Source organism: Candidatus Pantoea gossypiicola (assembly GCF_008632075.1).
Lineage (GTDB): Bacteria > Pseudomonadota > Gammaproteobacteria > Enterobacterales > Enterobacteriaceae > Pantoea > Pantoea gossypiicola.
This window is the reverse complement of sequence record NZ_VWVM01000024.1, coordinates 1-49,417: the sequence shown is the minus strand read 5'-3', so window position 1 is coordinate 49,417 and position 49,417 is coordinate 1. Positions and strand designations below refer to the sequence as shown.

The window sequence follows — 49,417 nt, the reverse complement described above, 5'->3', positions numbered from 1 at the left end:
AGCATGAAGTTGAAGATAAACAACTGTCGCTTCATGAGGTGTGAAGAGAGGGCTCTAAGAGTCCGAACTTAGTACGCCCCTATGGGGCGGAAAACAAAGCCGCCTTCTATGAAGGCGGATTTTTACTACATAATTAACTGAAGACGCTTAGAAGATACGTAAAACAAAATTTCAGGCTGAAATCGCCAGGTTTTCAATGATATTATTAGACCTAAGATGCTGAATTTATTAATATTATATGGGGTGTTATTTGATTTAATTCCTGTGAAATCGCCATTCCTCCGGAACATTTCGCCAGCGTTCTCGGCTGCCTTTGAATGCATGAATTGTCTGTAAGGGCAAAAGCGGATTCAAATTCTGCTGTCACTTCTTGAGGGTTTTGATACTGCCTGTCTGCATTCAGCGATCACAAATTGCAAGTAAAGATTTTCAGGTGCTGGTTCATTAGTAACCAGTTACTTTTCACCAGACCTCAGTTCCTGCACAAATGCTTTATATCGGCTAATGCTTTCTTTGAGACTCCTTTTACAGCTAAGCTATCCGCCAGCGAAATTTATCGCTTAAGTTACTGTTTATACTGTAAAAATACGGTGAATTTCAGCCTGAAATCGCCATGCGTCCTGCTAAAAATCATCCTGGTTACGACATATAACTGCGTTATAGAGATCTTAATTGCAGGGCAGCCTGCTAACAGCAAAGGCATCTTCCAGGAGTGAAAAAAGATACTCAGAAAATATCCCTCACTTATCCACAGAAAAAGTGGATAACTTTTGCATCTGACAAAAACTATTTTTCTGCTGATGCGAACGACATGAGCTGGACTGTGAAGGTGCCAGTGATCTGAAATCGGCTACTTCAGACAGATTCACTGTATTGAGTAAAGCAGATGAAAGAATGTACTCAACGGTAGAAAACGATAATCGAGCCACTCAGGAAAGGGATATAACTGACGGGAAAGCTGTTTACAGTCAAGGGGAGTTAAAGAGGATTATCGATATAGATAAACGGCTGGCGGACTCATCAGAATCTGTTGATGCGCAGCCAGCGTTGAGCACGGCTATCGTTACGTTGCCTGCAGAATGCGTATGAGGGAGGCGATAGCAGCATAGCTATCGGGTGCGCAAAAAGCGATATAAAACCGGGCCTGGCCCGGTTTTGTTATGAATCAGGCTTCAAGCCAGGCTGTTATTTGCCTGACCATCACATCGGTAGAGATGCCATAACGGTCATGCAACGTCGGTAAAGCGCCTGCAGCCAGGAATGCGTCCGGCAGGGCAATCTGCTTAAAGCGTGGCGTCACACGGTTCCGCATTAGCAGGCCCGCAATTGCCTCGCCTAACCCGCCCGTGATTGAATGATTCTCTGCTGTGATAACCAGTTGGTTATGATGCAGCGCTTCCCCTGCCTCTCGCAGGATAGTCTCTTCATCCAGAGGCTTAATCACTGGAGAGTGAACCACACCAACCTCAATGCCCTGCTTTTCCAGCACTTCAGCGGTTTCAAGTGCCCGCATGGTCATTAATCCGCTACTGATAATAACTGCATCTTTGCCCGCTCGCAGACGCTGGGCCTTACCGTGCTGATAGCGATAATCATATTTATCCAGTACCAGCGGAACCTTACCGCGCAGCAGGCGCAGGTAAACCGGCCCCTGATGTTCGGCAATCGCCGGGATGACCTGGCTAATCTCCAGTGCATCGCAGGGATCGATGATTGTCAGGTTTGGCATACCGCGAAAAATTGCCAGATCATCAGTCGCCTGATGGCTTGGCCCATAACCGGTGGTCAGGCCCGGCAGCGCACAGGCAATTTTGACGTTCAGATTCTCTTCGGCGATGGCCATGCAGATAAAATCATAGGCGCGACGGGAAGCAAATACGGCATAGGTGGTGACAAAAGGCATAAAGCCCTCGCGCGCCATTCCCGCTGCGGCACTCATCAATAACTGTTCTGCCATTCCCATCTGGTAAAAGCGCTGTGGAAAAGCCTCCGCAAACAGATGCAGGTCGGTATATTTACTCAAATCTGCCGTCAGACCGACCACATCGGATCGCTTCTCTGCCAGTGACACCAGAGCATGCCCGAAGGGGGCAGAAACCGTGGGCTGACCCTCAGCAGCAATCGAGGCGATCATGGCGGAAGTGGTCAGACGTTTTTTTTGCGGTTGTGAACTCATATCATACTCCTTGCTCAAGTGCGGTCAGGGCTTTGTCCCACTCATCGGCATCAACACGGATGAAATGGGTTTTCTCACGGCTCTCAAGAAACGGCACGCCTTTACCCATTCGGGTATCGCAGATGATGACGCGCGGTTGCGGTTCAGGCCAGCTGCGTGCTGCGTCAAAGGCATTCTGCAAAGCAGCAATATCGTTGCCATCAACGCGCTGGGTATACCAGCCAAAAGCCTGCCAGCGATCCACTATCGGTTCGAACGCGAGAATCTCGCTGCTGTGACCGTCAGCCTGCTGATTGTTGACGTCAATAATGGCGATCAGGTTATCAAGCTGCCAGTGTGAGGCTGACATGGCCGCTTCCCATGTTGAACCTTCATTCAGCTCGCCGTCAGAAAGCAGGTTATAGATTCGCGCCTGGGAGCCTTTCTGCTTTAGCCCCAGACAGGCACCCACGGCTATACCCAGTCCCTGACCTAATGAACCCCCGGTGATCTCCATGCCTGGGGTGTAGGCGGCCATGCCGGACATCGGCAGGCGGCTCTCATCGGTGCCATAGGTTTCCCGTTCCTCTTCCGGTATGACGCCCGCTTCCAGCAGCGCAGCATAAAGCGCGATAGCGTAGTGCCCAATCGACAGGTAGAAGCGATCGCGCTCTTCCCACTCAGGCTCATCGGCGCGGTAATTCATGGCGTGAAAATAGCTGACAGCGAGTAAATCAGCTGCACCCAGTGCCTGACCGATATAGCCCTGTCCCTGTATCTGCCCCATTAATAAGGCATGACGGCGAATATTCATGGCACGCTGCGGTAATGAGAGCGTGTGTGAACTGTGATGAGAGTCAGTCATATAACCTCCAGATTAACGATTAACATCCGCAGCCCGAATGCGCAGTACGCATAGCGCACCACCCAGCAGAACGGCAGCAATAAAATACATTCCCGACGCGGGGGAACCGGTTGCCGTGGTGATTGAACCAATCAGCCACGGCGAGAAAAAACCGGCCAGATTGGCAATGCAGTTCACCGCAGCGATGCCTGCGGCAGCTGAGACGCCACCCAGCAGGTTGGTCGGTAGCATCCAGAACAGTGATGAGGCGGAAAGAATGCCCGCAGCGGCAATACAGAGGGAGAGCAGTGACAGGGAAACGTTATGGCTGAGCAGCGTTGCCAGCGTGAGTCCCGAAAGGCCGATCAGCATCGGAACAATCAGATGCCAGCGACGTTCACGATGACGATCGCCACTGCGTCCAGCCAATAGCATAAAGATAATGGCGCACAGGTAAGGCAGACTGGTCAGTAATCCGATATGCAGAGGCTCGCTGACGCCTGAATTTCTTACCAGCGTCGGTAGCCAGAACGTTAATGCATACTGGCCCATCACCACACAGAAATAAATCAGCGCCAGCAGCCACAGACGACGGTCAGCAACAAAGGCTTTCACCGTGCCATGACAGGCTTTCTGCTGATTATCTTCGTCGAGGTCGGCACGCACCTGGCGTTTCTCATCGTCATCCAGCCACTCTGCCTGCTCCACCCGATCCTTGAGAACCAGCAGCACTACGAATCCCATAACAAGGGTAGGGATAGCTTCCAGCACAAACATCCATTGCCAGCCCGCCCATCCGTGAAAGCCTGCGAAGGTCGCCATGATCCAGCCAGAGAGCGGACCGCCAATCATCCCGGAAAGTGGAATCGCGACAAACCACAGAACCGTCATGCGAGCGCGACGGTGAGAGGGAAACCAGTAGGTCAGGTAGAGCAGTAAACCGGGTGCAAGTCCGGCCTCTGCCACACCAAGCAGAAAGCGCAGCAGGTAGAACTGCCATGCAGTTTCAACAAAGGCAAAAAGAGCTGAGATAACACCCCAGGTAATCATAATGCGGGCAATCCAGCGGCGTGCACCGACCCGATGCAGAATCAGATTACTGGGCACTTCAAAAAAGAAGTAACCGATGAAAAAGATCCCGGCACCCAGTCCGTAGACCGTTTCGCTGAGTGACAAATCATCCATCATCTGTAATTTTGCGAAGCCAACGTTCACACGATCAAGATAAGCGCAGAGATAACAGAGCATCAGCCAGGGCATCAGTCGCCAGGCAATTTTGCGATAGGTGATATCGCGCGCAGCAGAGGTTGCGCTCAGATTAAGCGTGGTCATGGTGTTCACTCCCGAAGTTAGCCCGCAAGGTGTGCGGGCAGGGCAGGGCGCTGATTAATGGATCAGCATGCCACCGTTCACATCCAGCGTGATGCCGGTGAGATAACCGGAGAGATCGCTGGCGAGGAAGAGTGCCGCATTAGCGACATCGCTGGCGGTTCCGAGGCGGCCGAGAGGTATGCCATCGAGAATGGCATGGCGGCGTTCATCCTGTAACAGGCCTCCGGTGATATCGGTCTGGATAAGACCGGGCGTCAGGGCATTGATACGAATCTGGTCCGGACCGAACTCGCGTGCCATGGCTTTTGTCAGGCCCAGCACGCCTGCTTTCGCCGCACTGTAGTGCGGGCCGCCGAAAATGCCACCGCCACGCTGAGCTGATACCGATGACAGACAGACAATGCTGCCGCTTTTTTGCTGCTGCATCGTCGGGATAACCGCCTGAGACATCAGCAGAGTACCGCGCAGATTGACATCCAGAATGCGGTTGTAATCTTCGATGCCAATTTCCAGTGTTTTAACCGGCTGAGTGATCCCGGCATTGTTGACCAGCACGTCAATACGGCCGTAGTGCTCAAGTACCTGATCGATAGCACGATGAACAGAAAGCGGATCGGTGACATCGGTGGCCAGGCCGAGATGCCCGTCGCCACACGATTGCGCGCTGGCCTGAGCAGCCTGTAAATCTAAATCGAGTATCACCACGCGTGCGCCATGCTGAGCAAAGCAGGCGGCTGTGGCTCGTCCAATGCCGCGCTGAGAAGCGGCACCTGTGATAATCGCAACTTTGTTTTCAAGTAACATTGTCCACTCCAGAAGAATAATTATTAGTGGTTCGGTATCGCTACCGGTAGGGTCACGATCAGAATTGATAAAGCGCATAATATTGGCAATGCAGTAAAATTCATTTGATGCTGAATGAATTTGTTGGTTTGATGCAGTTAACAAATCTGCGATTTAAAAATGGGCACACATCACAGAATTTCAGTGTGGAGAGGCGGATGGAAAAGCAGTCGGAGCACTTACCTTCAATTAAATCACTGCAGGTTTTTGAGCAGGTGGCCCATTTTGGTAATGTCGCGCGGGCGGCAGAAGAATTAAATATTACCCCCTCGGCAGCCAGTCATCAGCTGGCTAAACTGGAGCGGGAACTGGGCTGTATTCTGTTTAATCGTTCGGCAAAAGGCGTAGCGTTAACGCTGTCAGGCGAACATTACCTCAGGGAGATTGGCCCGATACTGCTGGGCCTGGCGCAGGCCACGGCGCGCATCAGTAATGAGAAAGCGCGCAGTAACCTCCGGATCCACTGCGCACCCAGCTTCGGTCTGCTCTGGCTGTTGCCACGCATCCATAAATTCCGCAACAGCTATCCGGATTTTCAGCTTACTCTCTCCTGCTCATATGAAAATCTCTCTTTTAGCCGGGACAATATTGATATTGCGATACGTCACGGCTTCCCGGACTGGAACGCATTTGAGATTAAAACTATCCGCCATGAAAAAATGTCGGTGCTGGCCTCGCCAGCATATCTGAAACAGCACCCTGTCAGTCAGGCTGCGGATTTAATGCATCACGCGCTGATATTATCCGAGTCACCGCTCATTCAATGGCCGCAGTGGTTTGCGTCGCAGCAACTACCTCAGCCGGATAAGGAGTGGTTATTTCGTTTTGATCGCTCTTATATGAGTCTTGAAGCAGCAATGTTAGGACACGGTCTTATTTTTGAGAGTGAATTGCTGGCAGAGGATTATCTGCGCAGCGGGAAACTGGTCAGAGTGCTGACTGAGCAGCATAGCCTGCCCGTCAGCGCCCACCATCTGGTCTTTCCGCGTGGATTTGCACAATTTCCTCGTGTTGCACATTTCCTGAGCTGGATACAGGAAGAACTCAGAACGTAAAGCTGATGTTAAAATAAATGCCGGCCCGTCACTATGACGGAGGGTTATTTCTGCGGGTAATTATTCACACCATTAAAGTCGCATTCCCAAAGCTAACGTTTAAATACCGTCTACACTTCTTTACCCAATCGGTAAATATGTTCCCTTTCTATTCCGTATGAAATTTAATCAAACGGATGTTTAACTTATTAATGGCAGGAATATTATGAGTACAAATACACCAGACGCTGGGGAAGCGGGCGATCACGCGCCTGCGGATACGGTACGCCAGCGCATTTTTTTAGTGGTGCTGGTTGCCACCATGGGCGCGCTGGCTTTTGGCTATGACACCGGGATTATCTCGGGTGCATTACCTTACATGACTTCACCACCCGACCAGGGGGGGCTTGGACTTAACTCATTTACGGAAGGGCTGGTTGCCTCTTCGCTGGTGTTCGGTGCCGCTATCGGCTCTTTCCTCAGTGGTTTCTTTTCGGATCGTTTTGGCCGTCGTATTACCCTTCGCACCCTGGCGGTCATTTTTGTTCTGGGTTCGCTCGGTACGGCACTGGCACCTTCCGTCAATGTGATGGTAGCCATGCGTTTCCTGCTGGGAATAGCTGTCGGCGGTGGCTCTTCAACCGTGCCCGTGTTTATTGCCGAAATTGCCGGGCCACGTCTTCGCGCACCGCTGGTGAGCCGCAATGAGCTGATGATTGTCACCGGACAGCTCATCGCCTATGTCGCCAGTACGCTGCTGAGCTATCTGCTGCACGATGAGCATTTGTGGCGCTATATGCTGGCCATTGCAATGGTGCCTGGTTTTCTTCTTTTTATTGGCACCTTCTTCGTTCCGGCTTCACCACACTGGCTGGTGGCAGAAGGGCGTCTGAAAGAGGCAAAGAAGATTCTGAAGTATCTGCGTGAAACGCCGCGTGAAGTGCGTCATGAGATGGCGCAGATGAAGAAGCAGGCAAAGGCAGCAGAACGCGGGCCGGATGCGAAAACCCTGATTCGCGAGAAATGGGTTAACCGCCTGATGATTATTGGTGTCGGACTCGGCTTTGTCGCGCAGTTTACTGGCGTTAACGGCTTCATGTATTACACGCCGATCATCCTGAAGTCGACCGGTCTGGGCACCAGCGCCTCCATTGCCGCGACTATCGGTAACGGTGTGGTTTCTGTTCTGGCGACCTTTGTCGGTATCTGGGCGATTAGCCGTTTCCCGCGTCGTACCATGCTTATCACCGGTCTGTGTCTGGTGATTACGGCACAGATCCTGCTGGGCAGCGTCATGACCTTTATGAGTTCGAGCCTGATGCAGAGTTATCTCGCCCTGGGCTGTATTCTGCTGTTCCTGTTCTGCATGCAGATGTGCATCTCGCCGGTCTACTGGCTGATGATGTCCGAGCTGTTCCCGATGCAGCTGCGTGGCGTGTTAACCGGTGGCGCTGTTTCACTTCAGTGGATTTTCAATGCTGTGGTCGCATTCGGCTTTCCACCGATCATGGAGTATGCCGGCAGCACTACCTTCTTTATCTTTGCCGCGATTAACGTTGGCTCGCTAATCTTCGTGATGGCGATGGTGCCCGAGACGCGCGGTAAAAGTCTGGAAGAGATTGAGTCACACATGAAAGAGAAGTTTGGTGAAAAGCCGAAGGAGGCTGAAGCCTGTTAACACCTCTACCGGATTCGGCCCGTCGGCTGAATCCGGTTTCTCTCCCTTCTCTGCCCCCTTGCGTCGTATCACTTTCTGTCAGATAAGCCGTTTCATTCACTGTAATCAGCACGATTTTGCGGAAGGGTTTCCGGACATGCCTGGCGATTTCAGGCTGAAATCGCCAGAATCCGGCCTAACCCTCCGCTGTCGCTGACGATTGAAACAGTCGTTTAAGCGAACCATGACCGCTGACAAAGATTGAATCTGACTCTGCGCTATACTCCTTTTTCATCTGCTCCGCATGCTGACCGGGATGCACCATGAACATATCAAACTCTGTGACAGTGGCTGCTGCTCTGCTGATTGCCACGCCATTGCATGCTGAAAATGCGCCGGTTTCGTCCTGGTGGAATGGATTCACTGACGATGTTGCACAGACCTGGAAGACGCCTCAGCACACCGATCTCTACCTGCCGTTTATTAGCTGGCACGCTCGCTTTATGTATGACAAAGAAAAAACCGATAACTATAACGAGAATCCCTGGGGCGGTGGTCTGGGCGTTTCCCGCTATAGCGATAGCGGCAACTGGAGTGCGCTTTATGCGATGGCGTTTAAAGATTCGCACAATGAGTGGCAGCCCATTATCGGTTATGGCTGGGAGAAGGGATGGTATCCAGGACCCGGTCAGGACTTCCGGCTCGGTGCCGGATTAACAGCGGGTATCACTGCGCGTGAAGACTTTGGAAACTATATTCCGCTGCCAATTATTTTGCCGCTGTTCTCTGCTGGTTACAAAGCGGTGAATGTCCAGTTCACTTACATTCCCGGTACCTACAATAACGGCAATGTGCTGTTCGCGTGGTTTCGCTTTGCCTTTTAATTTTTCAGGAAAGGATTTATGACCCGGAAGTTTAAAACTGCCACGCGCAGACTCTGGCGTTCAATGATTGTCGTAGGTTTGGTGTTACTGCTGCTATTAATCATTCGCATCTATGAGGCGGAACGTGGTCCGGAATTACATCGCTGGCATACCTGGATCCCACATGAGCTGACAGTTGAACAGCTCGATAAAGCCGGTTACGCCGATTATCTTAACGCCGAAAATCATCTGTTTGATGAGATGAAGCAGCAGGTCACTGAAAAACTGGATGCGGATGAGAAAACCCCGCTCAACCGATATTTCTCCGGCAGCATGATCTATCCGGGCCATTTTGCGCAGGACTGGAACCGTTCCTATATTCTGCGTCCGGCGGGCACGCCCCGTGGTGCAGTCGTTTTACTGCATGGTCTGACCGACAGTCCCTACAGTCTGCGTCATATCGCAGAAACCTATCGCCAGCAGGGTTATGTGGCCGTAGCGATCAGGTTACCGGGGCACGGCACGGTGCCTGCTGGCCTGACTGATGTGGACTGGCAGGACTGGATGGCGGCTACACGCTTAGCGGTGCGCGAAGCAACCCGTCTGGCGGGCACCCGGACACCGCTGCATCTGGTAGGATTCTCTAACGGCGGGGCGCTGGCGGTAAAATATGCGCTCGACAGCCTGGGCGACGCCACGTTGCGTCGTCCGCAGCAGCTGATTCTGTTATCGCCGATGATCGGTGTCACCCGTTTTGCACGGTTTGCCGGGATTGCCGGACTGCCCTCTGTTTTTCCGGCCTTCTCGAAAACAGCCTGGCTGAATATCGTGCCGGAGTTTAATCCGTTTAAATATAACTCTTTTCCGGTGCACGCTGCCCGGCAGACCTATCTGCTGACGCAGGCGCTACAGAAAGAGATCCAGCACTACGCACGTAATCAGCAGTTGTCCGGCTTCCCGCCAGTACTGACCTTTCAGTCGGTCATGGACTCTACCGTCAGCACGCCGTCGGTGATTCGCTTGTTATACAATTATCTTCCAGAAAACGGCAGTGAGCTGGTGCTGTTCGATATCAATCAGGCCGTCAGCGTCAGCCCGTTATTCCGTCACTCCTCTTACACGGCAGTGAATCAGCTCTTACCCGCGGCCCGTCGGCATTATTCTTCCACAGTGATCACCAATGCTGCCGCCACGTCGCTGGAAATGGTGACTAAAAGCGTGCCTGCCGGTGAGATTATGGAGCGAATCCAGCCACTGGAAATCAACTATCCGGCCGGTCTTTACTCGCTCTCGCACGTGGCGATCCCGTTCCCGGCTGAGGATGGTCTCTACGGCAGTGCACCTGCGAAGAAGAATGAGTTTGGTATCAGTTTTGGTACGTTGTCACTGCGCGGCGAGAGTGCGGTGCTGATTGTGGGACTGGACTCAATTATGCGCGCGACTTCTAACCCGTTTTACCCCTACATGATTAACCGAATCGATCACCACATCGGTTGCAGTGATAAGCCGCAACTGGCGACCTGCCTCAGCAGTTTCTGAATCAACCAGGCCCGCATGATGCGGGCCTGGGTTTATATCGTGTTCAGCTTTTCCATTACCTCATCCGACAGGTGCAGGCTGCCACTGGCCAGATTCTCTTTGAGGTGTTCCGGTGAGGACGTACCGGGAATCAACAGAATATTGGGCGAGCGCCTTAGCAGCCAGGCCAGCGCGACCTGCATCGGCGTCGCATTCAGGGACGCAGCAACCTCATTGAGCCGATCCGACTGTAATGGGGAGAAGCCGCCGAGCGGGAAAAACGGCACGTAAGCGATGCCCTGCTGCGCCAGCTGATCCACCAGTTCATCATCCTGTCGATGTGCCAGGTTATACATATTCTGCACGCAGACAATGGGCGTTATCGCCTGGGCTTCAGCGATCTGTGTGGCGGTCACATTGCTCAGGCCAATATGCCGTATCAGTCCGCGCGCCTGTAATGTCAGCAGCGCCTCCAGCTGGGGAGCCAGAGAGCCCTCTTTGGGCTTCGCCGGATGCAGCATACTGCGCAGGTTCACCACTTCAATCACGTCCAGCCCCAGATTGCGCAGGTTATCTTCCACCGCCTGGGTCAGCGCTTCAGGTTCCATCGCCGCCAGCCAGCCGCCTTTTGCATCGCGGCGGGCACCCACCTTGGTCACAATTGTCAGATCCTGTGGATACGGATGGAGCGCCTTTTTGATTAACTGATTGGTTTCGTGTGGGCCATAAAAGTCGCTGGTGTCGATATGATTGACGCCCGACGCGATGGCGTCGCGCAAAACCTGCATTGCCCGGGCTTCATCTTTTACCGGCCCGAACACGCCTGGCCCGGCCAGCTGCATTGCGCCGTAGCCGAGACGGTTAACTTCACGATCGCCTAACGGATAAGTCATGGTGATATCTGACATGAAAACCTCCTGCGTGAATGTAGATTAATTGTAACGGTGATTCAGCTGTGCAACTATCCGGAGAAATCAGGACAGACTGTACGGGGTGATGCACAATGGCGATTGATATGGCGCTGCTGGATGCTGTTGTGGCAGTGGCGAAAGCGGGAGGATTCCGGGAAGCCGCGCGTATTACAGGCAGCAACGCGTCACGCCTGAGCGATGCGGTGCGGCGGCAGAACAGCAACTGGGTATCCGACTGTTTCACCGGACGACACGCACGGTAGTATTAACTGAAGCGGGCAGGGCACTGATGGAACGTCTGTTGCCTGCTATGAATGAAGTTAATGCTGCGCTGGATGCGGTGAATCGCTATCGCAACACGCCAGGCGGCACGCTGCGGCTGAATGTCCCGGTCAGTGCCACCCGGCTGGTATTGCCCGGGCTGGTGCCGGAATTTCTGCGACGTTATCCTGATATCCAGCTGGAAATCGTGGCGGAGAGCAGCGTGCAGGATGTCTTTCGTGACGGCTGCGACGCCGGAATTCGGTATGACGAGCGGCTGGAGCAGGATATGGTGGCGATGCCCATTGGCCCCCGGCAGCAGCGGTTCGCGCTGGCCGCGTCTCCTGCTTATCTTGCGGAATATGGCCGACCCGATCACCCGCGCGATCTGATCCATCATCGCTGTCTGCGTGGCCGTTATGCCAGCGGCATCATGGCTGACTGGACATTCAGCTGCGACGGAGAAGAGATAAGCATTGAAACCCGCGGGCCGCTGGTGGTGACCGTCGGCGGGGCAATGGATCTGGCTGTAGAGGCCGCGATTGCCGGAAGCGGGGTGATCTATCTGTTTGATGAGTGGCTCAGACCGGCCCTGGACAGCGGCCAGCTGGAACCGCTGCTGCAACCCTGGTGGCTGACCTTTTCCGGCCCGTGGCTTTACTACAACGATCGCCGTCTGATTCCGGCTCCGCTTCAGGCGTTTATCGATTTTGTGCGCGAAACAAACGCGCGCGAAAAACCTGTCAGCTATACCAGCTGAATCCCTGCGGCACCCGTGAAAAACCGGCGTGTCGCAACGCATTAAGCAGCGGTGACTGCGACACCGCTTCACCATCTACCGTCTCCAGCGTAAAGCTCGCGGGCTTTTCACGTTTCAGCGCCACGCCCAGCGCCGCGACTGCGGTTTCAAGTTGTGCGAGGTCGTTGCTGAACGTCAGCAACTCTTTGCCTCCTGGCGTCAGAAAGAGCATCAGCATGCCGCCTGCAATCACGACCCGCGCGCCCTGACGACGCGTCGGGCGTATGCCGCTGGCATGAACCGGCCAGCTCAGCATCGCGCCAAACGGATTCGCGGGATCGAGTGCAGCCAGCGTCACCGCTTCAGTGACATCGGTCGGCGCTTCGGCCAGCGCCCGCAGCTGCTCAATGGTCTGATAGTCAGCAAACTGGGCACCGCCGGACCCGGCAACAATCTGCCCGCGCAGCAGTCGCCCGGCATCTTCCATACTGCGCAGTACGGGCTGTAACGCCGGAAATCCACCGGGGATCTGCTCTGAAACTGCACTGCCTCGCGTGATCACTCCATAACGGTCGAGCAGATTTTCTGCCAGCGAAAGAGCCAGTCGTGCAGGCGCAATCTCCTGCCGGTTAATCTTCGACCAGCGCCCGGCCAGCGTGTTGACCGCTGGACGGCGTGCGGGCAATGCGCCAGGCGTAAAGCGCTGTCCAAAGCGGGTGCGCAGAGTGCGTGCCGGACGTGAACGGGTCACGCCTGGCGTGGTCAGCAGCCCACGTACCGCAATCCAGCTATCCGCAGTGACATAGCCCTGCCACACCAGTTGCCACAGGGAATCATAGACGTCGCTGGGTTGTGTCTCCGGTGCGCCCATCTGCACCATAATCTCATGAACAAACCACGCGCCACCGCGGCTCAGTGCTTCAAGTATCGCCTGCTGGATCGGCGTAAGAGGGGGTGTGGCCTCAGCCTCCGGCAGCGTCTCAGCGGCGAATTCTGAGAGATGAAGCGAGATCAGACCATCATTCTGTCCCAGCGCTTTATGTCCGCACCAGATCACCTCGCCACTGACTAACAGTTCATCGAGCATTGCAGGCTGATAGTCGGCAATCCTGGCGCGCAGGATTTGTGACTCCCACAGCGAGGCGGGTAACGGCACGCCCGCCAGTTGCTCTATCACCCGCAGCAGCCCGCTGACACCCTGATGCGCGCGGTTAAGCAGGCCGTGCCGCGTCAGCAGCAGGCTGACCCAGGCGGCGGGTGAAACCGGCCGGGTTGCTTCGCGTGCTGCTTGCAGTGAACGTAAGCGCAAGCGTTTGAAGATCTCTGAGGAAACCCACTCCGTTTCCGTTGTGCCCGCTGCCGCACCTGTGTTCAGCAGGCTGCCCTGTTGATAAAGGTGTAGCAGCACGGCATTCACTATGGCCACGCCCAGTCCCAAATGAGTTGCCAGCTGTCGGGCGGTCAACAGCGTATGGGTGCGGGCGTAGCGGTTTACCAGATCGCGTAATGGATCGGTCTGCGGCTCGAGAAATGTGTCGGGCAGATCGTCAGGCAGCTCAGTGCCCAGCGCATCGCGCAGGCGAGCCGCATCTTCAATCACTGCCCAGCGAGCCTCACCAGCGACCGTCACCGGGATCACGCGCCGGGCAGCAGCAAACTGCGACACGGCTTCTGCGATTTGCTGGTCATTGCCACTGAACCGCGCCGAAATACCGGCAACGGAGAGCGGACCGAGATCGCGCAGCAGATCGATAATGCCTTCGGCGTGCTGTGCCTGATAGCGGGAATCAATGCGCTGCAGTTCCTGTCCGACCTGCTCAACCACGTCAGGTGCCAGCAAATCACGCTTGCTGGTCTGGCCGAGCAGTTCACCCAGAAGATTGCTGTCGAGCGCCAGCAGTGAGGCACGTCGTTCGGCCTGTGGGGCATCGCTGGCGTAGATAAATTCTGCGACATAGCCAAACAGCAGTGGGGCGGCAAAAGGAGAGGGCTGTTCAGTCGTCACCTCGACCATCTTTACGTTTCCCTGTGCCAGTTGTTCCATCAGCTGGTGCAGAGCAGGCAGATCGTAGACATCCTGCAGGCATTCGCGTGCGGTTTCGATCAGGATAGGGAAATCATCATACTGGCGGGCGACGGCCAGCAACTGACCGGCGCGCAGCCGCTGCTGCCAGAGTGGTGAGCGCTTACCCGGATTGCGCCCCGGCAGCAGCAGTGCGCGAGAGGCACACTCCCGGAAGCGGGCGGCGAACAGTGCCGATTGCCCGACACTCTGCGTGACGTCCTGAGTGAGCTGGTCTGCGTCAAACATAAACAGGTCAGCGCCGGGCAGATGCCCTTCGCTGGCGGGAAAGCGGGCTACGATGCCGTCATCGCTGGCTGCAACGGAAGCATCAAGACCCATGCGGTGCTGGATCCGGGCAGAAATCGCCAGCGCCCAGGGCGCATTGACCCGTTTGCCCCACGGCGAGTGCAGGATCACCCGCCAGTCACCAGTTTCGTCCCGGCAGCGTTCAATCAGCAACGTGCGATCGTCGGGCAGGACGCCGGTGGCGACACGTTGTTCAGCCAGTAAAGCCAGCAGATTTGTCACGGCATGGGCATTCAGCCCCAGCGCGTGCAGCTGTTGTTGCGCATCATCCGGTGAAGCACTGTTCAGTTTACGCAGAAACATCCCGAGGCTGGCACCTGAATCGGCAGAACGGCCAATGCCCTCACCGCGCCAGAAGGGCAGACGAGCGGGACGGCCTGGCGCGGGAACAACCAGCACCTGATCGTGCGTGATCTGTTGAATGCGCCACGACGTTGCACCCAGAGTAATAATGTCGTTGACCCGCGACTCATAGACCATCTCTTCATCCAGCTCGCCGACCCGACGAGAGCCCGCCTGCTCTTCACCTTCGGGCAGGATGACGCTGAACATGCCGCGATCGGGAATGGTGCCACCGCTGGTTACGGCCAGATTCTGAGCGCCAGGTCGCGCCGTCAGCACTCCGCTCTGGCGATCCCATACCAGCTGTGGCCGCAACTGAGCAAATGCATCTGACGGAAACTTACCCGCCAGCATATCAAGCGTGGCATTAAACAGCCGACGTGAGAGAGTGCGGAATGGATCGGCCCGGCAGACCTGTGCATACCAGTCATCAGCCTGCAGAGGATCCATTGCCACAGCCGCCAGCGTCTGCTGCGCCAGAATATCGAGCGGGTTACGGGGCGGAGCCAGCGCATCGAGATGACCCGCCCGCATCGACTGTAATATCACGGCCGAATCCAGCAGATCGCGCCGGGTGCGGGGATACAGGATGCCGGTGGAGATGCCGCCAACCTGATGTCCGGCGCGACCTACACGCTGCAGGGCGCTGGCGACTGACAGCGGAGCGCCCACCTGGATCACCAGATCCACCGGCCCCATATCAATGCCCAGTTCCAGACTGGAGGTCGCCACCACGCAGCGCAGCCTGCCCTGCTTCAGGGCAGCTTCGATCTCACCGCGCTGTTCTTTCGAGACGGAACCGTGGTGGGAACGGGCAATCAGATCGCCGGCGCGCTCTTCATCCTGATTTTCAGCAGGGATCTGCTGCGCAAGATATCGCGCATTGAGCCGCGCCGTCAGCTTTTCTGCCAGACCACGCGAATTCACAAAGACCAGAGTAGCGCGATGGGCCATTACCTGCTGCAGAATGCGCGCTTCGATATGTGGCCAGATCGATCCGCTTGCAGTGCTCGCTTCACCGGTCAGGTCATCGGCGCTGGCGATATCGGTCATATCCTCAACCGGCACGTCGATCGTCAGGTGCAGCGTGCGATCGGCGGCCGGATTTACCACCTGAACCGGCTGACAGCCGCCGAGAAAGGCCGCTACCCGTTCAACCGGTCGCACCGTTGCAGAAAGCCCGATGCGCTGGGCGGGCTGTGGCAGTAGCGCATCCAGCCGCTCCAGGCTCAGCGCCAGCTGGGAGCCGCGCTTTGAACCCGCCACCGCATGCACCTCATCAACAATAACCGTGGTGATGCTCTGCAGCGTGGTACGTGCTTTGGAGGTCAGCATCAGAAACAGCGATTCGGGTGTGGTGATCAGGATATCGGGCGGGCGACGTAACAACCTGGCGCGCTCCGCGCTGGGGGTATCACCGGATCGCATCCCGATATTCAGAGTGATTTCTGGCTCATTCAGCGCCTGCCGTTCGGCGTAGACGCCTGCCAGCGGCAGATTCAGGTTGCGCTGCACGTCGGCTGCCAGCGCTTTGACCGGTGAAATATAGAGAATACGGGTGGTGGATTCGCGTGTGGGAGCAGGCTGGTCGGTTCTGACCTGAAACAGTGTATCGATGGCGGTAAGAAAGGCCGCCAGCGTTTTTCCGGAACCGGTAGGCGCAATCACCAGCGCATGCTCTCCGCTGGCAATCGCCTGCCAGGCCGCCTTTTGCACCGGCGTCGGCGCAGCAAAGGCGGCAGAAAACCAGCGTCGGGTGGCGGATGAAAACCGGGCTAAGACCGTATCAGATTGGGATTTCGACATCATACTCACGGCATCACGCAGTGACTGCACCAGGAATTAATCCGTTGAGTGTAAGTGAAAATCGCCGTTTGTGGATGACGCGGCCGATCTCTGGCTGCGTCAGTGACGTTTAAGAGCAGGCCGCGCCAGCTAACGCGCGACCTCTGACCGCCAGGAGTGACACCAGCGCCAGCACAATAAGGGTCATGCCATAGAACCAGGCGGTCTGGGTCAGCCCGATATGGGGGGCGGCAATACCGGCCGCAATCGCGGGCAGCGCAAAGGCGAGATAGCTTTTGATCAAAAAGGCGGAGAACAACCCGGCGCGCTCATGACTCTCCGCTAACGGCATGATGATCTTCAGCACGCTGGAGAAAATCGATCCAAACCCCTGACCCGCAATGGCGGTGCCGAGATAGAGCAGGGCCACGCTGTGCAGGGAAAGGCCTGTCAGTGTGACGCTGACACCCGCCATAAGCATCAGCGTACCAATAACCAACGCCCGCGCGGGCGGCAACGGACGAAAGAGTAAAACGGCTGCCGTTGCACTTAGCATCAGCGTTGCCACAATCGAGCCGCCGATAAATGGCGACGTCAGGCCGGTTGCATTTGCCACCATCGTGGGCATCAGTGACAGATAAAATCCGCCAAGCATCCATGTTGAGATGTTCACTGGTGTTACCTTCAGCAGCGGGCCCAGTGCGCGTCGTGGAATGCTGACCTGAGGCCGCAACGCGGCCAGTACCCCAGGCTGAGGCGCAATTGTTTCAGGTATCAGGGGCAGAAGCGCCATCGCGACTATCATCAGCACCATCAGCAGCGCGTAAATCGTGACCGTAGGAAACGGGGCAAAGCTGACCAGAATGCCACCTGTCAGCGTGCCGAGCGTCATCCCGAGAAACGCGGTGAACGAATTCAGCAGGGGTCCACGCGTTTTACTGGCGTCAATCAGGCTGGCACCGAAGGTCGGCAGTGCAATACCCGTAGCAAAGCCCTGTACCAGTCGGGCAGCAATCAAGGTCGGAGCCGAACTGGCCACCATAAAGATCACCAGCGCGACCGCGTTAATCGCCAGGGCCAGCAGCATCAGCGGACGTCGGCCAGTATAATCTGACACTTTACCCACCGTCAGCAGCGCGGCCAGCAAGGCGAAAGCATAGGCACCAAAGATCAGTGTCAGCATGGTCGGCGTCAGATGAAACAGGCTGCGATAAAGGGGGTAGAGCGGCGTGGGCGCGCTGCTGGTGGCTGAGATCAGCGCCGCACCGGTAAAGCTAAAAAGCGTGGTGCGGGTAGCCGCCTGCGGTGTCAGGGTGGGGTTCATGGGAGTCACCTTAATGCAAAGGATTAGCTTTTAATAAGGTATACGGTGATTCTGAGCTTAATGCAATATCTTTGCTTTAACGTTTATTGCGGTGTGACTTAGTGTCACCTTATGCGAATCTATGTGTTACTAAGTTACACACCGGAGGACTCATGGCATTAACAAAACTTTGTCAGCAGGGCGGAGCTGTCGTGCTGACTATTCCCAGTGAGATTGCTGCCAGAGCAGGCTGGACCGTGGGCATTGAGCTGGACGTGACCGCTGAGGGAGAATCCGTGAACATTGTGCCGGTTACGCGTGTACCACGCGGTCGCCGGACAGTTGCTCAGTTGCTGGCCGGTATTGATCAGCTGGAAATCCAGAGTTATAACGACGAGGCCGTCGACGGACTGAATGACGCGCCGCAGGTCAGGGAGCATATCTGATGGTTTCAGGGAGGGTGCCGCAGAAGGGCGAAATCTGGCACGTTAATGGTGATCCGGTTGAAGGGCGTAAGTTTAAAGGGCCGAATTATTATCTTGTTATCTCTCAGCGCGAGTTAGTTGCTGCTCTGGGGACGGCAATTTGTGTGCCGGTGACAAGCGGCGGCGTCGCGTCGCGCTCACAGGGAGTGACTGTGTTTCTGGACGGTAACAGCACAGATACCGGTAAGGTGACCGGCGTGGCGCTGTGCTATCAGGTGCGTTCGCTTGACCTGACAGCGCGCAAGGCAAGCTATGCTGCCAGGGTAGAGCCACATGTTATGTATGAAATATTGTCTCTGGTTGTAGACCTTATCGACCCGCGATAAATAAAAGCTGGCTGCCAGTTATAATTTGCAAGTTAATTAATTCCGGGAAGGCCTGACACTCTCGCAAGACTCCGACCGCAGGTGCATGATCATCTGCGGCCCGAAAGTATAAGCACTTTCCTCCTCATTACGCTGCCTTAAGTGCGACTCGCAGGAGCTTAGTAAAGCGAGTTCTTTAATCGCTCTGGCAGCGCTTTGTCGTAGGCATCGCCATCGATTTCCGCAATCTGTTTCAGAATCGAGCCGGTGCTGGGCAGCGACTGCCGCGCAATCTGCGTTTCAGCATCCCATAACCCGGAGCGGATAATTGCCCGGCTGCACTGAAAGAAAACGCTCTCAACACTGATGCGCAGCATCGTTTTTGGCAGCTGATTATTGACAGCGAAGCGTTCAAGCAGTGCCGGGTCGGTGCTGATCGCCGCCGTACCGTTCACGCGTAGCGTCTCACCAATGCCGGGGATGAGAAAAAGCAGCGCAACCCGATTGTCATTTAAAATATTACGCAGGCTGTCGATGCGATTATTGCCGCGTCTGTCAGGCAAGAGCAGGGTTTTATCATCTTCGATTTCGATAAATCCGGCCGGATCGCCGCGCGGTGAAACATCCAGTCCCTCCGGTCCCGATGTTGCCAGCGCCACAAAAGGCGAGGCGGCTATAAACGGACGATAGGCGGGATGAATATGATCGGTCACCTTAGCCACAGAAGGCCGGGCGACAGTGCCATAAAGACGTTCAAGTTCGGTCAGTTCTGTCACTATGCTGCTCTGTTCAGCCATGTTTGCACTTTCCTTTCATTGATCAGATCCTCAGGACACCGACAATAAGACGCCACAGATCCGACGCGCAGGTTTAAGCAGGACTCTAACACTAATCGCTGCAGAGTCAGAGCCACTGCACAAGCCTTTGTGATCACTCTTCACTATGATCCGTGAATCCCGGCTAAACAGAAAGGGATTACCATGCCTGACCTGTAAACCCAGGTGTTGGTATCAGCACAACCTGCTGATATAAAGGATTAACCTCATCAGTACCCATAAGGAGCAAAGGATGGTTTGGGAATCAGAGCGGTTGCTCTACAGATTTACCCTTCGTGAGGATCTTGACGACCTGTTCAGAATTTATGGCGACCCGGAAACGCATAAATTCAACCCGCGAGGCCCGTGGCCTGACAGGGAATATGCTGTTCAGGCAATGGAGCGCATACAGGATAGCTACCGGGATCAGGGGTTCGGCGACTGGACAATATTCGAGAAAGCCCATCCGGAAAAAATCATCGGCTTTGGTGGCGTCTTCAGAAGTCAGTTTGACGGCCGTCAGACCAATAATCTCGGCTACCGTTTTGAGCCAGATGCCTGGGGAAAAGGCTATGCCACTGAGCTTTCACGCAGGGCTATTCGCTACGGATTTGAGGAGGCCGGACTCAGCGTGATCACGGGCGTGGTGCGTGAAAACCACCTGGCTTCGCGCCGGGTGCTGGAAAAAGCAGGCCTGACGTTCTTGAAAAAGGTTAACGATCTCGAAGGGCTGCCTCCCAGCCTGATGTATGCCTTGAGCCGGCGGGAATGGCTTGACGCTGGCAACGCGCTTAACGTCTGAATTTCCTCTAAGCGAGTCGGGCGCAGCGTTGTCTGCGTCCTCTTACTGCCTTAAACCGCTGAGAAACCCTCTCTTATCCCGCGATTACTTCCCTGCTCACTGGATTACCTTAACCGCCTTACTCAGGGGAGGATTTATGGATATTCGTACGATTTTTATTTCAGCGGTAATGGCAGTCAGTTTGTTGTGGATAGGCGCATCAGACAACCGTTCGTCTCATTTCAGCGGAGAGCCAGTCAAAGCAGGCCTGAGTAAACTTCAGCCCTGATTGCCACTCGCCCGATCGCACACTATAGCGCCTGCTCAGCCAGAGATGCGGTACACTGCCGCTATCTGTTAACGCAACATCGTTGCGTTAACCAAAACGTTGACGCGGATAAAAGCAGGAGAACGAGATGGCGAGGGAGATGATTCGTCAGGGCGGGCGCAGCGCCCGTATTCAGGCGGAAGTGCATGACACCGTTAACCGGCTACTGGAAACGCGTGATCGTTCCGCCATTACCGTACCGATGATCGCCGAACAGGCAGGCGTAACGCCCTCCACGATTTATCGACGCTGGGGCGATCTGGCCCAGTTGCTGGCGGATGTGGCCGTGGCGCGGATGCGACCGATTGCCGATCCGGAAGATACCGGCTCGATGATTGGCGATCTTACCGCGTTCCTTCAGCAGTATGCTGAAGAGATGTCCTCGAAAGTGGGTCGTGAACTGCTGGCCGATGTGATTGGCAGTCATGCTGAAGCGGCCAGCCATAAATGCTGTGTATTCACTTATCAGCATCTTGAAACCCTGAACAACCGGGCCATCGCGCGCGGGGAAGCGGGTTTTGACGTTGATCGCCTCGTCGATGTCGCTGTCGCGCCCGTGATGTTCCACATCCTGTTTGGCGATCGCGACGTTTCAGCGGAATACTGTTCGTTACTGATTCAGCAGGCATTTTAACTCAGCGCTGAACGTAGGGCAGGGCGGCTTCAGTGATCAGGTGCTGCAACAGCCTGCGCGGCGCTTCAGACAGAGATGGCAATCGATCCTGATGATGTGATGATCATCATTCAGTTTAACAGCAGCGAAGAGTGGAGCTTTAGCGGCGGCCAGATGCTGGCACAGGCGGCGTTATGATTATCATGCATTATCGCTTTACGCTGCCTGCGGACTACGACATGGGCATCATTGAACAGCGCATCATGCAGAACGGTGCCCGGCTGGATGGCTTTCCGGGGCTGGTGGCAAAAGCGTATCTTTACGCCTGCCGTGAGGATGGGGGAATCAATGAACATCGCTATGCACCGCTCTATTTCTGGCGGGATGCGAGTGGCATGCAGCGTTTCCTGCAAAGCCCGGGTTTTGCGGCGCTGGTGAGGGATTTTGGCTGGCCGATCATCGAAAGCTGGCTGGCGTTTGAGGAACAGACTCCCATCACTGATCTGGCTGAAGCCCGTTTTATGACGCTGCACCGCTGGACGATTCCTCCGCATGCGAACCTTGCAGCACTGCCGATGGCAACAGGCTTAAGCGCCTGGGATGTAACCCGCTGGCAGGGATTAACGATTAACGCATCACAGCAGCGACCGGCGTCCGGTCCGGAAGTCTATCGCATCGGTTATCTGGCGCGAGGCGCTGCCGCTTCAGATCTGCGGCTGTAGCAGCGGTTTTGATGCGGATTGCCCCTCAGAGGGCAAATATAGCCTCAATCTCAATGCGCAGGTCAGTGGAGAACAGTCCGCTGACCTGCACCAGCGAGCTGGCGGGCAGATGTTCGCCATAATTGCGATAGAGCACGTCCCGCAGCGCGGCGATTTCTGTGAACGAGGTGATGAATATTGTGACTTTGAGCAGCGCGGCAAGCGACGTATTTTCAGCAGCAGCAACGTCTCTGAGTTGTTCAAAGATGGCTTCAGCCTGTTCAGCCATATTACCCTGCTGAGCGGCCGTGCCGAAGGCGGTCAGGCCGGAGACGTACAGCGTCTCACCCTGTTTCACTGCATGGACATAAGGCGCGTTGACTTCGCCCAGTTGCGGATAATTTTTGCGTTCTGGCAGGGTCATATTTTCTCCTTCATCATGTGAATCATCAGACATTTCTCCCCGCCACCACTTAGCGTTTCAGCAGTTGCTGGCAGACCATATTATCCTGCGTGGCGCGCTGCTGTTCATCATTCGTCAGTTGCTCCCAGCGGCCAATCACGCTGCGTCCCAGCCGCGGTTTATAGGCTATTTTCTGCAGCGCATAGTCAGAATTACCGCCTTCAATAACATTTCGCATCTGCTGGTCGAATGGCTGCTGACCGTGATGATCAATCGCGCAGAACACCGCGACGTAATACGCTTTGTCTTCCTCACTGTCGTGCGGGATTAAAAGCCAGCCAGGGCGAGGATAAGCAGCAGCGGAAGAATATATTTTAGCCATTTATAACACTGGTTTTCGTATGATTAACAGCCTCATACCCTTTTCAGTATGGCGATATTATCTGAACCTGCACCCTGCACCCTGCACCCTGCACCCTGCACCCTGCACCCTGCCGCCAATACCTTCTTATAGACATTTGTCGAATTAACGCTTTTGTGCCACATCATGCTCTGCAGCATCCTCATTGGAATGTCCGCATAGAGCATATGCATGGCGTAGCGGCGATGCGGCGAGCGACGTACGCGTCTATGAGGTGCCATTCTATGCCTGGGAACGTGAGGCCGCCGGAATGGGTGCGACCGGTGTTGTAACATTCCATAAGGATCACGCACTGGCGAAGGAGTATGATTACGGGTTGTGTATCGGCTGGCGTTATGACATGTGGGAACAGTTCTTCTATCAGGCAGCCGTCGGCGCGGTTTACCTGCTTAATCCCCGTTTTGCGCCAGGCAGTCATCTGAATACCTCAACCCTTGAGCAGGGTATGGCCATTCGTTACGCTGAAGAAATGCTGGATAAATACCTGCCTTATACAGGACGAGCTTTAGTGGGCAGTCCGGTCGGTACAGGCAATATGTTCGATTGTGCCTACCGGGCTGCATGTAAGCTTCCGGATAATATTCTGCGCCAGGTCCGCGAAGAGTTTGGCAGCTTCGGTACTATCACTGATCCGGTGCGATTTGCAGACATGACATCTGACTTCCTCACGCCGGATGAGGTCAGCCTGCTCAGTGGTGATTTCCATCACAGCTAAGGCTCTTATCCCTTCCCACGACAAAAACTGATAATATATTTTTTAAAAAGGACACATCGTGGCCTTTATTACATTTATTATTTAAGTGCAGTTCATTTTATAAAAATTAATAAGGACGCTTATTTCTTCCACGCTTCAATCCTCCGGCAAAAAACCTGAAGTTTCATTTGTACGTGATTTTCATTATCTGACTGCGCTGATACAACACCTCGGCGCGCATGAGCGCTGGAATAGCAGAACCCCCAGAAATATTGCAGACAGCATCGGCATGGACATGGATGAAATTGAAAGAGTGCTGACCAGTTATCCAGCCTTTTTCCGGCGGTCAAGTAACCTAAGCACTCAGTGAGAACCGCTTTTTATTATCCATCTGCGTTATGCCCGGCGAAAAAAAATGAAGAAACAGACGCCCGTGAGTCGCCGCCTATCAATGCCGCAGAAATGGGAATCATGCTGGACCTGGTCACCAAAATGATTGCGGTGGAAGAACAGAATAAAAGGCTCAGCTTCGAGATAATAAGTAATAACATCAAAATCTGGTCAGCCATGGGGCTTGCTTTCCTGTCATCTGTATTCCGACTTTGGTACTTTCCGGATCTCGATAGAGGCGAAGAAAGATTGTTACAGATGAAGCACAAAATACTGAATTGTTGCGATGTGGGTATTAAGCATGGAATGCAAAATTCTCGATCTACTGAACCTGATACGGCAACTAAGAGGAAAAGAACACTTTTTTCAGTTTTTTCACTAACAGGCCTTAAAGGCCGCATTCCGAACAGTAAATACCTGCACATAAACCAAGACATTAAGGAGAACATTATGTCTACATTCGTAACTGCAGTATTTGCTGTAATCTTTACCCTAATCGCCATCGGCCAGTTCATCTGGGCAATCTTAGTCTCTTACCGTGGTCTAACCTGGTTTTTGACCAATTATGACGACCTTCCTCATACCTTCATTTTTAACAGAAGTTCATAGCTATTCCACAAAGTAATAATCTGTCCGGGAGCACATTCATGAAGGTAATTTTCGCAGGACTTTTTCTGTTTGTATGCGGACAGGCCCTGACTGATGTTCAGGCGGGGTCGGACTATCCGTCCTGCATCATTCAGGCACAGCATAACGGCAGCAGTAAAACCAGACGCTCAGAAGCGCTCCTGTCAGAAAGAATTAACGTTCTGCAAGCTGACATCAGTATAGCACGAAAAAGCCGAAAACTGACCCAGGTACAGGCAGATACGCTGTGGCAGAAAGCCAAGAACATCCATAATGAAATTCAGCACTATGTCAGCCAGCAGGGTTTTCTCAGTGCGGGGGAGCGGGCTTCATATGAAAGAGAGCTCAGCGCATTGACCGGAGAATTGTGTAAAAAAGTCAGATAACGTCCTCCGGAGAATCCATCCGTAATTCAGCTACTCATCTGAAAACTGACAGCACTGATTCGCGCATTGCGCAGTTTTATCAGGGCGAAAAAATCCCATTTGGGTTTCGCTATAGCTACATTAAGCGCTTTATAAATCGGTAAGGCAGGGTCTGTGAATGGAAGAACACAAATCCTGTCGTCATGACATATGGCCCATACGTTAAAAGGCTTCAGCCGTATGAGTTTTAGCGACTCAGCCGGTGCAGAAACCGAGGGCGCAACCCATGCAAGCATGACACTTCTGTGGCGTTTGAAGAGATCCACTCTGTTCTTCCCTTCAAGGGCTATATAGAGAGGCAACTCTCCTGGACAAAGATATCGTGGGTCACAGATTCCAGTTTCACATTCCTCAACAGCCTTATCTGACCAGTCCATCACCTCGTCCGGTCGATTCCCTGCGTAACCTCCAAAATGACCGTGGTTGTAATTGCGATACTAACCCGATACAACAAGCTGAGGGTGAATGAGCCGTTTTTCATATTTTCCCCCAAAAGCACTTATATCGTACAAGAAAGGAAGTGCAAAATGCATAAAATGAGAAGGATAGGCCGCAGTGGCTTTACGACGCGGACGCCCATATCTATTCAGTTTTTCCGAGGGTTCATAATATCCCAGTAACCACCTCAACTTCCTGACGAGAAGCGGATGAACACAGGATGTCCGGTTCGAAAGGTCCAGATCGTCCTTAAACTTTACAAAATTACAGCATGCCTCTACTAAAGGATCATGCCAGTCATGACGCTCGATTTTAAAATCGTTTACATCATTTAAATCTGAATTCATTGAATGCACCTGACTGAATTTTTGAATAGTGATTCCGCCTGCCACGACGGGAACATCCATCAATATGCAGTCTGAGCGTATATATCTTCGTGTCAGTACAGTAGAACAGGAAGTAAGGATATAGCTCCTTAACAATAATAACTGTCTCTGACATCTTATGTATCAGTCATAGCACCAACGCCTGGCACGGACTGACTCTATCAGCATCCCGATAGTCAGAGGGATAGCCTCACGCGGGTTTTCTGGATAGTAAAGGCTAAAATTCACATGGTCAGAATCCATTCCAAACGCATCGAAGACGTTCTGAAGGCATTCCGCAGCATCCTCCGGGTCCAGTTTCATGTCCAGATTGAGCGACATCTCTGGCGTGAGTGTTTTTTTCCGGAACGTCAGCAGGGAGCGGCCGTTCCACGGCTTAATGAGTGCCATTACGCGTGCCTGGGTGTCATCTACCATATCTTATCCTCCCCGCGGGCGATGGCATTGTACAGTCTGACCGAATTGAAACTGATACTGGCAACGTCTCTGGCCAGCATCACCCAGCCCACGACGGGTATCGCTCGTCCGACAAAGGTGCTGAGCTTATGCGTAAAAAGAATACGCGCGGTACGGGGCGGGTATCCCCCTACGATGGTGGGGAGCTTTATGCCGAAGGGAAATTTGGCTTTCGGAAATACTCTGCGCGCTGCCCGTGAGGCATAGGAGGTTCCCTTGAGAGCATCGCGCGGTTTGGTGCGGGTAGTCAGGACATTACGTCCGGACAGGATGGCCACGATCGCGCCGAAGTCATCAACCCCCAGCTGTTCAGCAACTTCTTCACAGAAAATCATGAAAAAGAGCTCACCAGCGGTGAGGTTCGGTCTGCCCGCGTAGAAATAGGTGTTATTGAGTTCTTCAGTCGTGTCCACTGCCAGCTCCTGCAGGTTCAGCTTCAATTATCGTCCTGACGCTTCTTAAACAATACCTTCCGCGTTCAGGCCTGACAACCTGTCCGGCACAGGTTAAACAGAAACAGTACTTCAACCCTATCTCCCCACAGTTGAAAGACTCCCGTGTCAGACGCAGGGAAATGCAGGCATGTCTGGCTTCGCAGCAGCATCCCAGTACCACCACCGTCCGGGCCCATATTCCGCCTCATAGTGAGCGGTTTTTACCTGCCTGCGCTGCAGGTACTCTGGCGAGTTCATGCCGAACACTTCCATCGGAAGCGCATCCCCGTCAGGAACGTCCTTGAGCACAAAATCCGCAAATACATCTTCCTCACCATCGTAGCGAAGAGGCTTGATAAAGGCGCGTTTTTCCTGCCACAGTTTTTCTTCCACCGCCCCTTCATAGCCGGAATCCAGCGGAATAAAGCGTGGGATGACCGTCATCAGCGCCACATCGATTACGGTACTGCAGCTGGATGGCTGGTCACGCTCGTCTATTTGCCTAAAGGATGTTTCCGGCGGCTCTGTTTCAGCGATAATCACGACTTTCATTCCCCTGCGCCAGTCGAGGAGTTCGCGGCAAAAGCTACGCTCCAGGCGGTGACGAACGTCTTCAGGCAGAACCAGATCAGGAAAGCCAGAAAACAGCCCCAGCGGCAGTATAGTCTTCCGTCGTGCTTCACCGGCTTCACTCCAGCCAGCACAAAAATGATGATACGTCGCCGTTTGTTCTTTCCGTTCGCTCTCAGATGTTCCCGGTTAGCGATAACCTGCGGCATATCTTTCATGGCCATGAGCAGCAGGGATTCTTCCAGCGGCACGCGACCAATGCGAATCCGGGCCGCCGTCTGCTGCAGGCGCCAGCGCCAGCTCACCCAGCCAGTGCCGCCGCAGTCGGCTTATTGGTGAAACTGTATGCTGTCATAATGAGACTGCATTTCAGCACCATCAATAGCTTCTGACACTATTTTTAATGCATTTCTTTCAGCCATAAACGGTAAACCCACGCTGATTTCAGGCGCTGAGGAATAAGGCAAGACGGGCGCAGCAATAATGATGACCAGCGCGAAATTATTCGAATAATATGATAAACACGCTCACCAGAAATCAGCGCATCAGCAGTTGCTGGCAGACCATATTATCCTGCGCGGCGCGCTGCTGTTCATCATTCGTCAGTTGCTCCCAGCGGCCAATCACGCTGCGTCCCAGCCGCGGTTTATAGGCTATTTTCTGCAGCGCATAGTCAGAATTACCGCCTTCAATAACATTTCGCATCTGCTGGTCGAATGGCTGCTGACCGTGATGATCAATCGCGCAGAACACCGCGACGTAATACGCTTTGTCTTCCTCACTANGGCAGACCATATTATCCTGCGCGGCGCGCTGCTGTTCATCATTCGTCAGTTGCTCCCAGCGGCCAATCACGCTGCGTCCCAGCCGCGGTTTATAGGCTATTTTCTGCAGCGCATAGTCAGAATTACCGCCTTCAATAACATTTCGCATCTGCTGGTCGAATGGCTGCTGACCGTGATGATCAATCGCGCAGAACACCGCGACGTAATACGCTTTGTCTTCCTCACTATCGTGCGGGATAAACCACCAGGTAGCGAGGGCCAGGATCAGCAGCAGGGGAAGGATGAATTTTACTTTGGCCATTATGGTCACCGGATGTGGGCAGTTAAGTCAGCCGGGTATGGCCAGACGCAGGGCGCGTATCCTGCCACAGATTCTGCTTAGCGTTAACCCCGCTGTTCAGCTTGCGGGCGCTTCGATCAGCGTTTTGCCAATCTGCGCACCTGGCATCATCTGCTGCAATCCCGAGATCAGATCATCGCTGGCCTGTTGCAGCGCGGCGAGCGGCATAGCGGGCAGGCTTTCCAGTATAAACCACATCTGCTGCGCACTGGCATCGAGTCGGGTGCGCACGCCCTGACGCCAGTTCCAGCGGCGGCAGGTTACCCCCTGATCGTCGCGCCAGATCACTTCGCCCGGTTCCGGTGATTCATAAATGACCTCGCCCTCTTTGACGGTATCGAAACGTTCACTGCCGTCAGCAATCACCAGACGTGGCGCGCCTGTATAGGCCGCGATATTTTCGCCGCCGACCGGCAGGGCGTAACGAATGCTGATGGCATTGTAGAGATCGACAACCGGATCAATAGCAGGCAGTGTGCCATCCCGCAGCACCCGTTTACGCAACGCTTCAGCAGAACAGGGCGTGCGCTTCGCTTTGGCACCAAATGCCCGGAACACCTCGGCCCATGCCGCAAGGTGCGCATCTGCCCAGACAACATCATCCTGTATGACCTGCTGGCACGCGCTTTTCAGTGCGTCGCTGGCGACTTCTGGTCGGGTAATGGATGTGGCTTCCACCGCAATGCTCATGGCACGAAAGCCGGGAGCGAGTGTGAAAATGGCAGGATCGATTGACGGATGAACGGATAACATCGGATACTCTCTCAGTGACTAATTTATTTCATAGTAATGACCGATGACCAATAAAGTCAATATAACGACCGATGCCGGCGCTGATGTCGCCACTGTCAGTCAGGCAGTTTCAGACCGCATAAAAAGCTGGCGCAAAAGCCAGAAACTCTCGCTGGATGAGTTATCCCGCCGGGCAGGCGTCAGTAAAGGGATGCTGGTTGAAATTGAAAAGGGCGCTGCCAATCCCAGCATCGCCATTCTGTGTAAGGTGGCTGCCGCACTGGGCGTCTCGGTAGCGGATATCGTTAGTATTTCGCATGCACCGGACGCCTGGCTGATTGAAAACAACGAAATGCCCGTGCTGTGGCAGGGTGAGCAGGGCGGGAGTGCGCAGCTGCTGGCCGGCACCCGTGGGCCGGATATGATCGAGCTATGGCGCTGGCAGATGTTTGCAGGCGAGGTGTTCAGTTCCACGGGCCACTCGTCGGGCACGCTGGAACTGCTGCACGTCGAGCAGGGCACGCTGGTTCTGACCGTGGGTGAGCAGACACTGGTGGTTCAGCAGGGCTGTGCGGCGGTGGCCCGTACCGATATGCCCCATGCCTATGCCAGTGCCGATGACCAGCCCGTTATCTTCACCATGACGGTGGCGGAACTGCAGCGCTGACGGCGTTTTTATTCGGCTGTCGCTTCGCCGGGAAAGGCAAGCAGCAGCGTTTTCAGTAACCCCTCCAACACGGCGCGCTCTGATGCGGCCAGCGGTGCCAGCACCGCCTCCTGAATTGCGGTATGTGCACGCAGTGCCTGCTCAATCTGCTGCTGACCCTGTGGTGTCAGCCCTACCAGCATGCTGCGCTTATCATCCGGCGCGGCAACACGTTCAATCAGATGATGCTGCTCCAGCCGGTTCAGGCGATTTGTCATGGCACCAGAGGTCACCAGCAGCGACTGGTAGAGCTGCGTGGGTGACAGCCGATAAGGGGATCCCGCCCGTCGCAGAGTCGCCAGCACATCAAATTCGCCCTCCTGAAAACCAAACGGTGCCAGCGCCTCACTGCGCGTTTTAGCCAGATGTTTCATCAGCCGCAGCACTCTGCCGAAGATACGCATGGAAGCGGTGTCCAGATCGGGCATCGCGTTCTCCCACTGGCTGACAACGAAATCAATATGGTCATGCATAAATCACCTGCAGATGTTGGGGTTATATTGTCGGGTTGTGCTCAGGCTCTTAACAGTGAACGGTATTTATCTTAACGTTAAGATAAGTAGTGACAGCCCGGTGCTGTCATCGTTAATTTCTGGCTGGGCGTAGATGATGAAAATGTTCCCCACTCTGTTTGCCGCGATCGCTTTTCTGGTCGGACTCAACCTGCGGCCGATGCTGGCTATTATCGGCCCGCTGTTTCCGGTGTTGCAACAGCAGACCGGGCTGTCGGCTACGGTATTCAGCCTGCTGACCACACTGCCGGTGGCGATGATGGGTCTGGCGGCACTCTCTGGCCCGTGGCTGATCGCCCGCTTCGGGCCGGTAACCGCCACTGCCGCCGGGTTGCTCTGTCTGATGGTGGCCTGTCTGTGGCGCGGCCTTAACCTTACTTCCGCTCAGCTTATACTTACCGCGCTGGCGGGTGGCGCAGGCATTGGCATAATCCAGGCAATGATGCCCGCGCTGATCCGGCAACGTTATGCTGACGCAGCAGCGACGCTGATGGCGCTGTTCAGCACCGGGATTATGGCGGGCGCGGCGCTGATGGCCGCCAGTGCCGAACCGCTATTTGTACTGATGGGTTTGCAACCCGCGCTGGCGATTTCCGGCGTGTTAGCGCTGGTAACGCTCCTGATCTGGCTGATTACAGTCAGGCGATCGCCGCAGGTGAGCGTGGCGTCTGAGGCAATGACGCTGCCAGCGCCGCGAACACTGCTGCTGACGCTCTTTTTCGGCATTGGCACCGGGGCTTACACGCTGGTTCTGGCGTGGCTGCCGCCATTCTATATTCAGCTGGGCTGGAGTGCGCGCCACAGTGGCTATCTGCTCGCCGCGTTGACATTAACCGAAGTGGTGGCAGGTTTTATCGTCACAGCAACCTTACAACGCTTTCCCGATCGCCGACCGCTGCTGCTCGGCGTGCTGACCCTGTTGCTGCTCGGGCTGCTGAGCCTTGTGTTTTACCCCAATACGATGCCGCTGCTCTCTGCGCTGTTGCTGGGAACGGGCATTGGCGCACTGTTTCCGCTGTCGTTGATTGTCACGCTGGATCATGCGCGCAGTGCCCGGGAAGCGGGCACTCTGCTGTCACGGGTGCAGGGTGGCGGATATCTGATCGCGGCGCTGATGCCGCTGGTAGCAGGCTGGGTGCGTGACAGCGGCCTGTCACTGACTCAGGCCTGGCTGATCATGAGCGCTGGCGTAGTGCTGCTGATGGTGGTTGCCCGGCGCTTCAGGCCGCAGGACAGCAGAGCCTGAATAAAGCCGTTGCCGTTCAATGGCGATCTGGCATGCTGGAATAAACCCCAGAACCCGGAGTGTAGTGTGAAAGTTATTGGTCTGTTAGGCGGCATGTCGTGGGAGTCTACCGCGCTCTATTACCGCATCCTCAATCAGCAGGTTAAACAGCAATTGGGTGGCCTGCACTCGGCGGAGCTGGTGCTCTGGAGCGTCGACTTCCATCACATCGAGCAGCTTCAGGCTGCGGGCGAGTGGCAGCAGGCGGGCGAGATCCTGGCTGACGCGGCTCGTAATCTGGAGCGGGCTGGTGCGCAGTTCATCGTGCTCTGTACCAACACCATGCATAAAGTGGCGGCGCAAATCCATGCTGCAACAGGCATACCGCTGCTGCATATTGCCGATGCCACCGGACGTCGCATTCAGCAGGCCGGTATACGTAAGGCTGGATTACTGGCGACGCGCTTCACTATGGAGCAGGATTTTTATCGCGGGCGTCTTCAGCAGCAGTTCGGTCTTGAGGAGATGACGCCCGATGAAGCGGATCGTCTGTTTGTACATGAGGTGATCTACCACGAACTGTGCCTGGGCGAAATCAATCCCGCGTCGCGTCGCCGCTACAGGGAGATTATGCAGTCACTGGTGGCGCAGGGGGCTGAGGCCATTATTCTGGGCTGCACTGAAATCACTCTGCTGGTTGATGCCACCGATGCCAGCGTGCCGCTGTTTGATACCACACTAATCCACGCGGAAGAGGCGGTTAGCCAGGCGCTGTCTTAACGCTTATCCTCAATAAGGGAATAGCATGAAAATAGATAATCTGCCGTTTGGCCTGACGCAGTGGGATCAGGTTGAAGAGACAATTCATCCCGGCGACCAGGGGCAGGCGACCTGGCGAACCCTGAAATTTAACGACATCCGGGTTCGCATGGTCGACTACTCGCCAGGTTATGTCGCCGACCATTGGTGTACCAAAGGTCATATTCTGCTCTGCATGGCGGGTGAGTTGCACACTGAACTGGCAGATGGCCGCCGTTTCGTGCTGAATCCGGGCATGAGCTATCAGGTCGGAGATGAGGCTGAACCGCATCGTTCTTTTACAACGACAGGTGCGCAACTCTTTATCGTCGACTGAATTTCATGTCCGCTTTAGCTGGGCTTGCCCGCTGGTGGATCATCGCGTCGTTGACACTTTTAAAAGTAAACTGAATCAGCTTTATAAAAATCAGCAAAATTAATGGCTTATTTCATCAGAGTTATCTGGTTCTGACAGGAATAATTCCCATCAGGTTGTATGCTTGAAGCCTTAAAAGAACGTTTTGCATTCACCTGATGTGGGGAAACCTGTGCTGATAAAAAAGAAGAAAGTTCGTTCACATACCGAAGACCGACTGCTGGCGCTGGTGCTGGCGACGACCGCCGGCATCCTTAATGCGATGGCGCTGGGCGCGTTTGGATTTTTCCCGTCGCACATGACCGGTAACACTTCGCAGATATCTCAGGAAGTCACCACCAGCGATCTGCATACTATGCTGTTTTTGATGGCGCTGATTGTTGCCTTTGTACTGGGCTGTACCGTTGCCCGGCTGGCGGTAGTGGTGGGGATCAGGCATAAGTTACGTACCATTTTCTGTCTGATTATTCTGGCAGAAGGCGCGGCGCTGACGGCGGCGTCGATCTTTGAGCTGATGTTCTACCGGCCAAGCTTTAACGGAGAAGTGCTGCTGATGCTGGGCTTTTTGATGGGGGTGCATAATGCCACCTCGACACAGCTCTCCAATGGTCGCGTCAGATCGACCCACATAACCGGCACGCTGACTGATGCGGGCATTGCGCTGGGATCGTGGATCTTTGCACATACGTCTCATGCTGTGCATCTGGAAACTGACGATCGTCGCTTCTTCCAGAAGGTTCTGCACACCCATCTGACGACGGTGTTCTCCTTCCTGAGCGGCTGTATTGCCGGGCTGCTGCTGTTTAAAACCTATGGGTTTAACGCGATGGTGGGATTGGGCGTGTTTCTGATGCTGGTAGCACTGACGGCCATTGCCGTTACCGTGCAGCGAACCCGCAGAAGCCTTTACTGATATTCCGGCCCGCTGCTCATCGCGCAGCGGGCCGGTTGCTTACTGCTGTGTGCGGGTTGGCCGAACGACAATCTCATTTACATCCACCTCTTCAGGCTGCTCAATCGCATAGCGCACGGCGCGGCCAATGGCATCCGGTTGCAGCGCGATAGCGCGATAATGCTGCATCGCCTCGGCGGCTGTCGGGTCGGTAATGGCTGATGCCAGCTCGCTTTCGACCACACCGGGATGGACACAGGTCACCCGCAGCTGACTGTTCTCCTGGCGTAAACCGTCAGAAATCGCCCGCACCGCAAACTTAGTGGCACAGTAAACTGCCGCAGTGGGCGACACGGCCAGCGCGCCAATCGATGCGATATTGATGACATGACCGACTTCTGGGGATAAGTTTCTGATTAGTCTATAATTTACGTTTAGCTGGTTAGTCTGTGGGGCACGTATGGGGCATAGTCTGTCAGTTTCTGATTAAGTAATGCTACCTGCTCACCGCTGTTTTCCGGCATCCACTTTCCATAAACGCTGAAAACCATCTGGGCGCTAGAGTGCCCCATCTGAGAGGCAATAAAAGCCGGATTTGCACCTGCAGATAAAGACCAGCACGCATAGGTATGACGGGACTGGTATGCCTTACGGTATCTTATACCTGCACGCTTGATGGGTGACTCCCACATTGCACCAAGCGAAGAAACGGAATAATGATGCCCTGCTGCTTCATTCCTGCGAACAACTTGGGGGTTAAATACAAAGGTGCAGGTATGAATGACGGAGCGACCAAATTCGCGAAGCTTGACCTCTGTGTGATACTGCTTACCCAAGCGGGTGAGCTCTGCCTGGCTTTTTAGTACCTCAATGGCTGGCTGAATAAGATGAATAACCCTATCGGTACCAGCATCAGTTTTAGGAAGTGTGAATTCCCCTAACTTGGTATGATTCCGCCTGATTGTCATTGTGCCTGCTTTAAGATCGATATCCTCCCAGGCAAGTGAAACCAGCTCTCCATGCCTGACACCCGTATATACTGCCAGCGACCAGAGGTTTTTTGTCTGTTGGTGCGTACAGGCATCAATAAGACGACTGAATTCTTCACGACTGAGAGGATCGGGCTCGGCTTTCGATTTTTTCAGCGGCGTAATACTGCTGAAGGGGTTTATTGCCATATAACCGTTGTCGGCTGCGAATCTGAACAATCCTGCTATCGTTGCCATGTAATAATTTACGGTGGGTACCGTGCGGCCTTTTGAACCGTTCAGAATGCTCTTCTTTGGCGCGGTCTGCCCGGTCAGCAAGTCCTTCCTGATGAACAGTAACTCTTCTTTGGTTACTGATGAAATCATGCGCCGTGCACCAATGAGGGGGACCAAATTTTTAAACACCGAGCAATAACGGTGGTGAGCATTCGCGCTGATTTCCATTTTCTTCAAATCCAGCCACTTCTCCGCCAGGTCACCGACAGAAATGTCCTTTTTATCCAGCCCGAAGCGCTTCAGATTAGACGAAGCCGGGAACTGGGCTGCATAGTTAAAACTACCCATCTTTATTGCAAAGCAGACCGAAGCGCGAAGCTCTCCGGCTACCTTGCGGTTTTTTGCAGTGTCAGGCACGCCAAGATTTTCCCTGACGCGCTGACCCTGATACAGAAACCATATGCGCAGTGATCCGCCATGGTTCTCGACGCCTGTTGGGTACGATGCTTTACTCATTATTCCCTCCTGACGCCCAGGAGCCTGATAAGCTTATCGCGTTCATTTCTTACGGTCATCCGATTGGTTGTTTCTGCGATGCGATCCAGGCATCGACCGCTTTCCGGTTGTAGACGCATTCGCTGGTGGGCTTTGGATCGCCTTCGGGTGACATGTGTTTATATTCCCGGCCCAGTAGCCAGGCCTTTTTACGTGCACGGGTGATGGTTCCCGGCTTAAGCCCGGTCACCGCGATCAGCAACTGTTCCGTAACCCATTCATTGGGCTCAATCATAATAATGGTGTTCATTTTTACGCTTTCGTCAGTGAGCATGATTTGCTCCTCCCCTTCAGTCCCGCCGCCTCGATAACCTTATACACATCCCGCTCGTAGCGCAGATGCTGAAATACCCCGCCAAACCAGTATTCACCGCTGTTAACGTCGGGAATATCTACGATGGCGCTGCCGGTGAGCACGATGCCCCGGCTTACGCCACGCCGTATCTTCAGCCAGCCTTTGCGCTGCAGTGCCTGCAAATGAGACTGTGCATTATTGGCTGAAGCCCATCCCATACCGACAGTGATCTCCTTGTTTGTCGGTGCCATGCCGTTTTCACGGATGTATGCCAGGATAAATTCCAGCGTTGCCTGCTGTTTATCTGTCAGCGGTTGCACGATGGTTCCCCCTTACACTCACACCACACCTCAAACATGCGTTTCACGATTTCGCGACAGTAATAACCATGCATATCGCGGGTGAGGTCGCAGCGGTTCCCATAACGACGCCGCATCATCATCTCAAAGGCTTTGTTCATGGTTATCTTCGCCATTTCGCTTGAAATTGACCTGCTCCAGCTCTTTTATTTGCACTTTGCAGACGACAAAATCCTTGCTGTCTGAGAGAAACCTGCATCGCTTGATGGCATTATCAGCGTCAACAAACAGCCCAACAGGAACGCCGGTTGGCTTGTAAATCACAGCGTACATTTTCATCACGCCATTCCCCTTTTCTTTAAACGTTTCCACGCCTCTTTGAATTCTTCATCCGTTGCACCTGACTTTTTGTCCGCGCACATCAGGCATTCAGAAATACCTCCCCAGCTTTTCGGTCTGCCGGCATCAAACAGATCATCCCACTCAAAGACCCAGCGATCGGTTGCCCGGTAGTGATAGATGGTCAGCCAGGTCTTTTTGTACCGTGGGTATCCGTACATAACGGATACCTTTTCATCGCGCAGGGGTTCACCTGCGGTGGCGATACAAATCCAGGCCACAAGCAGCAGAAACAGAACAGCCAGCATGTTGGCCACTATTCACCTCCGTCATTGGCAAAGAACGCGGCGACAGCAAAGGCCGTTGCCGGGATCAGCGTCGTTAACGAGCCCATACCACAATCAAACGTTCCCCATCTGATGCCGCCGGCAAGGCAGCAGAAGAAGCCCGCCGCGCTGATGAGGGTGAAAATGCTGACTGCGATTTTCAATGCCTTGCTCACTTTGCCACCTCCCGTGCTGCTGCTTTGTACGCACGCATGCTGCGATTAACCGGTCCGCTGATTACCGTCCGGCGAATGAACAGACCAGACGTCCTGGCGCGGACATCAGCAGAGAGAAGGGCGGCATCGACCGCCCGGTTGTGCCGGCGCAGCTCGAGCAGACTGCTGGTGATGGTCAGCGTGGCCACAGCACCATGATCCTTAAATTCAAACTTCATGACGCCAGCGCCCTCCAGAGTGCCTTGATGATTAATGCAACTATCATCAGAACGCAGGAGCCCAGCCCTGCAACCAGCAGACCAACGAATGCCATCAGCGCGATGTCGAGTAGCTTATTCATCCGATCATCCTTCTCAGCAAATCGCACACAGCAAAGAAACAATAAAATCCCGTTGTTAATCCCATCCCCGCGAGGCTGGAAAAGAAAAGGGTCAGCAGGGCCAGTTCAGAAACTTTTTTCACGGGTTTGTCCCTCCGTAAATTTCACATAGGTTTCCCAGCCACCGTGCCGACTGACCATTTCACCCAGCTGCCAGAAGCAGGCATCCAGCCATTTGATGCCGCGCGGCTTCAGCTTTGGCACGGTACCCCAGTCGATGAAATCCGTGTTACTGCGGTCCAGATACGAGACGAAATCGAGCATTTGCAGGTAGCGGTACCAGCGGCGCTCAATGTTCCAGCCCTTATCAGCCAGGTAAGAGTCGATGAACCCCTGCAGCGCTGGCTGATTCAGCGAAATATCCCCATACTGGTGACGGTAGATCGGGCGGCGATGCAGACTGACCAGATGGAACAGGTATGCATCAGCAATCCATGTAAGTGCCTGCTGGTGGCGCTCGAGGATTGTCCGTATCGGTTGATCGAATTTACTGTGCATTGCTTCCTGTCTCCGGTTCTGTTCTTTCGTTCCAGTTAAGGATTGCGCCTTCCTTGCTGTCCGGATGCTGCGTTGCATTGCAGCAACCGCAGTTGACGAAAAACATTTTTTCTCCATCAAATTCACGGAGCGTTTCAACCAGGCTAATGCAATCATTCCCGCAAAATGGGCATGGTTTCAGCAACCTGTCAGGATTCATGCCGTCCAGTGCTGGCGGGCAAAGTTCAGGAATTACTGACATGAGTACCAGGTCTTTTTTCAGAAATCGGGAGCTCTCTGCAATACTTACAGCCTGACTGGTAGCCTGGTCTACGCCTTCAGCCTCAACCTCAATTTTGAGTGGATAACGATCGCCATCCGGATAATCAGCAACAAATGTCACCGAGTAGGTAGATCCCTTCATTATTTTACCTCCGGCGCGAAAATCGCTTTGTCGTGAGAAAATTCGCCGTTCCAGGTTTTTTTCATCGGCAGCTTGCCCTGCATGTACAACTGATAAAGACGGTGACAGCCATCCTGCAGAAGAACCGGTGTAAATCTGGTGAACTCCTCCGAGCCATGCGGAGTGATGTGCGTTTCATCTTCGGTGAGATATTTATGGCGGGCATAAGAGGCGACACGCCATTTAGGGCTTTTTTCTGGATCGCGGCGCTCGTTGTAAACCCAGTTGCGCTGAAGCGCCCACCACATCATTTTGTTGATGTTCACACCGTTCAGGCATTTACAGAATGCCGGGATTGTCATGCCTTTGGTGAAGTGCTTCTCCAGGCTGGAGACAGTAGCGCTGAGAAGCTGGTTTTCGCCGCTCAGACGCTGGTTATCCTCTGAGAAGTTCATCAGCAGGTTGCGCAGCGTGGCCGGATCGCTCAGCAGACGCATGGCATCCACAGGAGCCGGGTCTTGCATATCTTCCAGCTTATCGACCAGTGACCGGCGCACGCCTTTGGATTCCCGCGCTGCAACACGGAGTGCTTGCTTGATGAGCATGCGGATAACAACCTGATCTGCGCCTCCACGGGCTTTATCCATGGGGGTTACGAAAATTTCGTAGGCCTCCCCATCGAGCTCATCTTTGATGCGAGCCACGAAGTCATTATTGCGGATCGGTTTTTCACCGCATTCTTTACGGGCATCATTGACCATTTGCAGCAACTTCTGACTGTCGATAGTCTGAGCCGACACAGCACCACCTGAAGGCAGGCGAGACAGGGAAATATCAGTTTTCATGATTTAGCTCCAAATGAACGGCGCAGGGCCTTTTTAAGTTTCTTTCCGTTATTAACGGTGCAGTAAAGTTCGGCCAGTTCCTGTGCCATCATCTGTTCGCCAGTTTCCTCGTGGACGAAATATTGATTCGGGTTTTCCTGAATGAACTTCTGCACAAATGGAAGCGCAAGAAACTCATCAGGACTGTAGACGCGCGTTCTTTTTCGGGCGTGCTTTGCCACCGGAACCTTGTGTGCGGACTCAGCAGAAAAGACATTCGCATTATTCTGGTTAGCCATAGTTACCTCAGTGGATCTGTGAATTGATTGCAGTGGTTTCGCCAGCGCGAAGTTGCGCCGCCACATCAATAAACAGGTCATCCAGAAAGTCGGAAAACCATGAGTATCCCCGACGCTCCTTTTCTTCATCGTTGCGTGCGTAAAACAGATAAACGGCGAGATACTTCTGCTCTGGCTGTTCAGACAGAATTGCGTTCTCAACGTGGACTATCAGCACGTTTTCGATGAGTTCCCGCGTCAGACCAAGCGCAGTGTTACCGGCTCTGAACACGTGCTGACCGTCACGCATACCCCAGCGGTTGCCGCACTCAATCAGATAGCTCAGGGCCACGGTTGAACGCATGGAGTGAGATACACTTTCTGCCCATTCCTGCTGCTCCTGAGGCGTCAGAGAGTTTTTGCCATAGCGGTTTTTATCGAGCATCCACGCTGGTGGGTTAAATGTGCCGTTGGAACGCGCTTTAAGGTCTTCCAGGCGGCTGACCAGCCGGGCCACCTGGGCTTTTTCGATGTCGTTCACTTCTCAATCTCCTGGTTGTAATCGGAATGACTCATGAGCTGCCAGTCTCTGCCGCCGTTCCGCGACAGCAGACGCCAGCGCGGATTAACTGCCAGACTGAGATAGCCTCTGCGGTAAGTCCGGCGGGCAAACAGGCGACCCCGGCGGTACTGAGTGAGTTTTCTGGCTGCCTGTGCTAATACCCACTCAGGGGCTTTAAACGCTGTCAGTGACATGCCATCAGCCCCTTAATCCAGTGGAGGATGGGGGGGCAGACCGTCCATCCTTCCGACTTAGCGAATTCCAGAAAGCCATCGAGCGTTGCGGTGAGTTCATCTTTGCGCAGGCGCATATCCGCTTTCAGCTCACCTTTCTCGAAATAAGCAATTACACGGCCGGTAAAGTCGGGTGCGACGTGCAGCTTTGCCGTCAGCGTTGCGTCTTCGAAATTAATCGCGCTCATCACTGCTGCTCCTTTTCTGCAAAAGCCTGCTCAACCAGGTTCGAAAGTAGTGACGCAATAAACGCGTTTCCGGTCTCGTTCAGCTTTTCGAAATTACGCGAGAGGCAGTTTCTGTAATGTGTGCTGATTTTTATTGCCGCATCCTCCGGAGAGGAAACCGCCATTGCCGGACGTTCGAATAATTTAATCAGCGCCTTTTTTAATATTTCGGGTTCAAGGTCGATAGTGGTGGTTTTTCCGTCAGGCAGCTGTACGGGTTCCATATATCCGCGCTTACTTACTTCTGTCATTTTGGCGTAAATAAGGCGTGTGCGATTACGTTCAACTAAGTTACTCATTTCTTTTTCTCACCTTCAGCGATTAACCATGATGAAATGCCGTAGGATAAATCGAATGCGAGATAATGAAGCGCACACAGTTGCTCCTCGTCCGGCCAGTCTTTTGTTTCGCTTATTAACAGAAGCAGGGCGCTGAGTTTTTCAGCCTGCGAAACACAACTATGTAGATCTTTAACCATGATTACCTCCCAGCCCACACAAGCGGTCTCTGGTCTCACCCAGCGCCTGCTCACGGAAAAAATGGTGAATACAGGCACTGAGATTCAGAGCATTCCCGACTAAAGGATTATTTTTGGAAATCCCTTCAGATTCATTTTCATAAATGATTAACAGCAGCGCGTTGAGCTGTTCGGCACACTCTGCCGCGCGTTCAGAATCAAATGCAGCACTCATTATTTGATCCCGTATGCAGCGCGGAGAAAAAGGTTAGCCAGAACGTCATGCTTTGAAAGGTGGCACGTCCGGGCATGACGGTATGCGGTTGAGTCTTTAATGTTCATTGTATTCACCATCTACTTTGATGGACGCTAAGGCGTCAGAGTAATTTTTACGCGCTATCAGCAAAGCATTAAATGCGCCCGGAACAGATTTGATGTGTTTGATCGTCTTTGCCGGGATTTTGTTAATATCAACAAACTCAGCAACAACATAAATATTGTCATCAACGAGCGCTTCCAGAGTTTGAATATAAGGCGGATCAACTTCAGTGCTTAACATGAATTTAATGTGCATTTTGATTACTCCTGAAATTCGGTTGCAGTTATCCCCAGCGCAGGCGCTGTAATTTACTTCTATCTATTGAGTAATCAGCAGAATATGTTTTCTATTTTTTTCAGTCTTTTAAATAACTCATTGGCGAAGTCTGATATTACAGCTGTCATTACGCACTGGATGTTGTCTGCGTCATCAGGGCCAAAACATCCCTGGAGATATATTTGCGTAGTGTGTTTTATTTTTCCGGCCAGTAGAGTGACATCAAAAATTTCGTCACTAAGATCTGTATTGCTGGTCCTCTTTTCAGCAGCAATATTACTGGTGGGGTTATCATCGATGTTTACGCTAAGCAGCAATGACTGAATCTGGAATAAAAGGCTTTCCACGTCATTACCGGTAAGTTGCTCACGAGAATTAATAAGTGCCCTGGTGGTTGATAAAGCCCGTTCGATTAAAATACTGTCTTCATGGTTGCTCATTTTACGTCTCCGCTCTCAGCGCATGCGGCAGCATTAGCGTAGTCATGGGCAATATCTAATACATTACCGCCCATCATTTTTAATTCGTCGTCATCTGACATCTGCAATACCCTGCCCGCACCCAGCAGGCAGGCAATATTTATGGCGAATGAGTCAGACGCAAGGTCAATACCTTTAAAGGCAGATCCGATGTTGTTCACTTCGCACCTCCGGTATTCTGCCGGGCCGCGTGGAAGGTGGCGGGCTCATCCGAAATAATGCCCATGCGATTTTTAATGAGCTTATTTCCATTGATCACGATATGTGCCATATCAACTTCATGCTGAACGTCTTCGTGTAAAATTCCCGGCCCCACAAAGTCAGAACTTTCAAGAAGGATTACGGTCATGTCATTAAGCTTATCCATATTTTCCTCTTCTGATACATATGTATTGCTCTATAGCGCGTCTCAGGACTGCTTTCATATAGAGAAGGTCAGTGCAATGGTTGAAAAAAATATCCTCAGATACCTCGAAAGCAGAAAGGGTGATTACCTTGCCCTTGCTTTTAGCCCTAACACTGAAGATCTTCTTAAGGTAAGTCGTCAGCTGGCCGAGAAACGTGGTGATGCTGTTGCTCCCCGATACCTGTTGAAGCCTGCCGAGTAGAATCTTCACCAGTAAGCAGCCACATCGGATCGCAGCTGAGCGCACTGGCGAGAGGGATGATTTTGTCGCTGGCTGGAATGGTGGTGTTCTCTTCCCAGGCTTCGATGCAGGAACGGGTAACGCCGACGCTGCTGGCTAAATAAAACCGGCTGAGATTGCGCAGTTCGCGCATGGATTTGATGCGGCTGCCGATGGTACTGGCGGTTGGGTAGTAGAAGGGGCCGAGGGGTGTCGAAGATGAACTGGCAAACGCGGCGTTACTTTTTTGAGGGGTAAGGAATCGTGTGTCGGAGGCCGCCATGGCATATTCATGAGCTATTTCCATCAGCTCAGAATTGATTCCCTTATAGTTCTCGCCTTCCATTAGCCCAATAATTCTCACCGCACTAATTAGCGAGGAAATATTGCTTAAAGCGGAAGCTGGTTCCAGAGTAAGCCCATCATAAGATCCAAACATAAACCCTCCAGTAAGCATAATTCAATTCTCATGAATCAAGTTAAACTTGATGCTGTGAGAATAGCTCTGGAGTTTCTTGTCGTCAAGTTAAACTTGATTTGATTTTTGCTTTTAAGAACCCATGGAGAATAGCCCTATGCAAACATCATAAAAGCTAGCCGAATCTATTGATATTGAAAGGCACTGAAGAAATTACCTTGGATTGTATGTAGAGTAAATCTGTAGCTTCTTTATCAATACTCCAAGGTTGATAGTTAGAATTGTCAGACAGTACAACAATCTTCGACCCGATTTTCTGAAGGCGCTTTACATAACATTCGCCCTCAAAGCAAAACGCATAAATGCCATCCCCATCAAAATAAGTAACTGTCTTGTCGAGAAAAAGAAGATCACCGGGAGAGATTGTAGGGCTCATGCTATCACCTCTGGCATTTCCAATTTCAACGTTTTTGAAAGGTCTGTTGCCAACGAGCTGGCTTGCATATTCCGGATCGAGCTCGATTGACCTTACAACATCGACGAAATCCCCCCTCAGACTGGTTCCACTTCCACAACTAAATTCAACATCCATTACCTGAAATGTTACGCTATCTTTGCGTTTTTCTTCATTAGGAGCAGAGAGTTTTACGCCCTCGGTTTCACCCAGAAACCAGGATTGAGGCAATCCGCTTATTTTGGACAGTTCGGCCAACCTCTTACCTCTGGGGCTGGTTACTCCCGATGTCCAGTACTGTACGGATTGCGCACTAACTCCCATCTGACGTGCTAATTCAGCCTGACTCCAGCCTTTCATTTTGAGTAGTTCGGTTATAGCGCTTGCAGTTGACATGTAACCTCCTCTGTTGCTGTTTCTGAGCACATTTCGCCATAAAGCGTATCTTGATTTTATTTTACATCACGTAAGTCTAACTTGCATGTCAATTAAAACTTGATGATAATGAGTTTATGACAATTTAGACTTGATGGCAGAAAGATGAACGAGTCCATACGACAAAAAATCACACTAGTTATCTCTCAACGAGGGATAGCCAAAGCCCTGGGCATAACACCACAGGCCGTTAATCAATGGTTTATCAAATCAACAATCCCTCCGCGCTTTGTTTTACCTCTTTGTGAGCTTGTCGATTGGATGGTTACCCCGCATGAGGTGAGACCCGATCTATACCCATCAGCTAAGGATGGTCTTCATGATCGAGCTACGGAGTTCCAATCATGAAGCCCATCCCCGATCGCATCTTCAACGTCATGCTGCTGGTCTGCATTGTACTGGACGCTATCACGCTTTTCTGGCTGTACAGGAGTGTGTGACATGTCACGAAAAATTATCGGTCATTCAGCCATCGACAAACGTTATCGGCTGGACCCGCGCTACTTCAAACCGCTGCTGCCGGATGGCATTCGCTATGACCCGGTGGATGACGCGTATGTGCTGGTGGCTAAACCAACTTTGAGGAACAAACCATGAATAACCTGATCACCAACAAACCATCGATGACCAGCCTGGATATTGCCGAGCTGGTGGGTAGTCGTCACAGTGACGTTAAGCGCAGTATCGAAAGGCTGGCTGAACGCGACATTATCCGACTACCGCCAGTGGCGTTTGTCGAAAGAATCAATAACTTAGGTCACACCGTAAAAGGTGAGGTTTACAATTTCGAAGGCGAAGAAGGCAAGCGCGACAGCATCATCGTTGTTGCCCAACTGAGTCCTGAATTTACTGCCCGTCTGGTCGATCGCTGGCGTGAGCTGGAAGAGGTTGTCAGTCATCAGCCGCTCTCCGAAATGGAGATGATCGCTGCGATGGCCGCCGATGCCGTTCGTCAGCAAAAGCGCATCTCGCACGTCGAGGAAAAGATCGAGTCCGTTGCTGAAACCGTTGAGAGCATCAAGCGCGGTTCGGTACCGGCTGGCTGGATTGGTTTCGCCGAACTGAAGGCGAAACTCGGTATGTCACCGCTGAAGTGCAAAACGCTGGCAAGTGCCTATAACGTTCCCACCGATACCCACAGTTTCATGACGCCCGATGGCCAGCTGGGCAGTCGCGGCATCGTCAATCACGCGTCTTTCATGGCTGCGCTTCGTCAGATGATGTCCGAGGCGGAATGCCGCGGCACTCGCTGGTGGCATCCAAAAATGGGGATTTTCCAGATCCTGAAATGGGGTGAGTAACCATGCATCCGCATGACTTCATCCGCAAAAACATCATCAGCACGCTGCTGGCTGAAGGCGTGGCGGCAGAAGATGCCAGGGGGGGCAGAGGCTGCGTTGTCTTACTACCGCCGCTGCTCTCAGGCAAACCGTAAGGGACGCATGTTCGACGATCTGCTTCATGAGGCCCGTCAGTGGGTGCGGTTCCGTTCGTGCAGCGGTGGGCGTCGTAAAGCTACACGTTCGCGCCAGGGGAGTCTGCTATGAGCACATCTGAGAATGTCATTCAGGTACTGGACAGGCATTACCGCGATCCCCGTGGCGTGGTGGTGCACGTCACGGGGTATGACCGGGAAAAGTCACAGGTAATTTTCTTACGCGCCGGATACGAGCATGAGTGTATGCGCCCGGTCTGGCAATTCCAACAGTTTTTTAAGAGGGTTGATGATGGCCCGCATCAGAACCATAAAGCCTGAATTCTGGACCGATGAAAAGGTCGTTGAGTGCTCTTATGAGGCGCGACTGATGTTCATCGGTATGTTTAATTTTGCAGACGATAAAGGAAACCTGGTTCGCTCCCCAAAACGTATCAAGATGCAGATTTTCCCGGCGGACATGATCGACTGTGAGCCGCTGATAAAAGAACTGGCATGTGTCGGATTACTCCGTGAGTACACAGTGAATGGTGTTGACTATCTCCACATCGAAGGCTTTTCGAGACATCAGAAGATAAACCGCCCGTCTGCCACAACCATACCTGCTCCGGGAGTGCTTAATGACGACTCAGTGAAAGAGTCCGGGCTGGATGGTGGCTGCTCACTGAATGGATGCCCGACTGAGCATACCGACTCAATGAGTACTGATGAATCACTCCGTGAGCACTCAGTGAGTACTCATATCGGACTCACTGACGGAAAGGAAGGGAAGGGAAAGGAGAAGGAAGGGAATAAAAACACTATGTCCGATTCGGATCGGACTGGCGGTGATCCGGATTTCGAAGGTTTGCCTGCACAAGCCGAACTGGAGCCTGCGTCGGATGACGGCATGCATCCGGATAAACCCGATCCGGTCTCTGAGGCCTTCGAGAATATTTTCTGGGGTGCAGGGCTCCGCAAGGACGCCAAGGTGAAGGCCAGAACGGCCTTTGGCACGAAGTTCAGGGCGTGGCGTGCGGTGTCGAAGGGGACGCCTGGCGAGTTTGCGGCGATGCTGGCGCAGGATATCAAGTCCCGCCTGGCCGTTCAGCAACTGGGGATAGACCGCATGCTGCCGACCTCGTACCTGAACGGCGAGCGCTGGAATGATCAACTCACGAGTGAGCAGACTCAGACACAGCGTGGTTTTGGAGGGGCCACCCGGCCCTACGCCTACCAGGACACTGAGAGTTCCGAAGTTTTCCTGAACTTCGATGCTCTGCGTTCCGACAGTGGCGGACGGAGACTATGACATGCGACAGCGACTTAAGCGTGCTCTGGTGTCTGGATACAACCATGGATGGCTGGGCATGGATTTTGTGATGTGGTGTTTTGATAAATTTGACTTGCGGAGCGTGTGAATTATGACACCGGCTGAACTCTCAGAAAAACTCTGGAATAGTGCCGATCGGGTGGCGAAATACCTGCTGCCAAACGGCCACAGGGAGGCTAACGAGTGGTGTGTGGGCAGCATCAGCGGCGAGGAGGGCAAGAGCCTCAAAATTAACCTGGCGGGCAAAAAGACCTGGGCTGACTTCGCCAGCGGCGACAGTGGTGACCTGCTGGATTTATGGGTGCTGGTGCGCAACTGCGGTCTGCACGAAGCTATGCGGGAAGCGAAGGAGTTTCTCGGGCTGAAGGATGACGATCATCATTTCACCGCCAAAAAACATACCTTTGCCCGGCCCAAAAAGCAGGGCGTTAAAAAAGCGTCGCAGTGCTATGAGTATCTGGCCTCACGCGGTATTACTCAGCAGACCGCTGAACGATTCAGGATCAGCGATGCTGTAGTCTGGCATGGCGACGAAAAGCGCGAGCTTCCTGCGCTGGCATTTCCGTATATCCGCAATGGCGAGCTGCTGCAGGTCAAGCGCATCAGCACCGAACGGCCGGGCGGAAAAAAAGTGATCATGGCCGAAGCCAACTGCGAGCCCTGCCTGTTCGGTTGGCAGGCTCTGGACCCGAAACAGCGGCTGCTCATCCTCTGCGAGGGTGAGATTGACTGCATGAGCTATGCGCAGCTGGGTTACCCGGCCCTGTCGGTTCCGTTCGGTGGCGGAAAGGGGGCTAAACAGCAGTGGATTGAGTACGAATATCATAATCTCGACCGTTTCGATGAAATTCTGCTCAGCCTCGACAACGACGATGTCGGGCGGGAAGCAGCCAGAGATATTGCCCGCCGCTTGGGGGAGCACCGCTGTCGCCTGGTTGAGCTTCCGTACAAAGACATCAACGAGTGCCTCACAAAAGGCGTCAGCGATGATGATATTTTTGGCTATCTGGAGCGATCAACCTACTTCGACCCCAGTGAGCTCTGCTCGGCATCCGATCTGCTGCAGGAAACCATCGACGCCTTCGAACACCGTGATGCCGGGCTTTTTACAACACCCTGGACCTCGCTGAATTACAATTTTAAATTTCGCGCTTCGGAGCTGACGCTGGTGAATGGCGTCAACGGGCACGGTAAAACGGAGCTGGTGGGCCATATCGCCATTGAAGCCATGGCACAGAACACGCGCGCCTGCATCGCTTCTCTGGAGCTCAAGCCGGGTAAGATGCTGGCTCGCCTGACACGGCAGGCCATCTGTACGGCAACGCCAACACCACAAGAGATTACGCTCTGTAATGCCTGGTTCAGCGAGAACCTCTGGGTATTCAAGCTTACCGGTACAGCCAAAGCCGACCGCCTCCTTGAAATCTTTGCTTATGCCCGCAGGCGGTATGGCATCGAGCTGTTCATCATCGATAACCTGGCAAAGTGTGGCTTTGATGAAGAAGATGCCTCCGGGCAGAAGGCATTTATTGATGCCCTGTGTGACTTCAAGAACGAGCATAACTGCCATGTCATTCTGGTTACACACGCCCGTAAAACCGACGAGTCGGTACCCACTGGCAAAATGGACGTCAAAGGCACCGGTGCTCTGACCGATATGCCCGATAACGTAATGTCGGTCTGGCGCAACATCCCGCGTGAAATGGCGCAGCGCAAGCTTGATAAGCAGGGGCCGCAGGGTTTGGATGAGAGGGAGAAACGCGCCCTGGATATGCCACCGTCGATTATTCGTCTGCTCAAGCAACGTGAAGGTGAGGGATGGATTGGCGATATAGGCACCACCTTCGATCCCCGCTCACACCAGTTTCTGGAAAACGGGAAGTCAGCATTCAACTATCTTGCCGCCAAACCGCAAAGCGATATTGATGCGGACTGGGAAATGAACAACGTAACGAGGTGCGCATGAAACTGGAATCAGCACTGAAGTATTTCAATCCGAAAAGCCAGAGCTTCACCGACTCTTCACGCGCAACCGGAAGCGAATCACTGACCGGCACAGACCTGATGGGTGCCATCGGATTCTGCCAGTCTAAAGCACCGTTTGGGATTTCTGCTGTTCTGGCTAAATCGACGGGCAGCAACGAAGAGACCTTCCGTACCGTTGAGCAGCTCCTGCAGTATGCCCGTCGGAATGCACCAAAGCTTCTCCGGAAAGCGGCGGGTGCAAATCTTGGTCGCTGCTTGGTCATACTGTCAAAGCTGGCATTCGATGAATATTCACGCTCAGCCTCAACGACAGCACCATGCCGGCACTGTAAAGGGACCGGATTCCGGGAAGTTATGCGCGATGTTGTTAAGTATCCGGGTTATATCAGTGCTGTAGATGGTGAAGAAAAAATACCGCCACGCATTGAATCTGAACTGGTCAGAGAAAAATGCAGTCACTGTGATGGGAAGGGGTGGGAGTCTGCACGCTGCCGGTGTAACGGAACGGGCCGGGTACGGGATCTGGAAGCATCAAAGCGCGCAGGTGCGCCAGTAGACAAGGATTGTGAGCGCTGTTCACGCCGTGGATATCGCCGAATGCCTTCCAGTACTGCATTCAGGGCTATCAACGTGCTGGTGCCGGACCTCACTCAGTCGTCATGGTCACGGAACTGGAAGCCGTTCTTTGAGAAGCTGGTGGCGAAGTGTGAGATTGAAGAGAGCCATGCAGATGCAATATTCCGGCAGGCAACAAAATAATTGACTTTGCATAAAACTGGCGTATTCTGGCTAAATAGTGGCGGTTCTGTACTCATGCGCCACTCAACGATATTAAGAACCCGCCGTCGTGCGGGTTTTTGTGTTTCTGCACCACATAAAAGCGCATTCCCTGACGCCGGAGCCAGCGGGTACGCCCGGAAGGCATGGGATATATGAGAGTGCGCTTCTCTGCGGTGAATGCGTGCTATTTGTTAATAAATGTTTGCATTGCGCTGTTTTTGTTCACAATGTGCTATACCAGTTATTCCTACCGAAGCGGGAAAAAC

At 53.4% G+C, this 49,417-nt stretch carries 65 protein-coding genes and 4 pseudogenes; 26 read left to right on the top strand and 43 right to left on the bottom strand.

Features of this window, described 5'->3' with window-relative positions; all coding sequences use genetic code 11:
• Positions 1-1,165: 1,165 nt before the first annotated feature.
• The 4 genes from F3I20_RS21395 to F3I20_RS21380 are packed head-to-tail and all read right to left on the bottom strand — an operon-like array spanning position 1,166 to position 5,135.
• Positions 1,166-2,176, bottom strand: a complete 1,011-nt coding sequence (locus tag F3I20_RS21395) for a transketolase family protein (protein WP_150014344.1) — start codon at positions 2,174-2,176, stop codon at positions 1,166-1,168.
• Between the two features lies 1 nt (position 2,177).
• A complete protein-coding gene (locus F3I20_RS21390; protein ID WP_150014346.1) occupies positions 2,178-3,020 on the bottom strand; it encodes a transketolase in 843 nt (280 codons plus the stop codon).
• Between the two features lie 12 nt (positions 3,021-3,032).
• Positions 3,033-4,331 carry an MFS transporter gene (locus F3I20_RS21385; protein ID WP_150014348.1) on the bottom strand — a complete coding sequence of 433 codons (1,299 nt, stop codon included), beginning with the start codon at positions 4,329-4,331 and terminating at the stop codon, positions 3,033-3,035.
• A 54-nt stretch (positions 4,332-4,385) separates the two neighbouring features.
• A complete protein-coding gene (locus F3I20_RS21380; RefSeq protein WP_150014350.1) occupies positions 4,386-5,135 on the bottom strand; it encodes an SDR family NAD(P)-dependent oxidoreductase in 750 nt (249 codons plus the stop codon).
• A 197-nt stretch (positions 5,136-5,332) separates the two neighbouring features.
• Here F3I20_RS21380 and F3I20_RS21375 point away from each other — a divergent pair, with 197 nt between their 5' ends.
• The 4 genes from F3I20_RS21375 (at position 5,333) to F3I20_RS21360 (ending at position 10,267) form a co-directional block, all read left to right on the top strand.
• On the top strand, positions 5,333-6,229 hold the full coding sequence (locus F3I20_RS21375; protein ID WP_150014352.1) for a LysR substrate-binding domain-containing protein: 897 nt from the start codon (positions 5,333-5,335) through the stop codon (positions 6,227-6,229).
• A gap of 205 nt (positions 6,230-6,434) precedes the next feature.
• Positions 6,435-7,886 carry a sugar porter family MFS transporter gene (locus tag F3I20_RS21370; protein ID WP_150038503.1) on the top strand — a complete coding sequence of 484 codons (1,452 nt, stop codon included), beginning with the start codon at positions 6,435-6,437 and terminating at the stop codon, positions 7,884-7,886.
• Between the two features lie 302 nt (positions 7,887-8,188).
• On the top strand, positions 8,189-8,749 hold the full coding sequence (pagP, locus tag F3I20_RS21365; protein WP_150014356.1) for a lipid IV(A) palmitoyltransferase PagP: 561 nt from the start codon (positions 8,189-8,191) through the stop codon (positions 8,747-8,749).
• 18 nt (positions 8,750-8,767) lie between these two features.
• A complete protein-coding gene (locus F3I20_RS21360; protein WP_150014358.1) occupies positions 8,768-10,267 on the top strand; it encodes an alpha/beta hydrolase in 1,500 nt (499 codons plus the stop codon).
• 32 nt (positions 10,268-10,299) lie between these two features.
• On the opposite strand, the gene F3I20_RS21355 is transcribed toward F3I20_RS21360, so the two are convergent.
• Positions 10,300-11,154, bottom strand: a complete 855-nt coding sequence (locus F3I20_RS21355) for an aldo/keto reductase family oxidoreductase (protein WP_150014360.1) — start codon at positions 11,152-11,154, stop codon at positions 10,300-10,302.
• 95 nt (positions 11,155-11,249) lie between these two features.
• On the opposite strand from F3I20_RS21355, the pseudogene F3I20_RS21350 reads away from it, so the two are divergent.
• Positions 11,250-12,157, top strand: a pseudogene (locus tag F3I20_RS21350) (LysR family transcriptional regulator); the annotation flags it as partial.
• Positions 12,158-12,161: 4 nt separating this feature from the next.
• Here the strand turns inward: F3I20_RS21350 and F3I20_RS21345 are convergent.
• Positions 12,162-16,679, bottom strand: coding sequence for an ATP-dependent helicase (locus tag F3I20_RS21345; RefSeq protein ID WP_190286178.1), 4,518 nt, complete (start codon positions 16,677-16,679; stop codon positions 12,162-12,164).
• Positions 16,680-16,785: 106 nt separating this feature from the next.
• The gene (locus F3I20_RS21340; RefSeq protein ID WP_150014364.1) at positions 16,786-17,979 is read right to left on the bottom strand and encodes an MFS transporter; all 1,194 of its coding nucleotides are present in this window, start codon (positions 17,977-17,979) and stop codon (positions 16,786-16,788) included.
• A 152-nt stretch (positions 17,980-18,131) separates the two neighbouring features.
• On the opposite strand from F3I20_RS21340, the gene F3I20_RS21335 reads away from it, so the two are divergent.
• A complete protein-coding gene (locus F3I20_RS21335; protein WP_150019494.1) occupies positions 18,132-18,404 on the top strand; it encodes an AbrB/MazE/SpoVT family DNA-binding domain-containing protein in 273 nt (90 codons plus the stop codon).
• Complete coding sequence (locus F3I20_RS21330) at positions 18,404-18,769, top strand: type II toxin-antitoxin system PemK/MazF family toxin (protein WP_150014366.1); 366 nt, start codon at positions 18,404-18,406, stop codon at positions 18,767-18,769. Before F3I20_RS21335 ends, F3I20_RS21330 begins: the two co-directional genes overlap by 1 nt.
• Positions 18,770-18,927: 158 nt before the next feature.
• Here the strand turns inward: F3I20_RS21330 and F3I20_RS21325 are convergent, their stop codons facing one another.
• Entirely contained in the window at positions 18,928-19,545 is a 618-nt protein-coding gene (locus F3I20_RS21325) for a pyridoxamine 5'-phosphate oxidase family protein (protein ID WP_150014368.1), read from the bottom strand.
• Between the two features lie 271 nt (positions 19,546-19,816).
• Between F3I20_RS21325 and F3I20_RS21320 the strand changes: the two genes are divergently transcribed.
• The 4 genes from F3I20_RS21320 (at position 19,817) to F3I20_RS21305 (ending at position 22,007) form a co-directional block, all read left to right on the top strand.
• Positions 19,817-20,365, top strand: coding sequence for a GNAT family N-acetyltransferase (locus F3I20_RS21320; protein WP_061060638.1), 549 nt, complete (start codon positions 19,817-19,819; stop codon positions 20,363-20,365).
• A gap of 136 nt (positions 20,366-20,501) precedes the next feature.
• On the top strand, positions 20,502-20,633 hold the full coding sequence (locus F3I20_RS24375; protein WP_255467310.1) for a hypothetical protein: 132 nt from the start codon (positions 20,502-20,504) through the stop codon (positions 20,631-20,633).
• Positions 20,634-20,760: 127 nt separating this feature from the next.
• Positions 20,761-21,306, top strand: a complete 546-nt coding sequence (locus F3I20_RS21315) for a TetR/AcrR family transcriptional regulator (protein ID WP_150014370.1) — start codon at positions 20,761-20,763, stop codon at positions 21,304-21,306.
• 173 nt (positions 21,307-21,479) lie between these two features.
• Entirely contained in the window at positions 21,480-22,007 is a 528-nt protein-coding gene (locus F3I20_RS21305; RefSeq protein WP_150014372.1) for a DUF4865 family protein, read from the top strand.
• A 25-nt stretch (positions 22,008-22,032) separates the two neighbouring features.
• Here the strand turns inward: F3I20_RS21305 and F3I20_RS21300 are convergent, their stop codons facing one another.
• Entirely contained in the window at positions 22,033-22,410 is a 378-nt protein-coding gene (locus F3I20_RS21300) for a RidA family protein (protein ID WP_150014374.1), read from the bottom strand.
• Positions 22,411-22,459: 49 nt separating this feature from the next.
• Positions 22,460-22,758, bottom strand: a pseudogene (locus tag F3I20_RS21295) (hypothetical protein).
• A gap of 197 nt (positions 22,759-22,955) precedes the next feature.
• Here F3I20_RS21295 and F3I20_RS21285 point away from each other — a divergent pair.
• On the top strand, positions 22,956-23,525 hold the full coding sequence (locus tag F3I20_RS21285; protein ID WP_190285968.1) for a hypothetical protein: 570 nt from the start codon (positions 22,956-22,958) through the stop codon (positions 23,523-23,525).
• 345 nt (positions 23,526-23,870) lie between these two features.
• Positions 23,871-24,503 (top strand): hypothetical protein, encoded by a 633-nt coding sequence (locus tag F3I20_RS24265; RefSeq protein ID WP_223811693.1) that lies wholly within the window; start codon positions 23,871-23,873, stop codon positions 24,501-24,503.
• Positions 24,504-25,383: 880 nt separating this feature from the next.
• On the opposite strand, the gene F3I20_RS24260 is transcribed toward F3I20_RS24265, so the two are convergent.
• From F3I20_RS24260 to F3I20_RS21235, 7 genes and pseudogenes are all read right to left on the bottom strand, one after another.
• Entirely contained in the window at positions 25,384-25,791 is a 408-nt protein-coding gene (locus tag F3I20_RS24260; RefSeq protein ID WP_223812968.1) for a hypothetical protein, read from the bottom strand.
• Positions 25,792-25,893: 102 nt separating this feature from the next.
• The gene (locus tag F3I20_RS21265; protein WP_150014382.1) at positions 25,894-26,187 is read right to left on the bottom strand and encodes a DUF1493 family protein; all 294 of its coding nucleotides are present in this window, start codon (positions 26,185-26,187) and stop codon (positions 25,894-25,896) included.
• On the bottom strand, positions 26,181-26,639 hold the full coding sequence (locus tag F3I20_RS21260; protein WP_150014416.1) for an STM2901 family protein: 459 nt from the start codon (positions 26,637-26,639) through the stop codon (positions 26,181-26,183). Before F3I20_RS21260 ends, F3I20_RS21265 begins: the two co-directional genes overlap by 7 nt.
• 147 nt (positions 26,640-26,786) lie before the next feature.
• Entirely contained in the window at positions 26,787-27,257 is a 471-nt protein-coding gene (locus F3I20_RS21255; RefSeq protein ID WP_373276589.1) for a DUF1173 family protein, read from the bottom strand.
• Complete coding sequence (locus F3I20_RS21250; RefSeq protein WP_150014386.1) at positions 27,209-27,535, bottom strand: DUF1173 domain-containing protein; 327 nt, start codon at positions 27,533-27,535, stop codon at positions 27,209-27,211. The genes F3I20_RS21255 and F3I20_RS21250 overlap by 49 nt, the downstream gene beginning before the upstream one ends.
• A gap of 481 nt (positions 27,536-28,016) precedes the next feature.
• Positions 28,017-28,316, bottom strand: a pseudogene (locus F3I20_RS21240) (hypothetical protein); the annotation flags it as partial.
• 96 nt (positions 28,317-28,412) lie between these two features.
• Positions 28,413-29,108 (bottom strand): B3/B4 domain-containing protein, encoded by a 696-nt coding sequence (locus tag F3I20_RS21235; RefSeq protein ID WP_150038509.1) that lies wholly within the window; start codon positions 29,106-29,108, stop codon positions 28,413-28,415.
• A gap of 43 nt (positions 29,109-29,151) precedes the next feature.
• Between F3I20_RS21235 and F3I20_RS21230 the strand changes: the two genes are divergently transcribed.
• Positions 29,152-29,754, top strand: a complete 603-nt coding sequence (locus F3I20_RS21230) for a helix-turn-helix domain-containing protein (RefSeq protein ID WP_150038511.1) — start codon at positions 29,152-29,154, stop codon at positions 29,752-29,754.
• Between the two features lie 8 nt (positions 29,755-29,762).
• Here the strand turns inward: F3I20_RS21230 and F3I20_RS21225 are convergent, their stop codons facing one another.
• On the bottom strand, positions 29,763-30,266 hold the full coding sequence (locus F3I20_RS21225; protein ID WP_150038513.1) for a MarR family winged helix-turn-helix transcriptional regulator: 504 nt from the start codon (positions 30,264-30,266) through the stop codon (positions 29,763-29,765).
• 133 nt (positions 30,267-30,399) lie between these two features.
• Between F3I20_RS21225 and F3I20_RS21220 the strand changes: the two genes are divergently transcribed.
• From F3I20_RS21220 to F3I20_RS21205, 4 genes are all read left to right on the top strand, one after another.
• Positions 30,400-31,551: an MFS transporter gene (locus F3I20_RS21220; protein WP_370513531.1), complete on the top strand. Its 1,152-nt coding sequence runs from the start codon at positions 30,400-30,402 to the stop codon at positions 31,549-31,551.
• Between the two features lie 66 nt (positions 31,552-31,617).
• The gene (locus tag F3I20_RS21215; protein WP_150038515.1) at positions 31,618-32,310 is read left to right on the top strand and encodes an aspartate/glutamate racemase family protein; all 693 of its coding nucleotides are present in this window, start codon (positions 31,618-31,620) and stop codon (positions 32,308-32,310) included.
• 25 nt (positions 32,311-32,335) lie between these two features.
• On the top strand, positions 32,336-32,665 hold the full coding sequence (locus F3I20_RS21210) for a DHCW motif cupin fold protein (RefSeq protein WP_150038517.1): 330 nt from the start codon (positions 32,336-32,338) through the stop codon (positions 32,663-32,665).
• Between the two features lie 211 nt (positions 32,666-32,876).
• The gene (locus tag F3I20_RS21205; RefSeq protein ID WP_150038519.1) at positions 32,877-33,617 is read left to right on the top strand and encodes a YoaK family protein; all 741 of its coding nucleotides are present in this window, start codon (positions 32,877-32,879) and stop codon (positions 33,615-33,617) included.
• A 39-nt stretch (positions 33,618-33,656) separates the two neighbouring features.
• On the opposite strand, the pseudogene F3I20_RS21200 reads toward F3I20_RS21205, so the two are convergent.
• From F3I20_RS21200 to F3I20_RS21070, 25 genes and pseudogenes are all read right to left on the bottom strand, one after another.
• Positions 33,657-33,995, bottom strand: a pseudogene (locus F3I20_RS21200) (SDR family oxidoreductase); the annotation flags it as partial.
• 35 nt (positions 33,996-34,030) lie between these two features.
• Positions 34,031-35,317 (bottom strand): tyrosine-type recombinase/integrase, encoded by a 1,287-nt coding sequence (locus F3I20_RS21195; protein WP_150014402.1) that lies wholly within the window; start codon positions 35,315-35,317, stop codon positions 34,031-34,033.
• Positions 35,318-35,372: 55 nt separating this feature from the next.
• The gene (locus tag F3I20_RS21190) at positions 35,373-35,606 is read right to left on the bottom strand and encodes an excisionase family protein (protein ID WP_150019606.1); all 234 of its coding nucleotides are present in this window, start codon (positions 35,604-35,606) and stop codon (positions 35,373-35,375) included.
• 2 nt (positions 35,607-35,608) lie between these two features.
• Positions 35,609-35,971, bottom strand: a complete 363-nt coding sequence (locus F3I20_RS21185) for a LexA family protein (RefSeq protein ID WP_150019968.1) — start codon at positions 35,969-35,971, stop codon at positions 35,609-35,611.
• 123 nt (positions 35,972-36,094) lie between these two features.
• Complete coding sequence (locus tag F3I20_RS21180) at positions 36,095-36,289, bottom strand: hypothetical protein (protein WP_150019966.1); 195 nt, start codon at positions 36,287-36,289, stop codon at positions 36,095-36,097.
• Entirely contained in the window at positions 36,289-36,597 is a 309-nt protein-coding gene (locus F3I20_RS21175) for a hypothetical protein (RefSeq protein ID WP_223813125.1), read from the bottom strand. Before F3I20_RS21175 ends, F3I20_RS21180 begins: the two co-directional genes overlap by 1 nt.
• Before the next feature lie 8 nt (positions 36,598-36,605).
• Positions 36,606-36,791 carry a hypothetical protein gene (locus F3I20_RS21170; protein WP_150019962.1) on the bottom strand — a complete coding sequence of 62 codons (186 nt, stop codon included), beginning with the start codon at positions 36,789-36,791 and terminating at the stop codon, positions 36,606-36,608.
• Positions 36,788-37,009 (bottom strand): hypothetical protein, encoded by a 222-nt coding sequence (locus F3I20_RS21165; protein WP_150038521.1) that lies wholly within the window; start codon positions 37,007-37,009, stop codon positions 36,788-36,790. Before F3I20_RS21165 ends, F3I20_RS21170 begins: the two co-directional genes overlap by 4 nt.
• Positions 37,006-37,131: a hypothetical protein gene (locus F3I20_RS24370; RefSeq protein ID WP_255467316.1), complete on the bottom strand. Its 126-nt coding sequence runs from the start codon at positions 37,129-37,131 to the stop codon at positions 37,006-37,008. The genes F3I20_RS21165 and F3I20_RS24370 overlap by 4 nt, the downstream gene beginning before the upstream one ends.
• Before the next feature lie 105 nt (positions 37,132-37,236).
• A complete protein-coding gene (locus F3I20_RS21155) occupies positions 37,237-37,668 on the bottom strand; it encodes a hypothetical protein (RefSeq protein ID WP_150019152.1) in 432 nt (143 codons plus the stop codon).
• Positions 37,658-38,071 carry a Lar family restriction alleviation protein gene (locus F3I20_RS24255; protein ID WP_223813123.1) on the bottom strand — a complete coding sequence of 138 codons (414 nt, stop codon included), beginning with the start codon at positions 38,069-38,071 and terminating at the stop codon, positions 37,658-37,660. The genes F3I20_RS21155 and F3I20_RS24255 overlap by 11 nt, the downstream gene beginning before the upstream one ends.
• A complete protein-coding gene (locus tag F3I20_RS24250; RefSeq protein WP_223813124.1) occupies positions 38,071-38,895 on the bottom strand; it encodes a phage antirepressor Ant in 825 nt (274 codons plus the stop codon). Before F3I20_RS24250 ends, F3I20_RS24255 begins: the two co-directional genes overlap by 1 nt.
• Positions 38,892-39,173: a hypothetical protein gene (locus tag F3I20_RS21135; protein ID WP_150019151.1), complete on the bottom strand. Its 282-nt coding sequence runs from the start codon at positions 39,171-39,173 to the stop codon at positions 38,892-38,894. Before F3I20_RS21135 ends, F3I20_RS24250 begins: the two co-directional genes overlap by 4 nt.
• A 7-nt stretch (positions 39,174-39,180) precedes the next feature.
• On the bottom strand, positions 39,181-39,693 hold the full coding sequence (locus F3I20_RS21130; protein ID WP_150019150.1) for a hypothetical protein: 513 nt from the start codon (positions 39,691-39,693) through the stop codon (positions 39,181-39,183).
• Positions 39,690-39,908 (bottom strand): ParE family toxin-like protein, encoded by a 219-nt coding sequence (locus tag F3I20_RS21125; protein ID WP_150019995.1) that lies wholly within the window; start codon positions 39,906-39,908, stop codon positions 39,690-39,692. Before F3I20_RS21125 ends, F3I20_RS21130 begins: the two co-directional genes overlap by 4 nt.
• The gene (locus F3I20_RS21120) at positions 39,899-40,135 is read right to left on the bottom strand and encodes a hypothetical protein (protein ID WP_150019997.1); all 237 of its coding nucleotides are present in this window, start codon (positions 40,133-40,135) and stop codon (positions 39,899-39,901) included. The genes F3I20_RS21125 and F3I20_RS21120 overlap by 10 nt, the downstream gene beginning before the upstream one ends.
• Positions 40,135-40,473, bottom strand: coding sequence for a hypothetical protein (locus F3I20_RS21115; protein ID WP_150019149.1), 339 nt, complete (start codon positions 40,471-40,473; stop codon positions 40,135-40,137). The genes F3I20_RS21120 and F3I20_RS21115 overlap by 1 nt, the downstream gene beginning before the upstream one ends.
• Positions 40,470-40,652, bottom strand: coding sequence for a hypothetical protein (locus tag F3I20_RS21110; protein WP_150019148.1), 183 nt, complete (start codon positions 40,650-40,652; stop codon positions 40,470-40,472). The genes F3I20_RS21115 and F3I20_RS21110 overlap by 4 nt, the downstream gene beginning before the upstream one ends.
• Positions 40,645-40,866 (bottom strand): hypothetical protein, encoded by a 222-nt coding sequence (locus tag F3I20_RS21105; RefSeq protein ID WP_150019999.1) that lies wholly within the window; start codon positions 40,864-40,866, stop codon positions 40,645-40,647. Before F3I20_RS21105 ends, F3I20_RS21110 begins: the two co-directional genes overlap by 8 nt.
• 96 nt (positions 40,867-40,962) lie before the next feature.
• Positions 40,963-41,205 (bottom strand): hypothetical protein, encoded by a 243-nt coding sequence (locus F3I20_RS21100; RefSeq protein ID WP_150019146.1) that lies wholly within the window; start codon positions 41,203-41,205, stop codon positions 40,963-40,965.
• Positions 41,206-41,279: 74 nt separating this feature from the next.
• Positions 41,280-41,666, bottom strand: a complete 387-nt coding sequence (locus F3I20_RS21095) for a hypothetical protein (protein ID WP_150019145.1) — start codon at positions 41,664-41,666, stop codon at positions 41,280-41,282.
• A complete protein-coding gene (locus F3I20_RS21090) occupies positions 41,663-41,866 on the bottom strand; it encodes a hypothetical protein (protein WP_150020001.1) in 204 nt (67 codons plus the stop codon). The genes F3I20_RS21095 and F3I20_RS21090 overlap by 4 nt, the downstream gene beginning before the upstream one ends.
• Positions 41,863-42,072 carry a hypothetical protein gene (locus tag F3I20_RS21085; protein ID WP_150038523.1) on the bottom strand — a complete coding sequence of 70 codons (210 nt, stop codon included), beginning with the start codon at positions 42,070-42,072 and terminating at the stop codon, positions 41,863-41,865. Before F3I20_RS21085 ends, F3I20_RS21090 begins: the two co-directional genes overlap by 4 nt.
• Before the next feature lie 164 nt (positions 42,073-42,236).
• Positions 42,237-42,770, bottom strand: coding sequence for a helix-turn-helix domain-containing protein (locus F3I20_RS21075; protein ID WP_190285997.1), 534 nt, complete (start codon positions 42,768-42,770; stop codon positions 42,237-42,239).
• A 154-nt stretch (positions 42,771-42,924) separates the two neighbouring features.
• Positions 42,925-43,599, bottom strand: coding sequence for an XRE family transcriptional regulator (locus F3I20_RS21070; protein WP_150020007.1), 675 nt, complete (start codon positions 43,597-43,599; stop codon positions 42,925-42,927).
• Positions 43,600-43,743: 144 nt separating this feature from the next.
• Between F3I20_RS21070 and F3I20_RS21065 the strand changes: the two genes are divergently transcribed.
• The 8 genes from F3I20_RS21065 (at position 43,744) to F3I20_RS21035 (ending at position 49,130) form a co-directional block, all read left to right on the top strand.
• On the top strand, positions 43,744-43,986 hold the full coding sequence (locus F3I20_RS21065) for a transcriptional regulator (protein WP_150020009.1): 243 nt from the start codon (positions 43,744-43,746) through the stop codon (positions 43,984-43,986).
• A 93-nt stretch (positions 43,987-44,079) separates the two neighbouring features.
• Positions 44,080-44,235 (top strand): hypothetical protein, encoded by a 156-nt coding sequence (locus F3I20_RS24010; protein ID WP_190285998.1) that lies wholly within the window; start codon positions 44,080-44,082, stop codon positions 44,233-44,235.
• Positions 44,232-44,939, top strand: a complete 708-nt coding sequence (locus tag F3I20_RS21060; RefSeq protein WP_150038525.1) for a Rha family transcriptional regulator — start codon at positions 44,232-44,234, stop codon at positions 44,937-44,939. Before F3I20_RS24010 ends, F3I20_RS21060 begins: the two co-directional genes overlap by 4 nt.
• A 2-nt stretch (positions 44,940-44,941) precedes the next feature.
• On the top strand, positions 44,942-45,073 hold the full coding sequence (locus F3I20_RS24365; protein WP_255471558.1) for a hypothetical protein: 132 nt from the start codon (positions 44,942-44,944) through the stop codon (positions 45,071-45,073).
• 108 nt (positions 45,074-45,181) lie between these two features.
• A complete protein-coding gene (locus F3I20_RS21050; protein ID WP_190286177.1) occupies positions 45,182-45,394 on the top strand; it encodes a DUF4222 domain-containing protein in 213 nt (70 codons plus the stop codon).
• Positions 45,363-46,364 (top strand): hypothetical protein, encoded by a 1,002-nt coding sequence (locus F3I20_RS21045; RefSeq protein WP_150038529.1) that lies wholly within the window; start codon positions 45,363-45,365, stop codon positions 46,362-46,364. Before F3I20_RS21050 ends, F3I20_RS21045 begins: the two co-directional genes overlap by 32 nt.
• Before the next feature lie 112 nt (positions 46,365-46,476).
• The gene (locus F3I20_RS21040; RefSeq protein WP_150038531.1) at positions 46,477-48,351 is read left to right on the top strand and encodes a toprim domain-containing protein; all 1,875 of its coding nucleotides are present in this window, start codon (positions 46,477-46,479) and stop codon (positions 48,349-48,351) included.
• Positions 48,348-49,130 carry an antitermination protein Q gene (locus tag F3I20_RS21035; RefSeq protein ID WP_150016017.1) on the top strand — a complete coding sequence of 261 codons (783 nt, stop codon included), beginning with the start codon at positions 48,348-48,350 and terminating at the stop codon, positions 49,128-49,130. Before F3I20_RS21040 ends, F3I20_RS21035 begins: the two co-directional genes overlap by 4 nt.
• Positions 49,131-49,417: the final 287 nt, after the last annotated feature.

What these genes read in the sequence shown, in the direction of transcription:
- F3I20_RS21395 (WP_150014344.1), bottom strand. Translation starts at nt 2,176, where the DNA reads ATGAGTTCACAACCGCAAAAAAAACGTCTGACCACTTCCGCCATGATC.
- F3I20_RS21390 (WP_150014346.1), bottom strand. Translation starts at nt 3,020, where the DNA reads ATGACTGACTCTCATCACAGTTCACACACGCTCTCATTACCGCAGCGT.
- F3I20_RS21385 (WP_150014348.1), bottom strand. Translation starts at nt 4,331, where the DNA reads ATGACCACGCTTAATCTGAGCGCAACCTCTGCTGCGCGCGATATCACC.
- F3I20_RS21380 (WP_150014350.1), bottom strand. Translation starts at nt 5,135, where the DNA reads ATGTTACTTGAAAACAAAGTTGCGATTATCACAGGTGCCGCTTCTCAG.
- F3I20_RS21375 (WP_150014352.1), top strand. Translation starts at nt 5,333, where the DNA reads ATGGAAAAGCAGTCGGAGCACTTACCTTCAATTAAATCACTGCAGGTT.
- F3I20_RS21370 (WP_150038503.1), top strand. Translation starts at nt 6,435, where the DNA reads ATGAGTACAAATACACCAGACGCTGGGGAAGCGGGCGATCACGCGCCT.
- pagP (WP_150014356.1), top strand. Translation starts at nt 8,189, where the DNA reads ATGAACATATCAAACTCTGTGACAGTGGCTGCTGCTCTGCTGATTGCC.
- F3I20_RS21360 (WP_150014358.1), top strand. Translation starts at nt 8,768, where the DNA reads ATGACCCGGAAGTTTAAAACTGCCACGCGCAGACTCTGGCGTTCAATG.
- F3I20_RS21355 (WP_150014360.1), bottom strand. Translation starts at nt 11,154, where the DNA reads ATGTCAGATATCACCATGACTTATCCGTTAGGCGATCGTGAAGTTAAC.
- F3I20_RS21345 (WP_190286178.1), bottom strand. Translation starts at nt 16,679, where the DNA reads ATGATGTCGAAATCCCAATCTGATACGGTCTTAGCCCGGTTTTCATCC.
- F3I20_RS21340 (WP_150014364.1), bottom strand. Translation starts at nt 17,979, where the DNA reads ATGAACCCCACCCTGACACCGCAGGCGGCTACCCGCACCACGCTTTTT.
- F3I20_RS21335 (WP_150019494.1), top strand. Translation starts at nt 18,132, where the DNA reads ATGGCATTAACAAAACTTTGTCAGCAGGGCGGAGCTGTCGTGCTGACT.
- F3I20_RS21330 (WP_150014366.1), top strand. Translation starts at nt 18,404, where the DNA reads ATGGTTTCAGGGAGGGTGCCGCAGAAGGGCGAAATCTGGCACGTTAAT.
- F3I20_RS21325 (WP_150014368.1), bottom strand. Translation starts at nt 19,545, where the DNA reads ATGGCTGAACAGAGCAGCATAGTGACAGAACTGACCGAACTTGAACGT.
- F3I20_RS21320 (WP_061060638.1), top strand. Translation starts at nt 19,817, where the DNA reads ATGGTTTGGGAATCAGAGCGGTTGCTCTACAGATTTACCCTTCGTGAG.
- F3I20_RS24375 (WP_255467310.1), top strand. Translation starts at nt 20,502, where the DNA reads ATGGATATTCGTACGATTTTTATTTCAGCGGTAATGGCAGTCAGTTTG.
- F3I20_RS21315 (WP_150014370.1), top strand. Translation starts at nt 20,761, where the DNA reads ATGGCGAGGGAGATGATTCGTCAGGGCGGGCGCAGCGCCCGTATTCAG.
- F3I20_RS21305 (WP_150014372.1), top strand. Translation starts at nt 21,480, where the DNA reads ATGATTATCATGCATTATCGCTTTACGCTGCCTGCGGACTACGACATG.
- F3I20_RS21300 (WP_150014374.1), bottom strand. Translation starts at nt 22,410, where the DNA reads ATGACCCTGCCAGAACGCAAAAATTATCCGCAACTGGGCGAAGTCAAC.
- F3I20_RS24260 (WP_223812968.1), bottom strand. Translation starts at nt 25,791, where the DNA reads ATGGATGTTCCCGTCGTGGCAGGCGGAATCACTATTCAAAAATTCAGT.
- F3I20_RS21265 (WP_150014382.1), bottom strand. Translation starts at nt 26,187, where the DNA reads ATGGTAGATGACACCCAGGCACGCGTAATGGCACTCATTAAGCCGTGG.
- F3I20_RS21235 (WP_150038509.1), bottom strand. Translation starts at nt 29,108, where the DNA reads ATGTTATCCGTTCATCCGTCAATCGATCCTGCCATTTTCACACTCGCT.
- F3I20_RS21230 (WP_150038511.1), top strand. Translation starts at nt 29,152, where the DNA reads ATGACCAATAAAGTCAATATAACGACCGATGCCGGCGCTGATGTCGCC.
- F3I20_RS21225 (WP_150038513.1), bottom strand. Translation starts at nt 30,266, where the DNA reads ATGCATGACCATATTGATTTCGTTGTCAGCCAGTGGGAGAACGCGATG.
- F3I20_RS21220 (WP_370513531.1), top strand. Translation starts at nt 30,400, where the DNA reads ATGATGAAAATGTTCCCCACTCTGTTTGCCGCGATCGCTTTTCTGGTC.
- F3I20_RS21210 (WP_150038517.1), top strand. Translation starts at nt 32,336, where the DNA reads ATGAAAATAGATAATCTGCCGTTTGGCCTGACGCAGTGGGATCAGGTT.
- F3I20_RS21195 (WP_150014402.1), bottom strand. Translation starts at nt 35,317, where the DNA reads ATGAGTAAAGCATCGTACCCAACAGGCGTCGAGAACCATGGCGGATCA.
- F3I20_RS21190 (WP_150019606.1), bottom strand. Translation starts at nt 35,606, where the DNA reads ATGAACACCATTATTATGATTGAGCCCAATGAATGGGTTACGGAACAG.
- F3I20_RS21180 (WP_150019966.1), bottom strand. Translation starts at nt 36,289, where the DNA reads ATGAAAATGTACGCTGTGATTTACAAGCCAACCGGCGTTCCTGTTGGG.
- F3I20_RS21175 (WP_223813125.1), bottom strand. Translation starts at nt 36,597, where the DNA reads ATGCTGGCTGTTCTGTTTCTGCTGCTTGTGGCCTGGATTTGTATCGCC.
- F3I20_RS21165 (WP_150038521.1), bottom strand. Translation starts at nt 37,009, where the DNA reads ATGAAGTTTGAATTTAAGGATCATGGTGCTGTGGCCACGCTGACCATC.
- F3I20_RS24370 (WP_255467316.1), bottom strand. Translation starts at nt 37,131, where the DNA reads ATGAATAAGCTACTCGACATCGCGCTGATGGCATTCGTTGGTCTGCTG.
- F3I20_RS21155 (WP_150019152.1), bottom strand. Translation starts at nt 37,668, where the DNA reads ATGCACAGTAAATTCGATCAACCGATACGGACAATCCTCGAGCGCCAC.
- F3I20_RS24255 (WP_223813123.1), bottom strand. Translation starts at nt 38,071, where the DNA reads ATGAAGGGATCTACCTACTCGGTGACATTTGTTGCTGATTATCCGGAT.
- F3I20_RS24250 (WP_223813124.1), bottom strand. Translation starts at nt 38,895, where the DNA reads ATGAAAACTGATATTTCCCTGTCTCGCCTGCCTTCAGGTGGTGCTGTG.
- F3I20_RS21135 (WP_150019151.1), bottom strand. Translation starts at nt 39,173, where the DNA reads ATGGCTAACCAGAATAATGCGAATGTCTTTTCTGCTGAGTCCGCACAC.
- F3I20_RS21125 (WP_150019995.1), bottom strand. Translation starts at nt 39,908, where the DNA reads ATGTCACTGACAGCGTTTAAAGCCCCTGAGTGGGTATTAGCACAGGCA.
- F3I20_RS21120 (WP_150019997.1), bottom strand. Translation starts at nt 40,135, where the DNA reads ATGAGCGCGATTAATTTCGAAGACGCAACGCTGACGGCAAAGCTGCAC.
- F3I20_RS21115 (WP_150019149.1), bottom strand. Translation starts at nt 40,473, where the DNA reads ATGAGTAACTTAGTTGAACGTAATCGCACACGCCTTATTTACGCCAAA.
- F3I20_RS21110 (WP_150019148.1), bottom strand. Translation starts at nt 40,652, where the DNA reads ATGGTTAAAGATCTACATAGTTGTGTTTCGCAGGCTGAAAAACTCAGC.
- F3I20_RS21105 (WP_150019999.1), bottom strand. Translation starts at nt 40,866, where the DNA reads ATGAGTGCTGCATTTGATTCTGAACGCGCGGCAGAGTGTGCCGAACAG.
- F3I20_RS21100 (WP_150019146.1), bottom strand. Translation starts at nt 41,205, where the DNA reads ATGCACATTAAATTCATGTTAAGCACTGAAGTTGATCCGCCTTATATT.
- F3I20_RS21095 (WP_150019145.1), bottom strand. Translation starts at nt 41,666, where the DNA reads ATGAGCAACCATGAAGACAGTATTTTAATCGAACGGGCTTTATCAACC.
- F3I20_RS21085 (WP_150038523.1), bottom strand. Translation starts at nt 42,072, where the DNA reads ATGGATAAGCTTAATGACATGACCGTAATCCTTCTTGAAAGTTCTGAC.
- F3I20_RS21075 (WP_190285997.1), bottom strand. Translation starts at nt 42,770, where the DNA reads ATGTTTGGATCTTATGATGGGCTTACTCTGGAACCAGCTTCCGCTTTA.
- F3I20_RS21070 (WP_150020007.1), bottom strand. Translation starts at nt 43,599, where the DNA reads ATGTCAACTGCAAGCGCTATAACCGAACTACTCAAAATGAAAGGCTGG.
- F3I20_RS21065 (WP_150020009.1), top strand. Translation starts at nt 43,744, where the DNA reads ATGAACGAGTCCATACGACAAAAAATCACACTAGTTATCTCTCAACGA.
- F3I20_RS24010 (WP_190285998.1), top strand. Translation starts at nt 44,080, where the DNA reads ATGTCACGAAAAATTATCGGTCATTCAGCCATCGACAAACGTTATCGG.
- F3I20_RS21060 (WP_150038525.1), top strand. Translation starts at nt 44,232, where the DNA reads ATGAATAACCTGATCACCAACAAACCATCGATGACCAGCCTGGATATT.
- F3I20_RS24365 (WP_255471558.1), top strand. Translation starts at nt 44,942, where the DNA reads ATGCATCCGCATGACTTCATCCGCAAAAACATCATCAGCACGCTGCTG.
- F3I20_RS21050 (WP_190286177.1), top strand. Translation starts at nt 45,182, where the DNA reads ATGAGCACATCTGAGAATGTCATTCAGGTACTGGACAGGCATTACCGC.
- F3I20_RS21045 (WP_150038529.1), top strand. Translation starts at nt 45,363, where the DNA reads ATGATGGCCCGCATCAGAACCATAAAGCCTGAATTCTGGACCGATGAA.
- F3I20_RS21040 (WP_150038531.1), top strand. Translation starts at nt 46,477, where the DNA reads ATGACACCGGCTGAACTCTCAGAAAAACTCTGGAATAGTGCCGATCGG.
- F3I20_RS21035 (WP_150016017.1), top strand. Translation starts at nt 48,348, where the DNA reads ATGAAACTGGAATCAGCACTGAAGTATTTCAATCCGAAAAGCCAGAGC.